Raw genomic sequence first — 57,671 nt, forward strand, 5'->3', positions numbered from 1 at the left:
AGGCTGAAGAGCCATCCTTAGAAAGGAGGTGATCCAGCCGCAGGTTCCCCTACGGCTACCTTGTTACGACTTCACCCCAGTCGCTGACCCTACCGTGGTCGGCTGCCTCCATTGCTGGTTAGCGCACCGCCTTCAGGTAAAGCCAACTCCCATGGTGTGACGGGCGGTGTGTACAAGGCCCGGGAACGTATTCACCGTGGCGTGCTGATCCACGATTACTAGCGATTCCAACTTCATGGGCTCGAGTTGCAGAGCCCAATCCGAACTGAGACGGCTTTTTGAGATTTGCGAAGGGTCACCCCTTAGCTTCCCACTGTCACCGCCATTGTAGCACGTGTGTAGCCCAGCCCGTAAGGGCCATGAGGACTTGACGTCATCCCCACCTTCCTCGCGGCTTATCACCGGCAGTCTCCTTAGAGTGCTCAACTAAATGGTAGCAACTAAGGACGGGGGTTGCGCTCGTTGCGGGACTTAACCCAACATCTCACGACACGAGCTGACGACAGCCATGCAGCACCTGTGTTTCGGGCTCCGAAGAGAAGGTCACGTCTCTGCGACCGGTCCCAAACATGTCAAGGGCTGGTAAGGTTCTGCGCGTTGCGTCGAATTAAACCACATGCTCCACCGCTTGTGCGGGCCCCCGTCAATTCCTTTGAGTTTTAATCTTGCGACCGTACTCCCCAGGCGGAATGCTTAAAGCGTTAGCTGCGCCACTAGTGAGTAAACCCACTAACGGCTGGCATTCATCGTTTACGGCGTGGACTACCAGGGTATCTAATCCTGTTTGCTCCCCACGCTTTCGTGCCTCAGCGTCAGTATCGGGCCAGTGAGCCGCCTTCGCCACTGGTGTTCTTGCGAATATCTACGAATTTCACCTCTACACTCGCAGTTCCACTCACCTCTCCCGAACTCAAGATCTTCAGTATCAAAGGCAGTTCTGGAGTTGAGCTCCAGGATTTCACCCCTGACTTAAAGACCCGCCTACGCACCCTTTACGCCCAGTGATTCCGAGCAACGCTAGCCCCCTTCGTATTACCGCGGCTGCTGGCACGAAGTTAGCCGGGGCTTATTCTTGCGGTACCGTCATTATCTTCCCGCACAAAAGAGCTTTACAACCCTAGGGCCTTCATCACTCACGCGGCATGGCTGGATCAGGCTTGCGCCCATTGTCCAATATTCCCCACTGCTGCCTCCCGTAGGAGTTTGGGCCGTGTCTCAGTCCCAATGTGGCTGATCATCCTCTCAGACCAGCTACTGATCGTCGCCTTGGTGGGCCATTACCCCACCAACTAGCTAATCAGACGCGGGCCGATCTTTCGGCGATAAATCTTTCCCCGTAAGGGCTTATCCGGTATTAGCACAAGTTTCCCTGTGTTGTTCCGAACCAAAAGGTACGTTCCCACGCGCTACTCACCCGTCTGCCGCTGACATATTGCTATGCCCGCTCGACTTGCATGTGTTAAGCCTGCCGCCAGCGTTCGCTCTGAGCCAGGATCAAACTCTCAAGTTGAACTTGAAGCTTTGAACCGGCTGATCACAACGTTTGACGAGGTCCCACCAATCGATCCCGCGCTTCACAGCGCAAAGACTATGGTGTTACCTTTGAAACATTGTCCGCCGAAGTCTTCTCGTCCGATCCCAGAACCAAAAGCCGAAGCTCTCAATCCCGAGACCCGCAAGGACTCCGCCGTCCACGTTTCTCTTTCTTCATCTTCACTTGTCAAACAGCCCGGGACCTCAGTCCCACCCTCTCTTGGAGGGGTTCCGCACCCTATTCGACGGCGATGGGCAACCGGGTTCTACCGGTTGTGCACCACTCAACGAAGTGAGGAGCAGTATTGGCGCGAATGCTCGCCTCGGTGTGTCCCGAAGCGGCGCCGCGCTCAGTGATCGGGTGTATAGGGGGAGCCGATCGGGGTGTCAACGACGAATTTCATGAAATCGTCGCATCGGGTGATTTTTTTCCGCGCGGCTACGGAAGCCCGATTTCTTGCGGACATCGTGCCCCACTTGGGCCACAATCCTGCGACGATTTGTTAAGCATCGACCTGGGTTGATTTGGGTCCAGCAGGGACTGCCATCGGCTCACGGTGATCCAGATCAAGGAATTGGCGAGCCCTTCGCCTGATTCAGACGACCGAGACGACATCGAGAGATCCTGAAGAAGAACAGCGGTCCGGGATTTGAGGGTTTCATGCCCGAGAGCCTCGAACCGTCAGAGACGCGCCATCATTCCGAGCCGTTTGTCTTAGACGGTCTGTCCTGGACGGTTTGTCTTGGACGCTCTCGTCCTGGACGGTAAGCCAACCGGCAGCTGAGTGATCTCGGTGCTGACTTTGAACTTGGGGGACTGAGGTTGAACCATCGGACGTCACGCGGGGGGATTGGGCGCGAGATCGGCATGATCGATCTCGGGCATGAGCCGCCGCTATCGGTCGATGGCTCCGAGGCTGCGGTGATCGATCGCCGCCGCGTCTCCGTCCAATGGTTTTCAGGCACGATTCTGACAGGTCTCTGCGGCGCGGCCCTGATCGGCGGCGCCGTTTTTGCGTCGCTCGATGGCGAGCTGACCTTTGCGCGCATGCCGGAGCGGGTGGAGAGCGCGCTGCGCGGCGCGTTCGGCGCCAATGATCGCGTCGCCACTTTGCGCAAGAGCGACCGGCTGCCGCCGCCGAACGAATCCGCCGCCGCCCGCAATGTCGTCCGCGTCTCGACCGTGACCCGTGCCGGAACGCGCGAGGTGATCCGGGTCCGTCCCTATGTGCGGATCTCCGGCAACCTCTCGATGACCACCAGCGACCTCTCGGCCAAGATCCCGCCCTTCAATGCGCAGCGGCTGTTGACCGACGCCGAGAACGACAAGACCAGCCCCGGTGACGATCCCAACAATCCCGCGGCCGTCGAGCCGGATGCCGAGGTCTCGTTCGTGACCAAGGACCTCGCGGCCGTGCTGCCGAAGGCCAAGATCGCAGCCTCCGTGGCGCTCGACGAGATCGTCATGCGGGTCCGCGACGCCGCCAATTGGCGCGGCAACAATGGCGGCGTGCGCTACGCCTCGCTTGCCAATGCCGCGGCGGACGCCACGGGCGCCCAGGGTGGTGACCTGAAGCTGTCCTATGCCAATGACGGCACCCTACCCGACCCCTATGCCGGGTTCGAGACGCGGGTGGTGCCGGAGAACGTGACCCTGCTGCCCAAGACCAAGGACCAGATCACCGGCGGCAACCCGCTCGGCGAGCGCGTCCACCTGGTCAAGAAGGGCGATACGGTCGCCACGATCCTGCGCGACCAGGGCGCCACGCCCGACGAGGCCAAGGCGATCGCCGGCCAGCTCGGCGCCCGCGGCCGCGACGGCGGCCTGAAGGAAGGCGAGAAGCTGCGCATCCTTATGGCGCCGGCGAGCCCGGCCCCCGGCGCCCGGCTGCAGCCCGTCCGCGTCATCGTCGCCAACGAGACCATGATCGAAGCGGTCGCCGCGCTGTCGGACCTCGGCAAATATGTCGCCGTCGACGTGCAGAGCATGAACACGGTGACCGAGACCGCCGACAACACCAATGACGACGAAGAGGATGACGGCACCGGCGTCCGCCTCTACCAGAGCATCTACGAGACCGCGCTACGCAACAAGGTGCCGGCGCCGGTCATCGAGGACATGATCCGGATCTATTCCTACGACGTCGACTTCCAGCGCCGGGTGCAGCCGGGCGATTCATTCGACGTGTTCTATGCCGGCGACGACGACGACAAGCCCGGCACCAATGACAAGAGCGAGGTGCTGTTCGCCTCGCTGACGGTCGGCGGCGAGACCAAGAAGTACTACCGGTTCCAGACCCCCGACGACAGCGTCGTCGATTATTACGACGAGACCGGCAAGAGCGCGAAGAAGTTCCTGGTGCGCAAGCCCGTCAACAACGCGATCATGCGCTCCGGCTTCGGCGGCCGCCGCCATCCGATCCTCGGCTATGTGAAGATGCACACCGGCGTCGACTGGGCCACCGCCTACGGCACGCCGATTTTTGCCGCCGGCAATGGCGTGCTCGAGAAGGTCGGCACCGAAGGCGGCTACGGCAAATACATCCGCATCAAGCACAACAACGGTTACGAGACCGCCTACGGCCACATGTCGGCGTTCGTGAAGGGCATGGAGCCGGGCAAGCGGGTCCGCCAGGGCCAGGTCATCGGCTTCGTCGGCTCGACCGGCCAGTCGACCGGCCCGCATGTGCACTACGAAATTCTCGTCAACGGCCGCTTCGTCGACCCGCTGCGCGTCAAGCTGCCGCGCGGCCGTTCGCTCGAAGGCCAGATCATGGCCGGCTTCGAGAAGGAACGCGACCGTGTCGACCAGATGATGGCCGGCCGCGGCAACGGCCCCTCGCGCATGTCGGATGCCGGGCCGATCCAGGTCAACCGGTAAGCCTTCGCCCTCCTGAGAGATTTCCAACGCAAACGGCCCCCGCTGATCACTCAGCGGGGGCCGTTTCCATGTGCGCTTGGCAATCGCGCCGCTCAGTTCAGCTTGCGCTTCGGGATCGGCGCCTCGAAGGTGGCGATCTCCGCGGTGCGATGCGCCTTGCCGTTGAAGGTCAGCACATTGCCTTCGGAGGAGATGGCGACGTTGTCGCCGTCCTTGATGTCGCCGGCGAGGATCATCTCGGCGAGCGGATCCTGCACGCTGCGCTGGATCACCCGCTTCAACGGACGCGCGCCATAGGCCGGGTCCCAGCCCTTGGCGGCCAGCCAGTCGCGCGCATCGCCATCCAGCGACAGCGTGATCTTGCGCTCCGCCACGAGCTTCTGAAGCCGCGAGAACTGGATCTCGACGATCCGGCCCATCTCGCTCTTCTGCAGCCGGTGGAACAGGATGATCTCGTCGACGCGGTTGAGGAACTCGGGCCGGAAATGCCCGCGCACCGTGCCAATCACCAACTCGCGGACTTCCGACGTATCCTCGCCCTCCGGCTGGTTGACCAGGAACTCGGAGCCGAGATTTGACGTCATGATGATCAGCGTGTTGCGGAAGTCGACGGTGCGGCCCTGGCCATCGGTCAGGCGGCCGTCATCGAGCACCTGCAGCAGCACGTTGAACACATCCGGATGCGCCTTCTCGATCTCGTCGAACAGCACGACCTGATACGGCCGGCGCCGCACGGCCTCCGTCAGCGCCCCGCCCTCGTCATAGCCGACATAGCCGGGAGGCGCGCCGATCAGCCGCGACACCGAGTGCTTCTCCATGTACTCGGACATGTCGAGCCGGACCATCGCGGTCTCGTCGTTGAACAGGTACTCCGCGAGCGCCTTGGTCAGCTCGGTCTTGCCGACGCCGGTGGGGCCCAAGAACATGAACGAGCCCATCGGCCGGTTCGGATCCTGCAGGCCGGCGCGCGAGCGCCGCACCGCGGTCGCGACCGCATGCACCGCCTCGAACTGGCCGACGACGCGCTTGCCGAGCGAGTCTTCCATCCGCAGCAGCTTGTCCTTCTCGCCCTCGAGCATCTTGTCGACCGGCACGCCGGTCCAGCGCGAGACCACCTGCGCGATGTGGTTGGCGGTCACCGCCTCTTCCATCATCTCGCCGGCATTCTCCTTGGCCTCGATGTCCGCCAGCCGCTTCTCCAGATCGGGGATCCGGCCATAGGCCAGCTCACCCGCCTTCTGGTACTCGCCGCGGCGCTGCGCATTGGCGAGCTCGATGCGAAGCGCATCCAGCTCGCTCTTGAGCTTCTGCGCGTTCGACAGCTTGTCCTTCTCGGCGCTCCACTTCGCGGTCAGCGAGGCCGACTTCTCCTCGAGATCCGCAAGCTCCTTCTCCAGCGCCTGCAGCCGGGTCTTCGAGCCGAGATCGCTCTCCTTCTTCAAGGCCTCCTGCTCGATCTTGAGCCGGATGATCTCGCGATCCAGCGAATCCAGTTCCTCCGGCTTGCTATCGACCTGCATCTTCAGCCGCGCCGCCGCCTCGTCCATCAGGTCGATGGCCTTGTCCGGCAGGAAGCGGTCGGTGATGTAGCGGTTCGACAAGGTGGCCGAGGCCACCAGCGCGGAATCGGTGATGCGCACGCCGTGATGCTGCTCGTATTTGTCCTTCAGCCCGCGCAGGATCGAGATGGTGTCCTCGACCGTCGGCTCGGTGACGTAGACCGGCTGGAACCGGCGCGCGAGGGCCGCGTCCTTCTCGACATGCTTCTGGTACTCGTCGAGCGTGGTCGCGCCGATGCAGTGCAGCTCGCCGCGGGCGAGCGCAGGCTTCAGCAGGTTCGACGCATCCATCGCGCCGTCGGCCTTGCCGGCGCCGATCAGGGTGTGCATCTCGTCGATGAACAGCACGAAGGTGCCTTCGGCCGCAGTCACCTCCTGCAGCACGGCCTTCAGCCGCTCCTCGAACTCGCCGCGATATTTTGCACCCGCGATCAGCGCACCGAGATCGAGCGACAGCAGCCGCTTGTCCTTCAGGCTCTCCGGCACGTCGCCATTGACGATGCGCAGCGCGAGGCCCTCGACGATCGCGGTCTTGCCGACGCCGGGCTCGCCGATCAGCACGGGATTGTTCTTGGTACGCCGTGACAGCACTTGAATCGTGCGGCGGATCTCCTCGTCGCGGCCGATCACCGGATCGAGCTTGCCGTCGCGCGCCGCCTGGGTCAGGTCGCGGGCATATTTCTTCAGCGCATCATAGGCGTTCTCGGCGGTCGCCGAGTCGGCCGTACGCCCCTTGCGCAGGGCTTCGATCGCTGCGTTGAGATTCTGCGCGGTCACGCCGCCCTTGGCGAGCAGACCACCGGTCTCGCTGTTCTTGTCGAGCGCAAGCCCGAGTAGCAGCCGCTCGACCGTGACGAAGCTGTCGCCGGCCTTCTCGGCCGCCTTCTCCGCCGCGTCGAAAGCGCGCGCCAATTCCGGGGATAGATAGATCTGACCGGCGCCGCTGCCCGACACTTTCGGCATCTTGCCCAGCGCGTCTTCGGTCGCCTTCAGGATCGCGCGCGAATTGCCGCCGGCGCGATCGATCAGGCCGCCCGCGAGGCCTTCGCCATCATCGAGCAGAACCTTCAGGAGATGCAGCGGCGAGAACTGCTGATGGCCGTCGCGCACCGCGAGAGACTGCGCCGATTGAATGAAGCCCCGCGCGCGCTCGGTATATTTGTCGATATTCATGATGTTTCCCTCAGCCTGCTGTGACGCCCCGAAGGCACGGTTTCAGCATCTTCATTGGGTTTCGATCTGCGCACGTTGACGCTCGTCAACGCCGCAGCAATCCACGTCGCCGGCTTTGAGCCCGGCTTGAGAGAAATGTGGGAAGGCTGCCGCAAAACGGAAGGGGCTGCTTCACAAAATCGTGTGCCCTGGCCGCTCGGTAAGGAATCTCCTATGACCCCGCCCATGAGCCAAATCAGCCCCGCACGCATCACCGGCCTGTACCGCTATCCGGTCAAGGGCCTTACCCCGGAACCATTGCAGACGGCCCGGTTGCGGGTTGGCGAAACGCTGCCGGCCGACCGCCGCTATGCGCTCGAAAACGGCCCCACCGGCTTCGATCCGGCCGCGCCGGTCTGGCGGCCCAAGACTTCTTATCTGATGCTCATGCGCAACGAGCGCCTCGCCGGCTTCAAGACTCACTTCGACGACGCGACCAACATGCTCACCATCCGCAAGGATGGCGCCATCGTCGCGCAGGGCGATCTCGAGAGCGCCGAGGGCCGTGCTACGATCGAGCGATTCTTCGCCGCCGAATTCGCCGACGAGCTGCGCGGCCCGGTCAGGCTGCTGTCGGGCGGCGGCTACGCCTTCACCGATCTGGCGCGCAAGGTGATCTCGATCATCAACCTCGCCTCCCTCGCCGAGATCGAAAAGCTGGTGGGCGCGACCGTGCACCCGCTGCGCTTCCGCGCCAACCTCTACGTCACCGGCTGGCCGGCGTGGCAAGAGACCACGCTGATGGGGGAGACGCTGCGGATCGGATCGGCGCGTCTGAAGGTCGTCAAGACCACCACCCGCTGCGCCGCCGTCAACGTCGACCCCGACACGGCGGCACGCGACCTCGACATCCCCCCCGCGCTGATGCAGGCCCGCGGCAACAACGAATGCGGCATCTACGCCGAGGTCATCGAAGCCGGCGACATTGCCGTCGGCGATGAGCTCGCCGTGGAGCAGCCGCGGCTGGTGTAGTTCGAACTGCCGTCACTCGGAAGGTGCGCTCCCTCTCCCCGTTCTTACGGGGAGAGGGTCGGGGTGAGGGGCAGCCGCACGGGAAGTACAATTTATCTGCCGCAAATTTGTGCCTTTATCCTGTTAAATTAGTACGTCACCGCCAGACTTCGGGGGCGCCCGCAGCCGCCGTGCCTGTCCGAAGGACCGGTGATCGCGGCTGCATGTGTCCCATGCCCCTCACCCGGATTGCTGCGCAATCCGACCTCTCCCCGCAAAGAGCGGGGAGAGGTTGCACCGGCCGCGCCGAGATATGGTGCGTCAGCAACGCGAACGGCAAATCACCGTCATCGCAAGAATGCCTCAACTGGTGTAGCTCGAGCTCTCACCACACTGCGGTCTGCCCCCTCTCCCCGTTCTTACGGGGAGAGGGTCGGGGTGAGGGGCAGCCGCACGGGAAGTGCCGCTGATCAACAGCAGGCCGAACTCATCAGTTCGGCATCACATAGGCATACACGCGGCCGCGCGACACGGCGCTCTCACGCACGCGATTGCCGTTGTTGCCGGAGATGACGATCGGGTTGCCCTGGGCATCGACGCCCGAGACCACGCCGACATGGCCGCCGCCGCGGCGGCTCATGACGGCGATGGCGCCGACCTGCGGACCGGAGACGCGCTGGCCGTAGCTCGCGAACGAGCGCGCCATATCGGAGCCCGTGCCGCGATGGCCGGTGCGCTCCAGCACCATGTTCATGAAGCGCGCGCACCACAGGCTGCGCCGTCCGGTCGGGTTGCCGCCGCCGATGAAGCTGCGCGCCGCGGAGACGACGCTGCTGTCACCGCCGTAGCCGCCGCCGGACATTCCCATGCCCTCGGACGCCGTGCCCGGCATCATGAGGCTGGCCTGCGCGTCGGCGACGCCCTCGACCTGCATCCGCGCCACGCCGCGCTCCCAGCGCGACTGCCGGGCGAACGAGCGACGGTGATGATGAGTCCTTGCGTAGTGATGGCCGCCGTGGCTGCGGTGGGCATGATGCCCGGAGCCGTGATGCGGACGGGCCGATGCCGGTGTTGCGGAGGCGGCAATCACGGCCGCTCCCATGGTCAGCGCAACGATGTGCAGCGACCGGCGAAGGGTAGACACAACCATACTCAATCCTTCTGTTACTTCCCCCAGTACCCTGACTGGTACTCAGACTTGGCACCCCCCGGTCCTCAGCGCGGCCCCTCTGCAAGCCGCCAGCGGGGTCCGTAAAAAGTCGCGGTGTGACGAAACCATGACCATCGACGGCAAAATGCCGGCGACGAGAGGGTGATTCCGAGTCCATCCTGCGGCGGAAACAAGGCCGCCAGCGAAGCCATTGTCGCGTCTCGCGCGACACGTCATCATCAGGCACGCGACACGGGAGGAGCTGACGATGCCCCACGCAACGGCGAAAGACGGCGTTCGCCTGTATTTTGAAGAGGCAGGCCAGGGCACGCCGCTCATCTTCCTGCACGAGTTCGCCGCCGACCACACCAACTGGGAGCCGCAGCTGCGCTATTTCTCGCGCCGTCACCGCTGCATCGCCTACTCCGCCCGCGGCTATACGCCGTCGGACGTGCCGGCTTCGCCGGACGTCTACAGCTACGTGCATTTCTACACGGATGCGCTCGCCGTGCTCGATCACCTCGGCATCGAAGCCGCGCACTTCGTCGGCCTGTCGATGGGCTCCTACTCCTCGCTACAGGTCGCGCTCAATGCGCCCACGCGCATCCGCTCGATGGTGCTGGCCGGGGTCGGCTCCGGCTCAAGCCTCGAGAACCTCGACAGCTTCCGCGCCCAGTGCCGCGCCACGGCCGAACAGTTCGAGACGCTCGGCTCCGCCGAGACCGCCAAGGTCACCCGCGAGGCCCCCGGCCGCATCCCGTTCCTGGTCAAGGACCCCCGCGGCCACGCCGACTTCTACGCCGCGCTGGCCCGCCACGACGCCACGGGCTCGGCCAACACCATGCGCGGCTTCCAAGGCGGCCGGCCGTCGATCTACACGATGACGGATACGATCCGCCGCGCGACCACACCGGCCCTGATCATCTGCGGCGACGAGGACGACGCCTGCATCGAGCCGAGCCTGTTCCTGAAGCGGCATCTGCCGGCGTCGGGGCTGACATTCTTCCCGAAGTCGGGGCATGTGCTGAACCTCGAGGAGCCGGCGCTGTTCAACGAGGCGGTGGAGCGGTTCATCGCGCTGGTGGAGGCGGGGCGATGGGGTGTGCGTGACCCGAGATCGATTGCCGGCTAACGATGCCAGCGATGAACATCAGGTTCATGCTCGTGGCTGTCACCGGCCTTGGAATGACGCCGCCTGCAACCGCCGCCGATCTATCGAGCCTCGTTGGCGGGTGTTGGGAGTACCACGGCTTCAAGACGAACGACAGGAAGGAGCCTGCGCGAACCGTCCTGGCCCACATCCATCACATCTGCTTCCGACCAGACGGGTCGGCGGAAGGCTTCACCTTCCACGATTACGACGCGTGGGATTGGACCGTGGACTACGAGCTCACCAAGACCGGCATCGTCGTCGGCAATGTCCCTTGGACGATCCTCGCATTCGATCGGCAGCAATTCACGATCGAGGACCAGACTTCGCGGCGAATCTATAAGCTCATCTGCCGTACCAAGGCTGAAAATGCCGCATGCGAGCAGTTCTAGTCTTCCCGACACACCTGCCGTTGGACCTCAAGAGGCCGCGGCGTCCTAGATGCCCGCCGGCGCCGAGGCTGTCACTCCCTGCTCCGTCATCGCGAGCGTAGCGAAGCGATCCAGGGCCACACGAAAGGACGTCACGCGTAGCCCCTGGATTGCTTCGTCGCTTGCGCTCCTCGCAATGACGGAAGCCGCGATTCCTACTCACCGATGATCTTGATCAGCGCCCGCTTGCGCCGGCCGCCGTCGAACTCGCCGTAGAAGATCTGCTCCCACGGGCCGAAATCGAGCTTGCCTTGCGTGATCGCCACCACCACCTCGCGGCCCATCACCTGACGCTTCATGTGGGCGTCGGCATTGTCCTCGCCGGTGCGGTTGTGGCGATAGCTCGACACCGGCTCGTGCGGCGCCAGCTTCTCCAGCCACTGCTCGTAGTCATGATGCAGCCCGCTCTCGTCATCGTTGATGAACACTGAGGCGGTGATGTGCATGGCGTTGACCAGCACGAGCCCCTCACGCACGCCGCTTTCCCTGAGCGCCGCCTCGACGTCCGGCGTGATGTTGATGAAGGCGCGCCGGCCGGGAATGTCGAACCACAGCTCCTTGCGGAAGGATTTCATTGGAGGGCACCTCGTCAGCGTTGGCGTGTTTACCTCGACCGATTGTACCAAGCTCGCGGCGACAACGTCGAGCGCCCGACCGCACCGATCCTCCGGCCGGCACCCGACGGGCAATCTACGCATGCGCGGCATGCATCCACTGCCCGTCGTGTTAGTTTGTCGCAATCGGGGGCCTTGCCCCGTCGAGGCTGGGCAAGAATCCAAATTAGGAGGCTAGGAGGGCTCGGCGCGGTGCGACTTCGAGCCATAGCCGTATCATCGTCCAGTTTCGTATCAAGGCAAGCGGAATCGCCTCTCGTGCGGCGTTGGCCTCGGCAGAGGCGGCGTGTTGAGCTGCAATAGCCCACGCGGTGATGCGGGCGAGGAAGTCGTTCAGGCCGAGAATGTTGAGGACGCGGCTAAAGTTGTAAGAGAGCGCCATGAGGCTCCATTCCCCGCGAACCTTGTCGAAGCTGCGGACGAGGAAATGCTGATACCCGGCGCGGCACTTGAGTGTGCCGAACGGATGTTCGACGAGGGCTGAGCGGCGACGCATCAGCTGGCCAGCCTGTTCGCTCGCCATTCTCTGGCGGTGACGATCCAGCACCTCCTCGTGCTCCCACCGAGAGACGTTGCGGCTTTTGGCCTTCGCGGAGAGGCAAGACGCCTTGAGGGGGCAGACGCTGCAGGTCGGCACTGAGCCCAGGTAACGGCGTTCCATTCTGCCGCTCGTATTCTTCCAGAGCTTCTTCGTGGGATGCAGCGCCTGGCCTGCGGGACACCGGTAGGTGTCGGTTGCGGAATCGTAGGTGAAGTCAGCTCGCGTGAAGCGCGTGTGCTTCTTGCCATTGCCGTGATGCAGCGGGACATAGGCGGTGATGCCATCATCCTCGCAAGCCTTGATATCCTCGCTGTTGTAGTAGCCGACATCGGCCAATATCTGCAGCGACGAGACCTCCAGGTTCTCCTTGGCCGCTATCGCCATCATATGCAGGTGTCGGACATCGCTGCGATTGACGACCTCGCTGGCGACGATCAGCTTGTTCTTGTCGTCAACGACGCTCTGGACGTTGTAGCCTGCAATCGTCTGATCGCCCTTGCTCAGCAGCCGCGCATCGGGGTCGGTCTTCGACACCTGTCCCTTGTCGTTTTTGTCAAGGTTCTCCAGATCGGACTGAGCGCGCTCACGCCGCGCCATCAGTTCCTTGATCCTGTCCCCGACATCGCCGCCGCCATTGCCATCCTTGCCGTTGTCGGGCCGCTTGGCTTCTGCTGCATCGTTGGTGTCGAGGGACTTGCCGTACGCCTCGATCTCCTCATCGAGCTTGGCGATCTGTTTGGCGAGCTTCCCGCGCGTGAAGATGCTGTCCTTGCTGGCATTGCCGTGGAATAGCGCCCCGTCGACCGCGACCAGGGTCCCGCCGATCAGATCGAGTTCGCGAAGCAGCAGCACGAAACTGCGGTTCGCGGCCTTCAGGGCCGCCCAGTTCTCCTTGCGGAAATTGGCGATCGTCCGGTAGCCGGGCTTGAGAGACTTCAGCAGCCAGATCAGTTCCAGATTGCGGCAGGCTTCACGCTCCAGCCGGCGTGATGACCGGATCTGGTTGATATAGCCATACAGGTACAGCTTCAGCAGATCGGACGGGGCGTATGGCGGCTGTCCCGCTCCCGCCGCGCGCCGGTCGGCGTGCCGAAATCCAAGCTTGGCAAGGTCGAGCGCATCGACATAGCCATCGATCGCACGAACCGGATTGTCCGCAGATACGTAATCCTCGATCCGCGGTGGAAACAGGCTGGCTTGCTCGCGGCTCTCACCGCTCTTGAACGGGCGATTCGTCATAAGCCGAATCGTACATCCCGCCACGCAAAACGCCCGAGATTCTTGCCCAGCCTCGTCGGGCAAATCAAGCGCAGATTTCTGCCCGTCCCGCCTCACTGCACGTGGGGCGTATCGCGGTCGTCACGAACGCTGAGGTGGGATGCGGTGGGCGTGTCGGGTTGCGCGTGCGTGTCCTCGCGCGGACGAACAATTCCGATGCGCACGGTCAAGTCGCGCGGTCCTGACATCCCGACGCTGATGTCAACTCACGGCGAAGCTCTCGCTTCTCGTGGGGATGGTGGCCAGAAAGCCCGGCGCACCAGGGAGAACGCGAAGCAGCCGTACAGCCATCGCGCAGGGAAGGCCGGGTGTTCCGGCTCGTACCTGTGGTACCTGCCGCCTGCATTTTTTCCGCAGGCGGGCCATGGGTGCGGCCAGCATCCGGCCTTCCCTGCGCCTCTGCGTTTTCGGAGGCGGTGATTGATGCAGAGCCCGGGCGCGAAAGTGCAGCGGGGATAAGAACACGCCATCAGCTGTTTGAGATGTGAAACGCGACAAACCAAACGGCTCGCCAATGACGAGTTGCGTTATCGCGCGCGGGTCAGGGGCAGACAATCGGTCGCCCAGCACTCAGTTGTCGTCCCGGCCTTGAGCCGGGACCCATACCGCGGAATCTATCGGTCAGGCGCAACTGCGAGTCATCGTCCCAAGACCAACGGTGGTTATGGGTCCCGGCTCAAGGCCGGGACGACAGCGGAGGATGACGCGCGCGCCGTGAACTACGGGCGACGAGCGGGCGTGGCCCCCTTACCGCCGCTCACCCCGGCTCAGCAGAAACACGCCCTGCTCGCCGAACATGTTCCAGAACCACCAGGGCATCGCGACGCGCAAGGGGCGGCCGTAACTATCGAGCGCCACCGCGCGCTCCATCTTTACGCCGATCTCGTCGCAGAGCTGCACGAAGTCCTTGATGGTGCAGAAATGAATGTTGGGCGTGTCGTACCAGGTGAATGGCAGATTGTCGGTGCGCGGCATGTGGCCGCCGACGAGCAGTTGCAGTCGCAGCCGCCAGAAGCCGAAATTCGGGAAGGTGACGATGGCGCGGCGGCCGATGCGCAGCAGATTTTCCAGCACGTCCTTCGGCCGGCGCGTCGCCTGCAGGGTCTGCGACAGGATTACGTAGTCGAAGGCGTCGTCGGGATAGTCGACGAGATCGGTGTCTGCGTCGCCCTGCACCACCGCCAGCCCCTTGGCGACGCAATGGTTGACGCCCTCGCGCGACAGCTCGATGCCGCGGCCGTCGATGCCGCGGCTCTCCAGCAGCTGCAGCAGGTCGCCGTCGCCGCAGCCGATGTCGAGCACTTTCGAGCCGCGCTCGACCATGCCGGCGATCAGGAGATGATCCGGGCGATAGGCCAGCACCTCGCCGCCGGTGAGGCCGTTCAGCGGCAGCACACCTTGCAGGCTCATGGCTCAGCCTCCCGTCACGGTCTTGAGGCCGCGCGCCTTGCCGGCCGAATCGAGAAAGGCGCTGGCGATCTCGAAGAACTCGGGCACGTCGAGCAGGAACGCATCATGTCCCTTGTCGGTCTCGATCTCCGCGAACGACACCCGCGCGCTGGAGGCGTTCAGCGCATGCACCAGCGCCCGCGACTCCGAGGTTGGAAACAGCCAGTCGCTGGTGAACGACACCACGCAGAACCGGGTCTGGATGCCGCGGAACGCCGCCGCAAGGACACCGTCATGGTCGGCGGCGATGTCGAAATAGTCCATCGCGCGCGTCAGATAGAGATAGGAGTTGGCGTCGAAGCGCTCGACGAAGGACGAGCCCTGGTAGCGCAGATAGCTCTCGACCTGGAAATCGGCGTCGAACGAGAAGGTCGGCAGCTCGCGGTCCTGCATGCGGCGGCCGAACTTGCGATGCAGCGCGGCGTCCGAGAGATAGGTGATGTGCGCGGCCATCCGCGCCACCGCGAGGCCGCGATGCGGATGCGTGGCCTTGTCGGCGTAGCGGCCGTGATCCCATTCGGGATCGGCCATCACGGCCTGGCGGCCGAGCTCATGGAAGGCGATGTTCTGCGCCGAGTGCCGGGTCGCGCAGGCGATCGCGAGATTGGCGAACACGCGGTGCGGATAGGCCACCGTCCATTGCAGCGCCTGCATGCCGCCCATCGAGCCGCCGACCACGGCGAACAGGGTGTCGATGCCGAGATGATCGATCAGCATCGCCTGCGCGCGCACCATGTCGGGGATGGTGATGATCGGGAAGTCGAGACCCCAGACCTTGCCGGTCGCAGGATTCAGCGACGCCGGCCCGGTCGAGCCCATGCAGCCGCCGATCACGTTGGAGCAGATGATGAAGTAGCGCGCCGGATCGAGCGGCCGGCCCGGACCGACCAGCGTCTCCCACCAGCCGGGCTTGCCGGTCATCGGATGGCGGTTGGCGACATGCTGGTCGCCGGTCAGCGCGTGGCAGATCAGGACCGCATTCGACTTGTCGGCGTTGAGCTCGCCATAGGTCTGGTAGGCGATCTGGAACGGCGCGAGGTCGATGCCGCAATCGAGCTTCAGCGGCTTGTCGGCGCCGAACTGCGCGACCAGCGAGCTCGGATGGTCGACCTCGTGCGAACGCTCTTCCGGCGCAACGCTGCGCAGCGCGGAGGTGGATTTCGGCGTCAGGCCTGTCATGTCTTTCACCCCGGCCTTCCGGCAAGGGCTCCCGAACCACGTGACATATCAGGCCATGAAAAACCCGGCCTGAACTGGGGTTCGGCCGGGATCGATAACGTCCCCGGCCTGTTTAGCGAGTTTTTTAACGTGGCTGCAAGCCGGCCGGCTCAAATGACCACGGAACAGGCAGAAACTAGTCCCGCGGGCGCTCCGCGTCAAGGCAAGCCGGGGTTGCCGGACGAACCGGCCCGCCGCCGCTGCAGTCCAGCCAAGCCTAGGCAGCACAAGGTAAACTTGCTGTTGCGCGGGCCCGGCGCATCGGAGAGAACGGCATCCGTTCCAGTCGGCCGCGCGTCAAGACGTGGCCCGCGCAGAGTGACCACGCCCATGTCGAACCCGCCCCCTGCCCCGCCCTCCCTGGCCGATCTGCGCAAGGAGATCGACGCGATCGACGAGCAGGTCCATCACTTGCTGATGCAGCGGGCCGACATCATCGACCGGCTGATCAAGGTCAAGAAGACCCAGGAGGTCGGCTCGGCATTCCGCCCCGCGCGCGAGGCGGACATGATGCGCCGCCTGGTGCAGCGGCATCGCGGCATCCTGCCGCTCGACACCGTCGAGGGCATCTGGCGCGTGATCGTCTCGACCTTCACCTATGTGCAGGCGCCGTTCTCGGTGCATGCCGACGTGTCTGTCGGCGAGTCCGCGATGCGCGATTCCGCAAGGTTCCATTTCGGCTTCGTGGTGCCGTATGTCGCGCATTTCAGCGCCCAGGCCGCCGTCGAAGCGGTGGCCCGCTCGAAGGGCGATCTGGCACTGGTGTCGACGACCTCGGGGCATACGCCGTGGTGGATCACGCTGGAGCCCGTGGGCGCGCCGAAGATCATCGCGCGGCTGCCCTTCATCGAGCGCGCCGACCATCCGGCCGCTCTGCCGGTGTTCGCGGTCTCGCGCGTCGCCGACGACGCGATGCTGCTGGAGGTCGAGACCTGGAGCATCCGCGTCTCCGGATGGAATGCGCAGGTCTCACGGGCGCTGTCGCCGCTCGCGGACGTCGTCGCGGTGCCCGATACCGCCTTCGACAGCGCAGCTCTGCTGGTGTCGATCGAGGCGCCGTCAAACCTCGACAGCATCAAGTCGGCGCTGATCGCGGCGGGCGCCTCGGTGCGCTCGGCGGCGCTCGTCGGCGGCCATGCGAAACGCTATACGGTTCCGAGCTGAGGCCCCCTTGCGCCCGAGATGATTGTCCGGAGTTGATGATGAACCGCCCCGTGCCGAACCCCGGCATTCTCGACATCGCGCCCTACACGCCCGGCAAGAGCCCCACGCCCGAGCCCGGCCGCAAGGTGTTCAAGCTGTCGGCCAACGAGACCCCGTTCGGCCCCTCCCCGAAGGCGATAGAGGCCTTCAAGAGCGCGGCCGCGCATCTGGAGGACTATCCGGAAGGCACCTCGCGGGTGCTGCGCGAAGCGATCGGCCGCATTTATGGCCTCGATCCCGATCGCATCGTTTGCGGCGCCGGCTCGGACGAAATCCTCAATCTGCTGGCGCACACGTACCTCGGCGAGGGCGACGAGGCGATCTCGACGGCGCACGGCTTTCTGGTCTATCCAATCGCCACCATGGCTTGCGGCGCGAAGAATGTCGTGGCCGCCGAGACCGAGTATCGCACCGACGTCGATGCGATCCTCGCCGCGGTGACGCCGCGTACCAAGCTCGTCTGGCTCGCCAATCCGAACAACCCGACCGGCACCTACATCCCGTTCGACGAAGTCAAGCGGCTGCGCGCCGGCCTCCCCTCCCATGTCGTGCTGGTGCTCGACGCAGCCTATGCCGACTACGTCTCGCGCAACGACTACGAGTTCGGCCTCGAACTGGTCGCGACCACCGAAAATACGGTGGTGACCCACACCTTCTCGAAGATCCACGGCCTCGCGGCGCTTCGCGTCGGCTGGATGTTCGGCCCGGCGCACATCGTCGATGCCATCAACCGCATTCGCGGGCCGTTCAACGTCTCGGCGCCGGCGATGCTTGCGGCCGTCGCGGCCATCGAGGACACCGCGCATCAGCAGATGTCGAGGACGCACACGGAGACGTGGCGCAACAGGCTGACCGAGGAGATCGGCAAGCTCGGGCTGACGGTGACGCCGAGCGTCACCAACTTCATCCTGATTCACTTCCCGACCGACAAGGGCAGGACCGCGGTCGAGGCGGACGAATTCCTGACCCGGCGCGGCCTCGTGCTGCGCGCGGTCGCCAACTACAAGCTGCCGAACGCCTTGCGCATGACGATCGGCACCGAGGAAGCCAACCGTCTCGTGATCGATGCGCTTCGTGACTTCATGGGGGCGAAGTGAGCGTCGCAGGGCATTTCGAACGTGTGGCGCTGATCGGCTTCGGCCTGATCGGCGGCTCGATCGCGCGCGCGGCTAAGCTGCAAGGCGTGGCCGGCGAGATCATCACCACGGCGCGCTCGGAGAAGACGCGCGCCCGCGTCGCCGAGCTCGGCATCGTCGACCGCGTGGTCGCGAGCAATGCGGAGGCAGTGAAGGAAGCCGATCTCGTCATTCTCTGCATTCCCGTCGGCGCTTGCGGTCCGGTCGCGGCGGAGATCGCTCCGCATCTGAAGCCCGGCGCTGTCGTCTCCGATGTCGGCTCGGTCAAGGGCGCGATCGTCCGTGACATGGCTCCGCACCTGCCGGCGAACGTTCATTTCGTTCCGGCCCATCCTGTCGCCGGCACGGAGAATTCCGGTCCGGACTCCGGCTTCGCCGAACTGTTCATCAACCGCTGGTGCATCCTCACGCCGCCCGACGGCGTTGACGCCGGCGCGATCGATCATCTGCGCGCGTTCTGGGCGGCGCTCGGCGCCAAGGTCGAGATCATGACGCCGGATCATCACGACCGCGTGCTCGCGATCACCAGCCATCTGCCGCATCTGATCGCCTACACCATCGTCGGCACCGCCGACGAGCTGGCGCAGGTGACCGAGTCCGAGGTGATCAAGTTCTCGGCCGGCGGCTTTCGCGATTTCACCCGCATCGCCGCGTCCGACCCAACGATGTGGCGCGACATCTTCCTGAGCAACAAGGACGCCGTGCTCGACATGCTCGGCACCTTCACCGAGGATCTGTCGAAGCTGACGCGCGCGATCCGGCGTGGCGACGGCGAGGCGTTGTTCGATCACTTCACCCGCACGCGCGCGATCCGCCGCGGCATCGTCGACATTGGCCAGGATTCGGCGGCGCCGGATTTCGGCCGGCCGCTGCCGCAGATCAAGAAGCCCTGAGATCAGAACAGCGGAGGGACGCGCGCGACCTTGAACGGACCGAGCACCACGACGCCATCGGAGAACCGCAACGGAAAGGTTCGCGCGTTGCGTCCCTCGAGCGTGGTCTCCTTACCGAGCGCATTGATGCCGAGCGCGACGCCGACATTGGCGTTCTGCTTCACCACCTTGCCGAGGCCGGGAATGGCGCGGTCGAGCGCCCCGAGCAGATTGCTGACGTCCTGCGACTTCACGCCCGGCGCGACGCGATCCAGCGTTCCCTGCGGCACACCGTTCTCCAGCATCTTGTCGAGGCCGAGCGCCGGAATCACCTTTTCGATCCCGGCCACCGTCATCTGCACTTCGCCATCGATGTTGCCATTGGCGGTCAAGCTGAGCGTGCCCGCGGCGATGGCGAGCAGTTCGCCTTGCTGGATGCGCGCCTGGACGATCTCGACATGACCGCCGGCCGCCTGGATCTCGCGAAACCGCTCCGGCCAAGGCTTGGGCCGGAAATCCTTGAGCCCCGTAACGCGGCCCTGGATGTCGGTATTGAACGGCTCGGCGAGCAGCGGATGAGCGCCCTGAATGCTGCCGTTGGCGATCTGCAGCGCCGTCTCCAGCACCGGCTGATCCGGCGGCGTGCCGTCGGCGAGACGGCCGTGCAACTCGGCGTGATCGGCGCGCGCTGTCGGCACCGCAGTATTGCCTTCGACACGGTCGATGGTCGGTTGCTCGAACACGAGATCGGCGCGCTGAGGCGGCCCCGGCAGACCGCGCACGCTGGCCTGCCCCACGCTCCAGTTCGCATTGAACGAGGCCGGACCGCGTCCATCGGCGATAACAGCAGGTCCCTTGAACTCCGCGATGATCCGCTTCGGATCCCACACCTGCGCCACGACCAGGATCTCGTCGAGCTTGGCGTTCATCAATGGCGTGCCCGCAGCTTGCGAGAACAGCGCGACCGTCGGATCGGAACAGCGCACCTCGAGGCGGAACGGGAAACCCGCGACCGAGCGCTTGGCGCAATCATAGACGCGGCCAGCCTTCGCCTCGCGGGCGCGCCAGGCGTCGGCCTGGACATCGACCTGCGAAGCAGCGAAGAACCAGAAGGCGCTCCACGCGACGGCGGCGATCAGAAGCAGGATTGGGGCAATGAAGAGTCCCCAGAGGGAGCGCCTGCGGCGCGCTTGCGGCAAACGAGACATGCAGGACACCCTTTGGGCAGCAATTTTGGCGATTCCACGATCACGGATTGTGTACATAAATTAACAATTCGCGAGCACCACACTTAGGCGTCCGCTGTCATGTCCGCAATGACTCTCTCCCCCCGCGATCTTCCCCATGGCGACCTCTGGGTGTTCGGCTATGGCTCCTTGATGTGGCGCCCGGGCTTCGACTTCCTCGAGCAGGTGCCGGCGCGGCTGATCGGCGAGCATCGCGCACTCTGCGTCTATTCCTTCGTCCATCGCGGCACGCCGGAAAACCCAGGCCTCGTGCTCGGTCTCGATCGCGGCGGAGCATGTCGTGGCATTGCCTTTCGCGTTGCGGCCGACAAGCGCGACGAAACCATCGCGTACCTGCGTGCCCGCGAGCAGGTGACCTCGGTGTATCGCGAGGTGACGCGCTCGGTATGGCTGGAGAACGACGGGCGCGAGCGGGTGAGTGCGCTGGTCTACGTGGTCGACCGCGGCCATGTGCAATATGCCGGGCGGCTGTCGCTGCAGGAGCAGCTGCGCCATGTGCGCCAGGGGCACGGCCAATCGGGCGCCAATCGCGACTACGTGATCTCGACCGTGAAGGCGATCGAGGCACAGGGTTTTCGCGACACGCAGCTGCATCGGCTGGCGACGATGCTGCACGACGACGGCCACGCGCGGCATCCGGCACCGGACGGTACGCCGTAGCGCGCATCAAGCCTTCACTTCGACCGGCACGCGGCCGAACAACTGCGCCTGTTCGGCTTGACCGGTTGTGACGAGACGACCCGTCGCGTCTTCGATCATCGTCTGCAGACGCGTCATGAACTCGTCGCGCGGCAGGCCCGGCGGCAGCGGATCAAGAAACTCCACCACCAGCGTGCCCGGATAGCGCAGGAACGTGCGGCGCGGCCAGAACAGACCTGAATTGAGCGCCACCGGCAGACAGGGCACACCGCAATCCGTGTAGATCAGGCTGACGCCGCCCTTGTAGTCCGGCGGCGCACCCGCCGGCCGCCGCGTGCCCTCGGGAAAGATCACGAACTGGCGGCCGTGCTTCACCTCTTCGGCTGCGCGCCGCATCACCTGCTTCAGCGCACGAGCGCCGGAGCTGCGGTCGATCGCGACCATGTTGGCCTTGATCAGGTACTGCCCGAATAAGGGAATGCGTAGCAGCTCGCGCTTCAGCACGAAGAACGGCGCATCGAAGAAATGCAGCAGCGAGATCGTCTCCCACATCGACTGATGCTTGGCGGCGACGATCAGCGGCCCCTTCGGGATCTTCTCGACGCCGCGATACTCGACGCGGATGTTGCAGATGACGCGCATCAAGAAAATGTTGCTCTGCGCCCACCAGTTCGCCACCCGCAGCAGCGCCTCGCGCGGCATGGCCAGGGTCGGCAGCGCGACCAGCAGCCAGAACACGAAGTTCGGGTAGAACAGGATGTTGAACACAAGCGAACGCAGGAAGATTAGAACCATCAGGAACCCAGTTCAATTGGCCAGCGCCGTCGCCGGACGGCGCGAGATCGCACCCGTCGGAGGCTCGCTCTCGGGTACCAGATCGATCCCGAGATCCGCCAGCCGCAGCCGCGCCTCGGCAGCAACGTATTTGGCATATTCAGACAACAGCAGCCGCAACGTCGGCGCACTGGTCCACCACGGCTCGTCGCGCCACTTCTCGCCGACGACCGCGTAAGGGATGAGATCCATGCTCGGCATCGCGTGCGACAGCTCCACGATGGCGCGCGGCATGTGATAGTTCGACGTCACCACGATCAGCGACTTGAAGCCGCGCTCCGCCGCCCAGCGCCGCGCCTGGGCCGCGTTGCTGCGCGTGTTGATCGCGGAATAATCCAGGTCGACACAGCAATTGATGAACGAGCGCGCCTCCGGCAGCGAGCGGGTGATGTCGCTGGCCTCGTTGGTCGGGTGGACACCGGAAATCAACAGCCGCCGGCCGTAGCCGCCGGCCAGCAGCTCCACCGCATCCGACACCCGCGACGAGCCGCCGGTCAGGACCACGATGCCATCCGCCTTGCGCTCGGGCTTGATCTCGGCGCCGCGCAGTTGCGACAGAAAGCCGACGAAGCCGACCGCGGCCACGAAGAAGCCGAGGCCGAGCATGCCAACCATGCCCGCAAGCGTGCGGCCCGCCACCACGGTGAGCGGCAGCCTGCGCTGGCTATCGTCGGTCTTCGGCCCCATGCAACGCTTCGTGTATCCCTGCCTGCCTGCGCGCGGCGCCATGCCGTCGCGCCTTCCCGTCGTTCAAGTCCGGGAACACCGGCAGGTTTCGCCGGCATCCCGATCACGTTCGCTCGCAGCCTACTCTGGCGCGCGGTCGTCCCCGTGTTCGTGACCCAGCTCACCCCGTCCTGCCTCAACCCGGCGCGGACGATTTTAGGCGGTTTTCAGGCCAAGTGAAATCCGCAACGCGACGGCTGGGGACAGAAGCCGCCATCAATCGATGCTCGCCAGGGTCGCGAACAGGGTGCGTCGGGCGGCCCAGCCGGTCACAGCGGCGATCACGAGGGCCTGCAACGCGATGGCGACGTAACCGAGCGGGCGCAGCGAGAAGGTGCCGAGCAGCGCCGCGAACTGATCTCCCACCGGCGTGCCGGAGAACCAGTTGGCGATCGACTCCGAGAACCCGAAGCCGAGCATCGCCAGGCCGCCGCCGATCACACCGCCCTCGAGACCGAGCTGCAGAAAGTGGCGCAGGAAATGATTGGCAATGTAGCGGTCGCCGGCGCCGACGAAATGCAGCACTTCGACGATCGGCCGGTTCGCCGCCATCGCGCCGCGGGTCGCGAACGACACCGAAATGATGGTGGCCGCGATCACCAGCACGAGAATGCCGAAACCGGCGAACAGGGTCGCTCCGGTCATCGAGCGCATGCGCTCGATCCAGGCGCGGTGGTCGTCGACGCTGGCGGTCGGCGCGACCTGGGTCACGCGGTTGCGCAGCGCGTTGAGATCGAAGCTGGTGCCGGGCTGCACGCGGGCGATGATGACGCGCGGCACAGGCAGCTCGTCGAACGACAGCCCGCTGCCGAGCCATGGCTCAAGCAGCTTGCTGGACTCGTCCTTGGTGAAGGGCCGGACCTCGACGATGCCGGACTGCGCCCGCATCGCCTCGGTCACCAGCGCGACGTCGCGCTCGAGGTCGCGGCCGGTCTTGGGACGGACCTGAACCGTGATCTCACTGGCCACGTCCGACTGCCATTCCGCCGCGGATTCGCTGACCAGCAGCACGCCGCCCGTCGTGATCGACGCCAGGAACGTCATGATCGCCACCACGGCGACCAGCGCGCGGCCCGCGATCGAGGCGCGCGGCACGATCGGCGACACGATGCGCGCCTGCGCCGGCAGTTGCGGGCGGTCCTCGCCCAGATCGACCAGGAGGCCGCGATCGTCCACGCTACTCATAGATGTGCAATCGTCCCTGGTGCAGCACCAGCCGGCGGGCCTCGTACTGGTCCATCAGCGTGATGTCGTGGGTTGCGATGATCACCGCCGTCCCCGAGCGGTTCAGTTCGATGAACAGCCGCAACAGGCGGCGCCCCAAGGTCGGATCGACGTTGCCGGTCGGCTCGTCGGCGAGCAGCAATTGCGGCCGCGAGATCACCGCGCGCGCAATCGCCGCACGCTGCTTCTCACCGCCCGACAGGATCGGCGGCAGCGCATCCATGCGCTCGCCCAAGCCGACCCATTTCAGGAGATCGATCACCTCCTTGCGATAGCTCGACTCGTCGCGCCCCATGACCCGGAACGGCAGCGCCACATTCTCATAAGTGGTCATGTGGTCGAGCAAACGGAAGTCCTGCAGCACGATGCCGATGCGCTTGCGCAGATCGGCGATCTCCTCCTTGCTGAGCAGCGAGATGTCATAGCCGAACAGATTGACCAGCCCGCGCGTCGGCCGCAGCGACAGGAACAGCAGCTTGAGCAGCGAGGTCTTGCCGGCGCCCGACGGGCCGGTCAGAAACTGGAAGGAATGGGCCGGAATCTGAAAACTGAGGTCGCGGAGGATCTCCGGCCCCAGTCCATAGCGCAGCCCAACATTTTCGAACCGAACCAAAGCGTCAGCTCCGTTCGACGGCGCGCAGGGTCGATCCGCACGCGGCAAGCCCGGGATTACGATCGCCCGATTGAGCGCCCGTTATGGTTTCCGGTTCGTTAATGGTTGCCATGTACCAATGGCGCGATTGCGTTCCGACGTTCGTCAACATGGCGGTCCTTGTAGCACGAACTCTCGGAAACAAAGCGGCAATGCCCGTTGGAGACCTGGCGCGATGTTCATCGTTTGCCCCCATTGTGCGACATCTTACGCCATCGACTTGGCAACCCTGGGTATGGCCGGTCGCAGCGTACGCTGTTCCCGTTGCAAGGAGGTTTGGCTGGCGCGACCGGAAGACGCGGTCGAGGCCCCCGCCCCGATTCCGGAAATGGCCGAAGCCGGCGCGGCATCCGCGCCGCGCGACGCCGCCGACGAATGGGAGGCCCTCGCCCGCGAGGAGCCCGATGAGCAGCCCGAGGTGGAAAGTCCGTCGATCGCCGCCGGCTGGCCCGAGGATGCCGTTGCCGATGAGACCGACGAGGCCCAGCCCGATGCCGAGGCCCCGCCCCAGGGCCGGCTCGCCCGCCTTGCAGGCCTCGCCAAATTGGTCAGGCGTCCGGCCTTGCCGCACTTCCCGGGCAAGAAGGTGTTCGGCCTGCCGGCGTTGACGGCCGCGATGGCGTCGCTCACGGTCGCGCTCATGGTTTGGCGCGCCGACGTCGTCAAGCTGATGCCGCAGACCGCCTCGTTCTACAAATGGGTCGGGCTGGAGGTGAATCTGCGCGGGGCCGCCTTCAAGGACGTGAAGCTGGCAACCGAAACCGTCGACGGCAAGCCGGTGCTGGTGATCGAAGGCACGATCGTCAGCATCACCAAAAAGGCGGTCGACCTGCCGCGGCTGCGCTTCAGCGTGCGGGATGCGCAGGGTACCGAGATCTACGCCTGGAACACCCTGCTCGAGCAGCCCGTGCTCAAGCCCGGCGAGCGCATCGCATTCAAGTCGCGCCTCGCCTCGCCCCCTCCCGAAGGCCGCAATATCGATATACGGTTCTTCAACCGGCGCGATCTCGCTGCCGGCAGTGCATGATGGTTCCGGTCTCGTGGGTCGCCCGCGGGGCTCACGACACGGAGAGACGATGACATGTCGCGCGTGCTGATCGCCGACGACGAAGACTCGATGCGGACGCTGGTCGCCCGCGCGATCGCGATGGATGGGCACGAGACCGTCACCGCGCAGGACGGCGCCGAGGCGCTCGATATCCTCACGCGCGAGAACGGCGCCTTCGACCTGCTGCTGACCGACATCCAGATGCCGATCATGGACGGCATCGCGCTGGCGCTGTCGGCGGCGCGCGACTTCCCCGATCTGACGATCCTGCTGATGACCGGCTTTGCCCATCAGCGCGAGCGGGCGTCGAATTTGAATGCGATCGCGCATGACGTGATCACCAAGCCGTTCTCGGTCGCCGATATCAGAACCGCGGTGGCCGATGCGCTGGCGTCGAAGGCGGCCAAGGCGTAGGACGGCGGCCTCATGCCAGCCTGATCGCTGCGATCCACGGTCGTCCCGCAGTCTCCACTGTGGTCCCAGCGAACGCGGGGCCCAATAGACACCGGCCTCTGTTGAGACGCGACGCTGGTCCTCCATCGTGTGTAATCACTTCCCTGGGGTTATGGGTCCCGGCGTTCGCCGGGACGACAGCAGTATTTTCGGCGCGCGCTTGCGATCCCGCGGCATCTGATGCCCGAGCTGTGCTGATCGTTGTCACCCCTCAACGAAGTCGAAGGGCGCAGGGAATGCCGGGTGCTGGCCGCAACCCATGGCCCGCCTGCGAAAGAAAATGCAGGCGGCAGGTACCACAGGTTCAGCCGACATTCCGGCATTCCCTGCGCGATGGACTTACGGCTGCTTCGCGATCTCCCCGGTGCGCCGGCTATTTGGCCACCGTCGTCTACGCAGCGCATCAGCAACAGCGTAAACTTGACCTCAGCCTCGGGAGGTCAGAACCACGCGACTTGACCGTCCGCAAGCTGCCGTTCGTCGGCGCAGGTCTCCCCACGCTGCGGCATCTCGCGGCCATCGCCTCCCCGCCTCGCGTGTCGTGACGATCGCGCGCAACGCCCCTTCGATGTGAGGCGGGATGCGCGGAAATTTGGAGGTGATTTGCCCGACGAGGCTGGGCAAGAATCTCGGGCGTTTTGCGTGGCGGGATGTACGATTCGGCTTATGACGAATCGCCCGTTCAAGAGCGGTGAGAGCCGCGAGCAAGCCAGCCTGTTTCCACCGCGGATCGAGGATTACGTATCTGCGGACAATCCGGTTCGTGCGATCGATGGCTATGTCGATGCGCTCGACCTTGCCAAGCTTGGATTTCGGCACGCCGACCGGCGCGCGGCGGGAGCGGGACAGCCGCCATACGCCCCGTCCGATCTGCTGAAGCTGTACCTGTATGGCTATATCAACCAGATCCGGTCATCACGCCGGCTGGAGCGTGAAGCCTGCCGCAATCTGGAACTGATCTGGCTGCTGAAGTCTCTCAAGCCCGGCTACCGGACGATCGCCAATTTCCGCAAGGAGAACTGGGCGGCCCTGAAGGCCGCGAACCGCAGTTTCGTGCTGCTGCTTCGCGAACTCGATCTGATCGGCGGGACCCTGGTCGCGGTCGACGGGGCGCTATTCCACGGCAATGCCAGCAAGGACAGCATCTTCACGCGCGGGAAGCTCGCCAAACAGATCGCCAAGCTCGATGAGGAGATCGAGGCGTACGGCAAGTCCCTCGACACCAACGATGCAGCAGAAGCCAAGCGGCCCGACAACGGCAAGGATGGCAATGGCGGCGGCGATGTCGGGGACAGGATCAAGGAACTGATGGCGCGGCGTGAGCGCGCTCAGTCCGATCTGGAGAACCTTGACAAAAACGACAAGGGACAGGTGTCGAAGACCGACCCCGATGCGCGGCTGCTGAGCAAGGGCGATCAGACGATTGCAGGCTACAACGTCCAGAGCGTCGTTGACGACAAGAACAAGCTGATCGTCGCCAGCGAGGTCGTCAATCGCAGCGATGTCCGACACCTGCATATGATGGCGATAGCGGCCAAGGAGAACCTGGAGGTCTCGTCGCTGCAGATATTGGCCGATGTCGGCTACTACAACAGCGAGGATATCAAGGCTTGCGAGGATGATGGCATCACCGCCTATGTCCCGCTGCATCACGGCAATGGCAAGAAGCACACGCGCTTCACGCGAGCTGACTTCACCTACGATTCCGCAACCGACACCTACCGGTGTCCCGCAGGCCAGGCGCTGCATCCCACGAAGAAGCTCTGGAAGAATACGAGCGGCAGAATGGAACGCCGTTACCTGGGCTCAGTGCCGACCTGCAGCGTCTGCCCCCTCAAGGCGTCTTGCCTCTCCGCGAAGGCCAAAAGCCGCAACGTCTCTCGGTGGGAGCACGAGGAGGTGCTGGATCGTCACCGCCAGAGAATGGCGAGCGAACAGGCTGGCCAGCTGATGCGTCGCCGCTCAGCCCTCGTCGAACATCCGTTCGGCACACTCAAGTGCCGCGCCGGGTATCAGCATTTCCTCGTCCGCAGCTTCGACAAGGTTCGCGGGGAATGGAGCCTCATGGCGCTCTCTTACAACTTTAGCCGCGTCCTCAACATTCTCGGCCTGAACGACTTCCTCGCCCGCATCACCGCGTGGGCTATTGCAGCTCAACACGCCGCCTCTGCCGAGGCCAACGCCGCACGAGAGGCGATTCCGCTTGCCTTGATACGAAACTGGACGATGATACGGCTATGGCTCGAAGTCGCACCGCGCCGAGCCCTCCTAGCCTCCTAATTTGGATTCTTGCCCAGCCTCGACGAGGCAAGGCTGCATCCATGCGACAAACTGGCTCGACGGGCAGTTGGCGCAGGGCTGTCATGAGCAAATTGCCCGTCGGGCATATGCGCGTGAGGCCCCTGGATTGCTTCGTCGCTCCGCTCCTCGCAATGACGGAGAGTTTGCTGTGCGTCACAACTGTCCGCCGTCATTGCGAGCGCAGCGAAGCAATCCAGGGGTCACGACCCGTGTCGGCTGTGGCTGGGCGAGACGGAGCGGCAGCGTGCCTCGAACGTCTCCCTGGGGATATGGGTCCCGGATCTGCGCGCGCGTGCCGCGCGCTTGTCGGGACGACAGCGAAATTGTGGTTGGAGGCTTGCGCCTCAAGCGCTGAGCGCGCGCATCTCCGCATACAGGTCGGACTTGCCTTCGAAGCCGATGCCGGGGAGATCGGGCATGGTGATGTGGCCATCAACCACCTTCACGCCGTCGGGGAAGCCGCCGTAGGGCTGGAACAGATCCGGATAGCTCTCATTGCCGCCGAGGCCGAGGCCTGCGGCGATGTTGAGGGACATCTGGTGGCCGCCATGCGGGATGCAGCGGGACGACGACCAACCGTAGGTCTTGAGCACATCGAGCGTGCGCAGATATTCGCACAGGCCATAGGACAGCGCGCAGTCGAACTGCAGCCAGTCGCGGTCCGGGCGCATGCCGCCATAGCGGATCAGGTTGCGGGCATCCTGGTGACTGAACAGGTTCTCGCCGGTCGCCATCGGGCCTGGATAGAAATCCGCGAGCGTCGCCTGCAAATGATAATCGAGCGGATCGCCGGCTTCCTCGTACCAGAACAGCGGATAGTCGCGCAGCATCTTGGCGTAGGCGATCGCGGTCTCCAGGTCGAAGCGGCCATTGGCGTCGACGGCGAGCTGATTGTTCGGGCCGATCTCCTCCAGCACGGCCTCGATGCGCTGGCGGTCCTCGTCGATCGGCGCGCCGCCGATCTTCATCTTGACGACGTTGTAGCCGCGTTCGAGATAGCCGCGCATCTCGCGGTGGAGCGCCGAGAGGTCCTTGCCCGGATAATAGTAGCCGCCGGCGGCGTAGACGAAGACGCGTGGATCGGCCTTGCGGTTGTGACGCTCGGCGAGCAGGCGGAACAGCGGCTTGTCCGCGATCTTCGCCACCGCATCCCAGATCGCCATGTCCAGCGTGCCGACCGCGACCGAGCGTTCACCATGGCCGCCGGGCTTCTCGTTGCTCATCATCGCCGCCCAGGCCTTGTCGGGATCGATGTTGTCCCTGGTGGCATCGAGCAGCGATGCGGGATCGGCTTCCAGGAGGCGCGCGCGGAAACGCTCGCGGATCAGCCCGCCCTGGCCGTAGCGGCCGTTGGAGTTGAAGCCGTAGCCGACGACGGGGCGGCCGTTGCGCTCGACATTGGTGATGACGGCGACGAGGCTCGACGTCATCTTGGTGAAGTCGATATAGGCGTTGCGGATCGGCGATGAGATCGGCTTCGTCACCTCGCGGACGTCGACGATGCGGATGGTCATGGGTCTTCTCCTGGTCTTGGTCCCGCACGCTGCCCTTAGAGCGAGGCGCCTGCGCAGATGGTAATGGTCTGTCCGGTGATGGCGGCCGCTTCGGGCGACAGCAGGAAAGCGGTGAGCGCTGCAACTTCCGTGGGATCGACGAAGCGGCCCATCGGCGGCAGCACCGGCGCGGTGCCGGCGCGGCTGGGATCGCGCAGGAACGGCGTGTCGGTCGCAGCCGGTGCGATGACGTTGACGGTGATGCGGCGCGGCGCCAGCTCGATCGCCCAGGATCGCGCGAGACCTGTCAGTGCCGCTTTGGTCGCCGCGTATTGGCTGCGTCCCGCGGCGCCATTGGCAGTGCGGCTGCCGATCAGGACGATGCGTCCGCCTTCGTCCATACGAGGGGCCAGCGCATTGGCCAGGGCTTCGGCAGCGCCGACATGGACGCGCCACATGCCCTCGCCGTTGTCGGGCGCGAGCTCGCCGAGCCGGCCGACGCGCATGTAGCCGGCGGCGTGAACCAGCGCGGTCACCGCGCCGACCTCGACCAGGCCCGCGAGCAGCGCGTGCGACTCGGCGAGATCAGCTTGCAGACCTTGAAAGTGCTCGTGTGAGACGGCGGACATCGCGCGGTCGATGCCGGTCACGCGCCACCCGCCTGCCAGCAGCCGTTCTGCAATGGCGCGGCCGATGCCGGAGCTGGTTCCGGTCACCACCGCATGGCCACCAGAACGTCTGTTATGATCCGCTGCCGTCATCCCTTGTACGCAGCCGCCTCGGCCTTGATCTTCACCGCATCGAAATTGTTGATCTTCTCGATCAGCTCATTGGTGTAGAGCGCAGCATAGTCCTTGATGTCCAGCCCGTTCATCACCGCCTCGGTGCGGAACTCCTGCTCGTTGATCGCGCCCATCTTCGTATCCGCATAAGGCGGCGCGTAGAGCTTGATGCGGCGGCTGATCGATTGCAGCACGGCTTTCACCGCTTCGTCCTCGCTGGCGCCACGCGGCGCCGTTTCGGGATAGAGCTTGAGGAACGCCCTGGCGCCGGCGGCAGGGTTGGCGAGCAGGAACTGCGAGGCCTTGCACACCGAACGGCCGAAGCCGATCAGCAGCTCGCGATCCTTCTCGAACGTCTGAGGCATCGCCATCAGGAACTGGCCGCCGACCATCGGGATCGAGGTCGGACGGGGCAGATAGGTCAGCGCGATACCGGCGGCTTCGATCTGGCCGAAGCCCGTGTCGAAATAGGCGAGCGCATCGATCACGCCGCGCTGCAGGGCGACGCCGGCCGGCGTGCCGTTGCCGACCGCGACGAAGCTCACATCCTTCTCCGGATCGAGGCCGAGCGCCTTCAGCACGTTCTTGGTCACCGGATATTCGGTGGCGCCGAAATCGGAGACGCCGATCTTCTTGCCCTTGAGATTCGTGTAGCTCTTGAGCGCCGAGCCCGGCGGAACGGCGATGTCCCATTTGTACGGATAGGTGTACTGATAGAACATTCTCGCGCCGCTCCATTCGCCCTTGGCGAGCAGCGGCAGCGCCGTCGAGGGCACGCCGACGCCGATCGCCACCGTGCCGCGATCGGTCGCGACCTGGACGTTGGCGTTGGTGCCGAGCGCCTGGACATCGAGCGAGAAGCCCTCCTGCGCGTTGTAGCCGAGAGCCTCGCCGATCACGCAATTGATGATGGTGGCATTGAGCGCCTTGAGGCCGACGCCGAAGCGAATCTTCCTCGCGTCCGCGGCCATCAGGATCGAGGGCGCACCGCTCATCAGCAGCGCCGCGCCGGCGCTGCTCTTCAGGAATGACCTGCGCGAAACCATGTTCGTTCCTCCCGTTCTTATTTCTTTCCGTTCTTATTTCTTTCGATTGGCGCCCCAGTGCACGACCTTGGCCTCGCACCAGCGCACGATGCCATGCAACACGATTCCGAGCAGGCCTAGAATGATCAGGGCCGCGAACACGCCGGCCACGTCCGACACCGCCTGCGCCTGGGTGATGACCACGCCCATGCCGCGCTGCGCGCCGAGGAATTCCGCAACGATGGCGCCGAGCAGCGCGTACACCACGGCCATGTCGAGGCCTGCGAAGATGAAGGGCGCGGCGTTGGGCAGCTTGACGATGCGATAGGTCTCGAAGCGCGAGGCCGATAGCGAGCGCATCAGATCGATACGTTCCGGTTCGACCGCGCGCAGGCCGGTAAAACTGTTGATCAGCACCGGGAAGAACGACAGCAGCGCCGAGATTGCGATCTTCGAGCCGTCACCGAAGCCGAACCAGATCACGATCAGCGGCGCGATCGCCACCTTGGGCAGGCTCTGCAGCGCGAAGGCATAGGGCATGACGAGACGCTCGATCGCCTCGACCTCGGCCATCAGCGAGCCGATGACGAGGCCGAGCCCGACGCCGATGGCGCACCCCATGGCGGCGTTGCTGAGCGTGCTCCACAGCGGCAAATAATAGCCGAGCGGACTGGCCGGATTGACGGCAAGCCCGGACCACAGCGCGCGGACGACCGCTTCCGGCTTCGGCAGGATGTAGGACGGGATGTTCAGCAGGTTGACGGCGGCGATCCAACTCAGGATCAGCACGGCCAGGCCGATCCAGGCGATCGACGAGCCGAGATTGAGGCGGCGGCTGGGCTTTGTCGATTTCTGGGTCATGGCAGGCGCGGCGATGTTGGCGAGATCAGTCATGGCCATGCTCCTGGGCGTTCAGCAGCCCGCGAACTTCCTTGGCGAGGCGCGCGTAGTCGGGATGGAGCACGATGTCGTCGAACGTCCGTGGCCGTTGAATCGGAACGGGGAGGTCGGCCAGGATGCGGCCGGGGCGCGCCGACATCACGATGACGCGGTCGGCGAGGAAGATGGCTTCGGAGATCGAATGCGTGATCAGCAGGATGGTCTTGCGGTTCTCCTGCCAGATCCGCTGTAGCTCGAGGTTCAGGCGCTCGCGCGTCAACGCATCGAGCGCGCCGAACGGCTCGTCCATCAGCAGGATCTCGGGGTCGCGCGCCAGCGCGCGGCAGATGCCGGCGCGCTGCTGCATGCCGCCGGACAGCTCATAGGGATATTTGTCGCCAAAATCGCCGAGGCCGGTCACCGCGAGCAGGCGCTCGATGCGATCGCCGGCAGGCGCATGCCTGCCGCCGACGCGCAAGGGCAACCCGACATTGTCGCGTACCGTCATCCACGGCAACAGATTGGCCGCCTGGAACACCACGCCGACCTTGCGCGAGGGACCGGCGACCTTTTCGCCGTCGAGCAGCAGGCGTCCCTCGCTGTAGCCATCGAGCCCGGCGAGCAGGCGCAGCAAGGTGCTCTTGCCGCAGCCGGAAGGACCGACGACGCAGACGAACTCGCCCGGCTTGATGTCGAGCGAGATGCGGCTCAGCGCATGCACCGCTGCGCCCGAGGCCGAGACGTAGGTCTTCGACACCTGGTCGATCGCGATCAGCACGTCCTCTGGCGAGGCAGGAGCGCGCTGCGGCGCATGTTCGACATCCATCATCAGCATGAGCGTCCACCCGGATTGTTATTCGTTGATTGTCGGACGCGGCAGCCGGGCCGGGCCGGCTGCCGCTGGTCGCAAGCTCAGGCCGCAGCCTGCACCGTCAGGCCGGCCGCGGCGACCGCGGCGCGGATCGCGGCCATCTCCTCGGCGCTCGGCGCATGCGTCGGCGGACGCACCGTGGCATCGCGGATCACGCCCGCGACCTGCATGGCGGCCTTCATGCGGCCATGCGCCTCGCCGGTCGGCTCGCCCGCGCCATACACCGCGTCCTTCAGCGGATCGATCATCGCCTGCAGCTTCATCGCGAGCTTGAGGTCGCCGGCATTGACCGCGGCGTACAGGTCGTAGATCAGGTCCGGAATCAGGGAGGCGAAGCCGACCAGTGCGCCATCGACGCCCTGCACCATCGAGGCCAGCAGATATTCGTCGTGGCAGGTCAGCAGCGCCTTGTGCGGCGCCGCCGCCCGGATGGCCTTGAGGTCGCGGGCATATTTGTTCATCTCGCGGGTGCCGATCTTGAAGGCCTGGACGTGATCGAGGCGGGCGAGTTCGGCGAGCAGCTCCGAGGAGAACGAGGCGCGGGTCCAGGCCGGGTAGACGTGGACGATCAGCGGCAGCTTCGTGGCCTCGCCGATCGCATTGAAGTAGTCGAGGCAGTGCTCGCGCTTGAAGCCGAAGCGCAACCAGTGATGCGGCGGCATGATATCGAGCGCGGTGGCGCCGGCCTCCTTGGCCATCATTGCGTGCTCGATGCCGTCCTTGATGCCTTCGCAGACGACGGAGGAGATGGTCGGGCAGATGCCGGTGAGCGCCTTGGCGACGATGCGCGTCACCTCCGCGCGCTCCTTGGCGGTGAGGCTGAACACCTCGCCGGTGTGGCCGTTGGTCATGATGCCGACGATGCCGCGGCGCCTGCCGAGCCAGGCCGCATAGCGCGTCAGTTCTGCCTCGTCGATCGAGTGGTCGGCGTTGAAGGGGACGGCGATCGCCGGGATGATCCCCTTGAAGTTGGTCATGACGCTCATATCGGTCTCCTGGTGAATTCTGATGTCATCGGTTGGAAACGGTGGCGGTGGCGCCGCCCATGGCTTCGAGCGCGCGCGACAGCTGCGCGGCCGCGCGCAGCAGCGGCGCGACGCCCATCCGCTCGAACGCCTCTGCCGAGATGCGCATGGTCGGCGCGGCGACGCTGATCGCGGCGAGCGGCACGCCATCGCGATCGACGACGGGCGCGGCGAGCACGCACAGGCCGGGCGCATTTTCCTGGTTGGACAGCGCGTATCCGGCAGCCTTCACCTGGCGCAGGCGCTGCAACAGCGCGTCGAGATCGGTGATCGTGGTCTCCGTGCGCTTGATGCGCGGCTGCGCTTCGAGCACCTCGACCTGGGTCTCCACGGGGAGCAGGGCGAGCAGCGCTTGCCCGACGGCGGTGGAATAGACCGGCGCGCGGCTGCCGATGCGGACGTCGACGCCGAGCCGGACGAGGCCGGCCTGGATGCGCTCGACATAGACGATGTCGCTGCCGTCGAGCACGGCGAGCGAGGCGGCCTCGTTCATCTCGCCGACCAGGCTGCGCAGGATCGGGCGGGCCTGGTCGCGCAGCTCGGAGCGCGCGATCGCATGGAAGCCGAGGTCGAGGCATTTCAGCGTCAGGCGGAAGCGCCTGCTGTCGCCGACCTTCTCGACGTAGCCGAGCATCACGAGCGTGTTGAGCAGGCGGAATGTCGTGCCCTTGTCGAGCGTGGCGCGGCGCGCGACGTCGGCCAGCACCAATTCGGGCTCTTCGCTGGTGAAGGCGTTGAGCACCTGAAAGCCCTTGGCCAGCGACTGCACGACGCTTTTGCCAGCCTTGTTGTCCTCGTCCACGGGGAGGCTCCGACGTTTCCTGCTTGACGCCCATCTTGATGGCGGGCATTTTCGACTTGCTAAAGTTCGGATTGCGAACTATAGTTCGTATATTCAAGCGATGTTGCCGGTGCCTGTCAAGGGGCGCGCCGTTGCGCGTACGCCTGTCAGGATGGCAGCTTGAAATTCGCCTCTCCCGCATGATCTCTCCCGGACGCGCGGCCCATCGGGCGTCGCGCTTCGCAGGAGACTGGGATTGAGCGTTGCATTCACCAAGGAAGAGAGCGCCGAGACGGCCGCCGAGACCATGCTGCCCGACCGCCCGGTCTCGCCGCATCCCAACCTGGTCACCGAAGCGGGGCTGAAGGCGCTCGAGGATCAGCTGCATCAGGCGCAGGCGGCCTATGAAGCGGCGCAGGCGATCGAGGACGTCAACGAGCGGCGGCGCGAGCAGGCGCTGCCGCTGCGCGACGCCCGCTACTTTTCGACGCGGCTGCGGACCGCGCAGGTGATGCCACCGCCCGCCTCCACCAACACCATCGCCTTCGGCAGCACGGTGACGTTCGAGCGCGGCGACGGCCGCGTGCAAACCTATCGCATCGTCGGCGAGGACGAGGCCGATCCGAAGCAGGGCATGATCTCCTACGTCTCGCCGGTCGCACAGCGCCTGATGGGCAAGGCGGTCGGCGACGTCGTCGACGTCCAGGGCCAGGAGATCGAGATCGTCAAGATTGTCTGAGGCGAGATGAGGATCGGGATCATCTCCGACACCCACGGCCTGCTGCGGCCGGAGGCGGAGCAATGTCTGGTCGGCGTCGATCACATCATCCACGCCGGCGATATCGGCCGGCCCGAGATCATTGACCGGCTGCGAGCCATTGCGCCGGTCACCGCGATCCGCGGCAACATCGATACCGCGGATTGGGCGAAGGCTTACGCCGAGACCGAGACCGTCAGCCTCGGCGGCCGCACCTTCCACATCGTCCACGATGTTCACGATCTGCAGATTGATCCCGCCGCTTCTGGCATCGACGTCGTGATATCGGGCCATTCGCATCGCGCTCGCGAGGAGACGATCGGCGCCGTGCTCTATTTGAATGCCGGCAGCGCGGGGCCGCGACGATTCAAGCTGCCGGTGACGCTGGCGACGCTGGATGTCGGCGTAGGCAGTCTGTCGCCGGTCATTCACGACCTCAGCGGTCACTGATGTTCTCTCATGCAGAAGGGCGCCATCGGGCGCCCTTCGCGATGTCTGGATCCGGCAACGATCAGAACTGATCGGCGCGGGCCATGCCGGGATCGCTGAACGACGGACGGCCGGTCTCGATGTGGCCGGCGACGCGGCGATAGAAGCTGTCGTCGGTGTCGCTGGTGACGACGAAGTCGTACCACAGGCCCGACTTGCGCAGATGCCAGTAGAGCTCGCCGTGGCGGCCAGGCGCGGAGACCTTGACGGTCCACGACGTCGACGGGCCGCCATGGCTCGGGCCGGGGAAGAAGGTCGGCGCGCCGAAGCCGAAGCCGGGGGCATCGAAGTCGGGCGCCGGACGGAAGCCGGGCACGGTGCCGAAGCCGACCGGATGCACGTCGGGCCGCGGACCGAAGCCCGGGCACATCGGCTCCAGCGCGGCCGACACCGACGCGGTGACGGCCTGCAGCGGTCCATAGATCTCGTTGGACGTCACCGCAAAGTTCACGCGACCCTGGCCGTCGTTGCGCAGCTGCATGTGCAGGCCGCCCTCGAAGATGTTGTAGCCGACGAAGATCTCGGGATTGGCCGCATGCGCCTGGTTGATCTTGCGGACGTTGCCCTTGAAGTGGCGATGGAAGCCGTTCGGGCCGAGCACCCAGAGATCATAGAGCCCGTCAGTGCCGACGCTCCATTCGTCATCGATCATCTTGCCGGCCTCCACGGTGTAGCGGCGCGGAATGAGATCGAGGTGCTGCTTGTCGTAGACGTGGAACACGGCGCCGGCGAAGCCGGTGTTGGCGAACAGCAGCTTCACCTTGCCGCTGGCCGCATCGACCCTCGCGGTGGCGTGCAGGATGTAGGGCAGCGGGCGCGAATAGCGCACGCCGCTCTCCTGGTACAGCGGCTGCGGCGTCGCCGGCGCGACCGGAGCGGGCAAGGTTTTCTGGTGCGCATCCGAGGCCTGCCAGTTGCTCTGGTCGGGCAGTTCGGGGAAGCGCGGATCGTTCGGGCTGGCGAAGTCGAACGCCGAGGTCAGGTCGCCGGAGACGGCGCGATGCCACGGGCTGATCGCCTCGACCTTGATGCCGAAACGCTTCTCCAGGAAGCGGCCGACCGAGGTGTGGTCGAACACCTGCGAGTTGACCCAGCCGCCCTTGCTCCACGGCGACACCACATACATCGGCACGCGCGCCGACAGGCCCCACGGACGGATGTTGCCGCTGATCGTGTCCGTCGCGGTCAGCACGTTGCCGACGGTGTTGGAGAAATACTCGCCGTCGAGCGGCAACGTCGCCTTGCCCATCAGCTTGCCATTGATGTCGTAGGACGGCACGGCCGGGGCCGGCAGATGATCGAAGAAGCCGTCGTTCTCGTCGAAGGTGAGGAAGAAGACGGTCTGGCTCCAGACCTCGGGATTGGCCGTCAGCGCTTCCAGCACCTGGTCGGTGAAATTGCCGGCGCGGGTCGGGCTGCCGCCGCCGGGATGCTCCGAGTTCGCCTGCGTCGGCAGGATCCACGACACCTGCGGCAAAGTGCCGGCCATCACGTCGGCCTTCAGCCGGTCGAGATAGTCCGGACCGCCGGTCAGGCCGTGGACGTAGTTCGGATCGTTCGGCTGCGCATGACGGAAGCTGGAGAATGCGAGACAACCGTGCATCGCGCCGGTCCAGTTGTCGTTCATGTCCTGGTAGATGTGCCAGCTGACGCCGGCCTTGTTCAGGAGGTCGGGCAGCGTGTCCCAGTTGAAGTCGCTGCCGACATACTTGTAGTTCGCCTGCGGCTGCGGCTGGCCGGCGACCCAGGTATGCGGGTTCGGCCAGCAGCGCAGATTGTTCGGCTCGGCATCGCTGGTGGTGGAGTTGATGCCCTGCGCGCGCAGCGCCGGATTGAAGTTGGAGCCGGACCAGAACACGATGCGGTTCGGATCGGTGCCGGTGGTGATCGAGGCGTGGTAGGCGTCGCAGATCGTGAACGCCTCGGCGAGCGCGAACTGGAACGGGATGTCGTCGCGGCCGAAATAGCCCATCGCGTAGGGCGTCTTGTACTTCGGCCAATAGCCCATCTTGCCCTGATTCCAGGCGGCCTGACTGTCGCCGAACGAATGCGGCGTGCCGTAGCCGACCAGCGCGTTCGAGGTGGTTGAGTCTCGGTGATAGGGCGGGATCTCGCGGGTGCCGTCGGACTGGAACCACACCGGCTTGCCGCTCTCGAGCGGGATCGGGAAGCGGTCGCCGAAGCCGCGCACGCCGCGCAAAGTGCCAAAGTAATGGTCGAACGATCGGTTCTCCTGCATCAGGATGACGATGTGCTTGACGTCCTGAATGGTGCCGGTCCGGCGCCGCGCCGGAATGGCCAATGCCTGACGGATGCTGGCGAAGGTGGCAGCCGCCGTGGCGCCTGCGAGAAAGTCGCGACGTGTTGTCATGATGTTTCGGCCTTCTGAATTCCTGGAGAGGAAGTCGGCGGCGGCCGGGCACCGACCTCCGCCTGGGAACGGCCGAAGGGGTAGCAGTGCGACTTGACGTGGCTGTGAAATATTTATTTATGATCAGATTCACGATGAGATTTTCTCAGTCGAGCAGATGAGGCGCATGTGACGGGTTCCACCTTCAGCTCCGGGCCGGCTGCGACCGGCATCCTGTCTCGCGTGCGGGAGCTGCAGAACGAGCTGCCGCCCAAGGCGCGGCAGATTGCGGAGCTGGTGGTCGCGCGGCCGGAGCCGTTCATCCACATGTCGATCACCGAGGTGGCGGAGGCCTGCGGGGTCAGCGAGGGGACGATCGTGTCGTTCTGCCGGCGGGTGGGCGTGCGCGGCTTCCAGGAGCTCAAGATCATGCTGGCGCGCGACCTGATCGAGCCGATCCGGCTGATCCAGGAGGATCTGCATCGCGGCGACGATCCTGCGACGGTCACGGACCACATCTTCGCCGCCCATGCCGCCTCGCTCCAGGAGACGCGGCGGCTGTTGTCGATGGACGCGCTGGCGCAGGCGACCAGGCTGCTGCGCGAGGCGCGGCGGATCGAGATCTACGGCATCGGCAGCTCGGCGCCGGTCGCGCAGGATCTGTCCTATCGGCTGCTGCAGCTCGGGCTCGCGGCCAATGCCATCGTCGACTCCCACGTCCAGGCCGTCAGCGCCGGGATGACCGGCCCTGAGGTCGCGACCGTCACCGTGTCGCATTCCGGCAGCACGGTCGAGACGGTGCTCGCGACCAGGCTGGCGCAGGCGGCGGGCGCGCGGACCATCGGCATCACCCGGCTCGGGAAGTCGCCGCTGGCGGCGCATTGCGAGGTGCTGCTCTACACCGTCGCCAACGAGACGCGCTATCGCCCGGAGGCGATGAGCAGCCGCGTCGCGCAGCTCGCGATCATCGACACCTTGGTCAGCTGCTGCGCGCTGACCGACACCGAGCGCTCGGTCGAGAAGCTGCAGCACGCGGCCCGCATCCTCTCGGAGAAGCGCTACTGACCGGCACGGCCTCCGCTCCAAACGGCGAGCCACGGGGATGATGTCCCGCGGCCGCCGCATTCCTCAGTAGTCCTTCAGCAGCCGCTCGATGTAGTCGAGCTCGACCTGCGGCCGCGAGGAATCGCCGAGGCGGCGGCGCAGTTCTTCCAGGATGCGGCGGACGCGCTGGACGTCGATCTCGCCCGGGATCTTCTGCGAGAAATCGTCGATGTCGCGGCCCGGATGCATCGGACGGCCCAGCGGATCGGTCTGCTGCGCGCCCTGCTGGCGGCCGGCGCGCTGACCGGGACCGTCGCCCGGCTGGTCGCCGTCGCCCTGCTGCATCGCCTCGGCGAGGCTCTGCGCGCCCTTCTTCAGCGCATCGAGCGCCTTGCCCTGCGATTCCACCGCGCCGTCGGCGTTGCTGTCGCCGAGCTGGCTGCCGGCATCGCCCATCGCGCCATCGGCCTCGTCGAGCCCGTCGCCGCCATCGCCCTGCTCGCCCTGGTCACCCGGCTCGCCTTGCTGGCCCTGCTGCCCCTTCTGGCCTTTCTGACCCTTCTGTCCCTTTTCGCCCTTCTGGCCCATGCCGCGCTTGGCGAGCTGCTCCTGCAACTGCTTCAGCCGGTCGCGCAGCGCCTGCTGGTCCTGCTGCAGGTCGCCCATGCTCTGGTCCTGGTCGCCCTGCTGACCCTGCTGGTTCTTGCCGCGGTTGCGCCGGGAATCCTGGCCCTGCTTGAAGGTCTTGTCGCGAAGCTGCTGCTGCTTGCGGATCATGTCGCCGAGCTCGTTGAGCGCCTGCTCCATGTCCTGGTCGCCGCCCTGGTTGGGCTGCGCCATCTGCAGATTCTCCAGCATCTGCTGCAACTGCTCGAGCAGCTCGCGCGCGCCCTCCTTGTCGCCCTGGCGCGACAGCCGCTCCATGCGGTCGATCATGTTCTGCAGGTCCTGCTGGCGCAGCACCTTGGTGTTCTGGTCGAGCGGCCGCTGCGCCATCTGCGGATTGTTGCGCAGCTGCTCGGCGAGCTGGCGCATGTAGTTGTCCATCGCCTTGCGCAGGTCCTCGGCGAGCTTCTTGATCTCCTCGTCGCTGGCGCCGCGCTCCAGCGCCTGCTTCAGCGCGTCCTGCGCCGCGCGCAGCGCCTTGTCGACGTCGGAGATGTTGCCGTCCTCGATCGTCACCGCGAGCGCCCACAGGCTGGCGACGACCTCGCGCAGCGCATCGTCGGTGCGGGCGGCCTCGAGCTGGCGCGTCACGGAATGCAGGCCGAGATACTGGCCGGGCTCCGGCGTGAACAGCTCCGGGGCGATCGCCAGCGCATCGAGCGCGGTGAACACCTCGGCATTGCGGTTGGCGTCGAGCGCCAGGATCCGCCGCTGCTCGATCAGCGCCCGCGCCAACGGCTTGGTGAACAGCCGCTCCGGCAGCTTGGTCTCGAACGGCTCGCTGGTGCCCTCATTGCCGGCCTCGTCCTTGGCCGTCAGGGTCAGCGTAACGTCGGCGCCGGCATAGGGGTCCTCGCTGAGATCCTTGACGGTCTGGCCGACGCCGTTGCGGGTGCGCGCGTTCGGCAGCACCAGCGGAAACTCCGGCGGCTGGAACAGCGGCCGCGCCGCTGGCGTATCCGCCGTCTTGGAGTCAGCCTTGGTTTCAGGCGCACGCGCGGCGACTTTGGCGCGGGCTTCGGTGACGCCGTAATCATCCTCGATCTTGTAGGACAGCTTCAGCGAGCCGCGCGCCTGACGCTCCGGGTCCTTGGCCATGCTGATGACCGGCGGCTTGTCCGGCGTCGCCGCGAACACCCATTGCGGCTGGCCGGCCGGCGCGCGCACATGCACGGTGCCGTCGGACTTGATGACATAGTGCTTCTCGGTGGTGCCCTTCGGCGCGGCCTCGCCGGCGGCGACCTCGTTCGCCGCGGCCTCCGTGACGCCGCCGCCGGTGATGACGTCGAGATTGCCGCCGCTGGAGCGGATGATCAGGGTCGAGCCCGCCGGCACCACGATCGGGCCGTTCGCGGGCACCGCGCCTTCCTTGTTGGCGGCGGACAGGATGATCGGCGGCTTCGCGGTGTAGAGCGGCGGCTTGATCCAGGCATCGACGCGGATCGTGACCGGCGTCAGCACGCCGTTCCAGTCGAACGCGGAGGCTATGCGCATCGGCCGCTCGTCGCCGGCCGCGACATAGGTCGCGACCAAGAGCACGACGACCAGCGCGCGCACGGCCCAGGGATCGTGCAGCGACAGCCGCGGCCGCGGCGTGCCGGCACGGATGCGCTTGATCGAGGCGAGCGTGCGCTCGCGCTGCGCCTGCCACAGGGCGTGGGCGATCGGATCCTTGGTGGTGAGCGTATCGGTCAGCGCGGTCGCGGGGCGATGCGCGATGCCGGAGCCGCGGTCGAGCCGCGCCAGGCCCTCGTCGCGGCTCGGCCAGCGATATCTCAGCATCGGCACGGCGGCGCCGAGCAGCAGCAGGAGAAACAGCGCAACGCCGATCATGCGCGCCGCGAACGGCAGGCCGAGCCACAGCCCGGCCCAGGACACGATCAGGAACAGGCCGAGCACCATCAGCAGCCGGGCGAGATGCGGCCAGCCGCGCTCCCAGGCGATGGCGTATTGCGCCCGCTTGAGCGCCTGCGCCAGCTTCAGCCGCGCGAGGCGGTCATGGGTCGGCCCGCTATTGGCCGAACCAGCGCTGGTTAGACCATTGTTGGCCAAACCTTGGGGGGTGCTGCTTGCCGGCCCGGCCGGCTCGGGGGTCACGCCGCTCAACAATCTCTCCAGGTTGCCCGGATGTTCACCCTAGCACAAAGGCAGCCGTGAGGCACCCGTTCCTGTGGGGCATTCCCCGCGGCGGAAGCGGTTCACACGGGAGTGTGACCGGGCCGGTTCCCGAAAATTCACGGAAGCCTGCCGTCCGGCCTCTCGTCGCGGCCAGGGATCGCGGATACGTTGGCCGCTTCGCGAGCTTCTCCCCGAGCGCAAACGGATCAGGCCTCATGAACCTCCTCTTCGTGGCAGTCGCGCCGATCTGCTTGTTGGGAGGACTCGTCGCCGTGGTGGTCGCGATCTACTCGTTTTTCGTCATGTTGCAGAACGAACGACCCGACAACCGCACATGGCTCACGTCGTTGCTGGGCCCGCTCATTCTCTTCATTCCCGGCCTCTGGACGGCGGATGGCAACGCCGCTCGCCTGCGGCTGATCTATAGCTTGCTCGTGTTCGGCGCGTGTTTTCTGATTCTGAACCTGCTCGGAGTCGGACAAAAGTAACGTCCTGCACACCTCCCGTGCCCCCTTCTGCCGTGCCCCTGCCCCGACCAGGATGTCGCCGAAGACTTGCATCGCGTGACGCGCCGTCATCGCTCCCGCATGCAGCCGTGATGATCCGTTCTCGCGGCATGTTTCGCCCGAGCTTTGCAAACAGAGATGACCCTCTCCAAACAGAGGGCGCAGGGAAGGCCAGGTGCCGACTGGCACCTGCGGTCCGCGTGCAACAAATAAGCACGCGGCAGAACCACAGGCTCAGCCGAGATCACCCGGCCTTCCCTGCGCGATGGTGTTACGACTTATACGCGCTCTTCCCGGGGACCGGCTTGTTGGCCCCGTCGCGGACGACACGTCCTCGCCCACTTGGCATCAGCACCGGGATGCCAGAACCACGCGACTTCCTCGTCGCACCAGGATCGTTCGTCCGCGCGAGCAAGCCCACGCTGCGTCCCGATGCGCCCACCGCATCCCGCACCCGACGTCCGTGACGATCGCGAAGCGCCCCCTCTGTGGGACGGGATGCGGGCAGTAGAGCACGATTTCGGATAAAGCGCAAGAGACATTTTGGAGCGGAGGCCCTGAGGGGGTTACGGAAGCTTGGACGTGCCGGGCCTCGCCGCGCGAGGCGAGCCGCGAATTCGTTAGGCATGGACGCGGCGATCACGAGACCTGGCAAAGCCCGATCAACGGCCACCGCTTCGTCGTCGACAACGCCATTCCCTCGCGCCATCCTGCCAATGACGGGCTGAAACAAGCTGGACTGCCGAAGGCGTTCTGACGACAATCGCACCTAATCCTCACGCGAGCGTCTTCATCCCAGCCCCGAGAACCCAGTCCACCAATTGCTGCCTCGCATCGATCCCGCCAAAGTGCTAACACCGGCATCGAATTTCCATATTCTTCAGAGAATATCCTCCCTCAGCAGGTATGCCGTCGCTGAGCCCCTCTCTAACAAAAAGTTAAGAGTAGTGAGCATCTGGTGCTGACTGTGGGGGGTCGTGCGGACTTTGTGTCGGTTCTGACGCAAGTAGGCGCGAACGAGGTTCTCCAGATAATAGATCGTATTTACCTCGAGCTCCCTTGACACCAACTCGGGCACGCGTTCTATGATGCTGCTGATCCATGAAATTCCATCCTCGACAAATTCGCTTCCAATTTCGTTCAGAAACTTGGCAAGCGAGTACAGTACAGCGGGATGATCCCCCATGTCCTCGGCGACACGCTTGAAGAATGCCCTCTCTCGGGCCTGAAGCGAACGCCACGTTTTTGCATCTTGCCTCCAGTACGGCCATGCAAGTAGATAATTGTGCACGACCTCCGCGCCATAGAACCGTCCCGTCCTACGCTCGCATAGCTCCTTTATACTGGGATAAAATAGCTCCCATACGCTCCAGAACTGTTCATACTGATGCACCTTATCCTCAGCAGACACGAACGAGCTCAATAGCGAGGCAACCTCACGCGATCCGCCGAAGTGCTCCAATAGTGGCTGCAAGTAACCACGGATGTCCTCCTTCTCAGATTGCAGCACCACCAGCGCCAGCTTATCGAAGAAGCGCAGACGAAGAGTGTAGTCAAATTTATCCTCCTCGCCCCTTGCAAGCAGCCGTTTTGCAAGAGCCTTACAGAGTGCCCTAGCAAACTCCTTGTGGCGCTCATCAGTCGTCGGAATAGGAAGAAGCGAAAATCCAGTCGCGAGAACCGTACCGCTTAGAGTGTTTACCGGTGGAATTTCTTCGTGAGTTATCTGGCCACCAAACGCCCTCTCAAGCTCCGCCTGGCACTGCTTAGTAAATTCATCAAGAACATCCGATCGCGAGAACTCGACGGCTCCCTTTTGCCACCTCTCATCTCTGATTGAGCGCCGAATGGCATCTAGCCGAGGCTTTAAGAGAAGATAGCCGCAAAGCAGAGCGTTCGCCTCAATCGCAAGATCACCCCACATCTCAACCACCGCAGAGACCGCGAAATCAGAGAACCTTTGTGACATACCAGCCGGCTGCTCATTGAGCAGCACGAATAGCAGAAGCGCCCTGACACGAGATCCTTCTTCTGGAAATTGCCTCAAGATTAACGGCAGGATGCGAACAGCGACGCTTACACCATCAGACACCTGATACCGATACTCCGGGTCGAGCGATGCTGAGGCGTAGTCAAGCACTACATCTTTGCAAAAATCCCGCTCCGATGCATCGAGCGCCTCGAACTTGTCTCTCAGCAAGACTGCACAAGCGTGGGCTGGGACATCCCTGTAGAATAACGAGAACCTTCCATCATCGCCTCCTTCTGCGCTCACCCCCTCAAGAATGCCCCTCATTTCTTTGAACGCTTGCTTTGCGTCACCATCGTACTGAGGATACTTCTTGTACTCCTCCTCGTTTCGTTCATAGCGATAATGCGCCCAAAGCTTTAAAGGCGTGTATTGCATCGCCACCGTCGTTCTTGCGACAGCCTCATCGCTATACTGTCTTAGCTCCGGATCTATCTCCGGATTGAAATTGATAATTACCTTGTCATCCTTGGTCTCGGTAGAAATGTTCATTTTGCGCCGATCCATGCGCGCAAGATACAGACGCCAAATCTTGTCGCCATCTGTTTCCTCGGCTGCATCCGGTAGCGTCGCATAGTAATCGTCGAAAAGGCGCCATATTATCTCTTGCCTGACCCCAACAACTTCCTCGGTCTCATCGCCCGATCGAAACAGCTGATACTTGAGTGCGAGATGCTCTAAGTTCATCTTCCGGTGCGAATCATCGCATGTACGCAGACGCTCGTTTGCATAGACACCGGTTCGGTCGCTATTGATCGCGAACAGCCCTCTTGCGGACATGTCCAACCGCCACCTCTCGGTTTCGAAAAGGAACAACTCCTTCGTTCGAAACAAAACTTTCGCCACATTGAAGAGCTTGTTCGGTTCGGCCAACACAATACTCGTCACCAAACCGGTGATTGACGCCGAACGAGAACCTTCGATCAGATACAAACACCAGCCTTCCAAGACTTCCGATCTTGCCATCTTTGCCTGGGCTAGTAACCATCGCTCTAGCGCCATGTGGATGGATTCGAGAAGCACTGGCGCAACCTGCGTCCCTCGATAAAGATTCCAGATACGGCTGGATATCAGCTGCCTGATGGGCTCCTTACCATCGACGTGTATCTCAATTTCTTCTACCTCAGCCCTTCCAAGCTCGGTTTGGGCGAAGTGCTCGACTGCCCTATTGGTGAATCGGAGAATAAAGTCTGCCGCTTCCTTCGGAGCTACCTGCATCAAATTAAAGATCGGCGTCTGGAACGCACTGGCAGGATAGTAATCTGAGTGATTACTGGCGAGATCGAAGTACGATTCCATCTCCAGATCAGATCGATCTGAGTACCAGGCACGCCTTTCCTTCGGTGGAGTGTAGACCCAGTAGAGTTCCGCCAAGCACAGCGTCTCTGTCGGCAAGCACTTGGAGACAACGCTTGTCTCCCCAACATCCGAAAGCAAGGCCTTCGCTAATTCATAATAAGTCGTCCGGCGAGTGACATCGCCACTGGAGACCATGTTGGTGAATATTCTCCTCAGTTCGCCTACGATCTCGGCGGCGCCATTAAAGATCGTCTTTATAAGCCTCTCCTTCGTATCGTCTTCGATACCGTACGGGAAGCGGCCGTTATCTCTAGCTAACTGTTCATAGTAGAAAAGAGCCAACTGAGCGGCATGCCTCGTTGTCACCCCCTGTTTGTTATAGCGATTCCATTCGTCCAGCACGGGTAAAACTAGGTTCATATACGCCAATCCAAGCTCGCCCCTATGCCGGCTTATGAAGGCAACGACGCTATGCCACCCTGCCCCCTTTGGCTTGGCAAACAGATGCGCCACTGCATGGCTCTGCGCTCCAAGCGCCTTGAGCAACTCATGATCCACATCCTTGCAAGCGATGCGCAGCAAGAAGAGGATCTTGGTTAGCAGGCGATCTTCATATTTGCGTTGAACGGTAACGGAACGATCGGCGCTAGTTGACTCTCCATCGTCGATTGACTTTTCCGGTATACTAAGAAGCTTTGCGCTAATATAATCGATAAATACCTCAGCGTAAGGAGAGAGCATTGCGGCCACAATTACCTCGTCCCTCCAATGGCGCTCCACTGTAGGTGCATCAATCGTTTCTTCGATAAGTCTTCTGGCTGCACTATCATCTGCCAAAAGCTTCTCTGAAAGCCAGACTCGAAAGGCTCTACGTATGGGCAGCGAACTGCCGATGGTCTCGTAGAACTTACTGAATGACGCTGCGGCACGGAAGGCACGTTCAATTAACTTGTCGAGCGCCCACTCAGCATAAATGTCATGCGCAACAAAATAGCCACCCGCAATTTCGTCATACTTTATGATTTCGTCTGCTTCCAGCTGCGGCAGCACTTCGTCGGCGCCCTCGACCGCTACGAAGAAACTGCCTGTGTTCGCCCGCTTTCTCGCTATCTCCAGGAAGCATTGCTCTCGCCTGCGGTGCAGGTTGCTTCGGGTATCGGCTGTCTTCGCGATGCGAGTGTTCCACATCGCATCGCGGAATTCTGAGTAGTTGATCTTCGTATAGCCTCTGGGATAATCACGGAGATATTCATTTAAATAGAATGGATTTTGGAGCAGCTTACAAAGTCGCTCATTTTCCGGAAGTACGAACGAGTAATTCTCGGCAAGCTGCGCCAACTCCTCAGCCGTCAAGCTCTCGATCGCAAGCGGCTTGAAAGAGACGCCGTAAACGTGGATCAGCGTACGCTCTAAGTCTTCGAGATAGTTAAGGCGGGTTGTGAAAATCACCTTCCATCCCGCTGATCGCAAGGTGGACAAGATCTCTTGGAAGACCTCAGGATGCTCTATGCTCGAAAGCTCCTCTGCCGAATCCACAACGACGTATTTTTCGTCAGAAGCACTAAACCCCTGAATGAGGTCCGACAGAGTGAAGTTGCCGTAGTCCTTAAAGAGTTGATTGACGTTCGCAATCGCGCTGAATTCGGTTGCCTTGAAGACAAATAGGGGCGCGGCGGCCGCGAGTTCGCTGCGGAAATCTTTCACAACGGCCGTCTTGCCAACGCCAGCCTCCCCGCAAACGATCACGACAGGCGATTGCTGCAGCGTCTCCTTGAGACGCGCTACGAGCGAACTTCTGTCGATTTTGATTATGGCCCCATGCGAGGCAATTTCTGGGCGGATAAGATTGGGAATGGCCTCGGTGTGTCGGGTAAGTTCCTGTATTAGATCGATGGCGCTCTTTTCGTTGGTGAAGAAATATCGTGCGATATTCGCGTTTTCTTCACATACGAGCGGCTTTTCAAAGAAGTTGCGCATTCTCCAAGTGAGACTTACTCCCTTGGAACGCGCATGTTCCTCCACTTCTGTTTTGTACTTTGGCTCCTTCGCCCCAGATTTTCTGCTCGGTGCAAAGTCGGCGCTTATATAGAAATAGATTTGCGTAAGGCTCGGGTTCTGGAGCTTGGCGTCGTCGATGGCCTTTTTTAGCGTTTCGACTTGTCCAGACAACTTGTCGACGAACTTGGCCTGCCAGCCTATTACCTCGCTGCCTACGGTGATTGGATCTTCTTCAATGCCGGCCTGATTGAAATAGCGCAAAGGACCGATCGGCTGCTTGTGCTCTTTGGCAAACAGGAGCGAGCAGAACCATTCAAAGGCTTTCTGTTCTCTGCCGTTAAATTTGGCTGCGAAAGCTCCCCAATTTGCCTCGACGATCATGACGTGAGTGTACTCCCGCGGAAAAGGTTCTGCGAACGGTACCGCCTTGCATTGCACCAAGGCGCATCCTTCGGATGCAACAACTGGCCAGCTGCGGCAGATTCGGCCAGAAAGAACAACCTAGGAGCCCACCAAAGTACTTGGCATCAACAATTTATTGGATTTATTCACCTTTTTAAACGCCCCCTGTGCGGCGGGGCTGCGGCCGCTCGCCCGCCCCTCACGCCGCTCGGGCCTTCCACGCGTCACCCAATGGATCCTTCGCATGACAATCGGCCATGGGAACCGTTCCTTCGCGTGGAACGAAATAACAGGGATTACGGCGACGATGCACTCAACTCGTCATTCATCAAGTTGCAGCATCGTCGTGCTGTTCGCAGCGAGCATTTCCGACGCCAACTATGGTCTTGCAGTCGCCATCACGGCCAAACCGGCGCCCCCTCCAGCCCCGCCGTCTCCGGCAGCCCGCACATCAGGTTCGCGTTCTGCACCGCCTGCCCGGCGGCGCCCTTGCCGAGATTGTCGACGACGCCGAGCGCGATCACCAGATTGCGCGCGGGGTCGGCGGCGTAGCTGACGAAGGCGAGGTTGGAGCCGGTGGCCCATTTGGTCTGCGGCGGCTTGTCGGTGACGCGGACGAAGGCGCGGCCTGCGTAGAAGCTTCGGGCGGCGTCCAGGCACTGGTCTGACGTGGCGCGGCCGCGGGCGTAGATCGTGGCGAGGATGCCGCGGGTCATCGGCACCAGATGCGGCGTGAACACGAGGCCGGCGGCGCTGCCGCCGCTGATCCGTGCGATCGTGCTTTCGATCTCTGGCATGTGGACGTGTTTGAGCAGGCCGTAGGGGATCAGGTTCTCGTTGCTCTCGGCGTAGCCGAAGCCTGCGCCGCCGCCGCGGCCGGCGCCGGAGATCCCGGTCTTGGCGTCGATCACGATGTTCTCGGGCGCGATCAGCCTGTCGGCCAGGAGCGGCGCCAGCGCGGTCAGCGCCGCCGCCGGGAAGCAGCCGGGATTGGCGATGCGGGTCTTGCCCGCGATCGCCTCGGGCCAGACGTCGGCGAGGCCGTAGGTCCAGCCGTCGGCGTAGCGGTGGTCGCCGCCGATGTCGACGATCTTCACCTCGCGCGGGATGCGCGCCAGCGCGTCGCGCGAGGCGCCGGTGGGGAGCGAAGCGAAGAGAACGTCGAGCGGCGGCAGGCGCGCCGGGTCCCACTTCTCGATCACGAGATCGGCGAGCTTTGCCGGCACGCCGGGGAAGCGCTCCACCAGCCGCTGGCCGGCGCTGCCCTCGCCCGCGGCGTAGACCAGCTCGAACGAAGGGTGGCCCGCGATCAGGCGCATCGCCTCGCCGCCGCCAAAACCGGAGATCCCGACGATGCCGACGCGAATGCTCATGGGTGGGGTCCTCGCAGAACCGTGTGACCGATCAGGTCGGGAATCGATCAGGGCAGGCGGTCTCGCGCAGGCGCCTGATCCGGGCTAAACTAAAATCACCATGGTCAATAAGCAAACCAGGCTGCTGCCGTCAGCCCTGCCCCCGAGCGAGACCGAACGCGCCGAATGGCAGCGCTTGAGCCGGGAGCAGCAGATCGCGCGCTATCGCGAGGTGCTGGAGCATCCGGACAGTCTCAGGATCAGCGACGCGACGATGAGCGAGGTGCTGGTGAAGGCGAGGCAGCGCGTTGCGAAGCGCGGTGGCTGAATTCAAGCGTTCGGCCTAGTATGAGCGCCAACTCTGCCACAGCGCGCAACTTCGAGATCAACGCGCAGTCACCCTCCCCTGGAGGGGGAGGGTCGGCTCATATGCGCGAAGCGCATGTGGGCCGGGGTGGGGTGATCTCTCCACTTGCACCGGCGCCCGCGGTCACCCCACCCCGCTCGCCCGCTTCGCGCGCGATCGACCCTCCCCCTCCAGGGGAGGGTGAGACTGCGATCGAGGTGCTGTCCGTCGACGTCATTGGCACGTTGGAAAGCGCAACCGCGCGAGCGGCTTGCGCGGCAGCCGCCCTCACAGCCACGGCGCCGGCGTGTCCATGGCGATCAGCTGCTCGACGTCGATGCGCGGGCGGATGACGGCGGATTGGTTGCCCTTGACCAGCACCTCGGGGACGAGCGCGCGGGTGTTGTAGGTGCAGGCCTGCACGGCGCCGTAGGCGCCTGCGGTCATGATGGCGAGGAGGTCGCCGGGCGCGGGCTCGGGCAGCGCGCGGTCGAGGGCGAGGTAGTCGCCGCTTTCGCAGACCGGGCCGACGACGTCGGCTACGAAAGCGGGCGTGTTCGGAGCCGCCTGCTTCACGGGCAAGATGTCGTGATGCGCCTCGTAAAGCGTCGGGCGGATCAGGTCGTTCATCGCGGCGTCGATGATGACGAAGTTCTTGGCCTCGCCGTGCTTCACATAGATCACCCGGGCTACGAGGATGCCGGCATTGCCGACGATCATGCGGCCGGGCTCGAACATCAGGGTGCAGCCGAGATTGTGCGAGATGCGCTTGACCATCGCGGCGTAGGCGGCGGGCTCCGGCGGCACGGCGCGGTCCATGTGATAGGGGATGCCGAGGCCGCCGCCGAAATCGACATGTGAGATGTCGTGGCCGTCGGCGCGCAGGGTCTGCACGAACTCGGCGAGGATGCGGAACGCGGTCTCCATCGGGCCGAGATCGGTGATCTGGCTGCCGATATGGACGTCGACGCCGGTGACCTTGATGCCCGGCATCTTCGCCGCGCGGGCGTAGACGCGGCGGGCGTGGTCGAGCGGAATGCCGAACTTGTTCTCCGACTTGCCGGTCGAGATTTTGGCGTGCGTGCCGGCATCGACGTCGGGATTGACGCGGATGGAGATGCGGGCGGTGTGGCCCGTTTCCACGGCCAGGCGCGCCAGCAGGTCGAGCTCGGGCTCGGACTCGATGTTGAGGCAGTGGATGTCGGCCGCGAGCGCGGCGCGCAGCTCGGCCTCGGTCTTGCCGACGCCTGAAAATACGATCTTGCGCGAGGGGATGCCAGCGGCCAGCGCGCGCTTCAGCTCGCCGCCGGAGACGACGTCGGCGCCGGCGCCACACTTGGCCAGCGTGCGCAGCACCGACTGGTTGGAATTGGCCTTCATCGCGTAGCAGATCAGCACGTCCTGGCCGGCGAAGGCGTCCGCGAACACGCGGTAGTGCCGCTCCAGGGTGGCGGTGGAGTAGCAGTAGAACGGGGTGCCGATTTGGGCCGCGAGATCAGCGAGATTGACGGCCTCGGCGTGCAGCACGCCGTCGCGGTAGTCGAAATGGTTCATGGGTTCGGGTCCGCGCGCGGCTTGCGAGTGAGTGATTGTGGCGGCGAATTGCCGGGAAATGGGAGGGGATGTCAATCGACGCTGCCACCCTCCCCTGGAGGGGGAGGGTCGACGCGCGGCGCGTCAGCGACGGGCGGCGGGGTGGGGTGAAGCCGCGACGGCGGTGCGCGTGGAGAGATCACCCCACCCCGCCTCGCATTTCGCTTCGCTCAACGCGAGCCGACCCTCCCCCTCCAGGGGAGGGTGAACCAGCGCGCGCGGAGCAGGGCGCTATTTGCTGTCCAGCAGCGGGTCGAGGAAGAAAGGTTTCTTCTGGCCGCGCGAGGCGGCGGGGGCGCCGTCGGTGCCGTAGCCGGAGTTGAAGACGCCCGGCTTGGCGGCGTTTTCCATCGCGGTGTCGGTGGGCGCGGCGGAGAGCTGCGGGGCCGGCGGGGAATTGGCGGGCAGGTCCAACCCGGCCTTGCGGCCGCAGGCGGCGAGCAGGAGCGCGGAGGCGCCCAGGACGAGCAGGACCCGGGCGGCGGAGGTTGGACGGCGAGCGCTGGTCACGTGTGAAATCCCCATGCGGGCGGCACCATACAGAGGTTGATCCGCCCTGACGAGTGCCGGAGAGCCACGCCAGGGGGATCAAATGTTGGAGGGAGGCCCTACTTTCGCTGCTTTTCCAGCCGCTTCAGCCAGGCCTTGGCCTGAGAGGCGACGTTCTTCGGCGCGGTGCCGCCGAAGCTGGTGCGGCTCTTCACCGAGGATTCCACACTCAGCACGCCGAGCACGTCGGCGGTGATCTTGGGCTCGACCTCCTGCATCGCCTTGAGCGGCAGCTCGTGCAGCGCGACGCCCTGCTTCGACGCCAAACCGACGATACGTCCGGTGACGTGATGGGCCTCGCGGAACGGCATCTTGAGCGTCCGCACCAGCCAGTCGGCGAGATCGGTGGCGGTGGCATAGCCCTCGCCGGCGGCGGCCTTCATGCGGGCCTCGTCCGGCACCAGGTCGAGCGCCATGCCGGTCATGGCGCGCACAGCGAGCGACAGCGCGGCGAAGGCTTCCATCGCGCCCTGCTTATCCTCCTGCATGTCCTTCTGATAGGCGAGCGGCAGGCCCTTCATGACGATCAGGAGGCCGTTGAGCGCGCCGATGACGCGGCCGGTCTTGGCGCGGACCAGCTCGGCGGCATCCGGATTGCGCTTCTGCGGCATGATCGAGGAGCCGGTGGTGAACTTGTCCGACAGCTTGATCAGGCCGACCAGCGGCGAGGTCCAGATCACGATCTCCTCGGCGAAGCGCGACAGATGCACGGCGCAGATGGCTGCGGCCGACAGCGTCTCCAGCACGAAGTCGCGGTCGGAGACGGCGTCGAGCGAATTGGCCATCGGGCGGTCGAAGCCGAGCGCCTCGGCGGTGGCGTGGCGGTCGATCGGGAACGAGGTGCCGGCGAGCGCGGCGGCGCCGAGCGGGGACTCATTGAGGCGCTTGCGGGCGTCGAGGAAGCGGCCGCGGTCGCGGCCGGCCATCTCGACATAGGCCAGCAGATGATGGCCGAAGGTCACCGGCTGCGCCGTCTGCAGATGGGTGAAGCCGGGCATCACGGTGCCGGCGAATTCGAGCGCGCGGGTCGCGAGCGCCCGCTGGTAGGCTGATAGCGCCGCGTCGATGGCGTCGATCTCGTCGCGGACGAACAGGCGGAAATCGGTCGCGACCTGGTCGTTGCGCGAGCGCGCGGTGTGCAGGCGGCCGGCGGCGGGGCCGATCAGCTCGGACAGCCGGCTCTCGACGTTCATATGGATGTCTTCGAGCGCGCGCTTGAACTCGAACGAGCCCTTGGTGATCTCTGACAGGATCGTGTCTAGACCCTTGGCGATATTTTTCGCATCACCTGCGGTGATGATGCCCTGGGCGGCGAGCATGGCGGCGTGCGCCTTGGACGCGGCGATATCCTGCGCGTAGAGGTGGCGATCGACGTCGATCGAGACGTTGATGTCCTCCATGATCTCGTCGGGACGTTCCGTGAACCGGCCGCCCCACATCTTGTTGCTCATGCCTGCCGCTCTTAAACCTTGATGACCGCGTCTGGATGGGACACACCATTTTGGTGGCCCCGAAATTCGCGCCTCTGATAGCCGCAACCGACCCGAGATGACAAACGATAAGCCAGAGACGTCCCCCGCCCGCCCCGCCTCGCGCGGCCGAACCGTGCTGATCGCCGGCGCCGTGGCGGTCATCGCCGTGGCCGGCATCGCGGCGGTGTCGTTCGGGGGGCTCTTGAAGGGCAAGCCGGCCGGCGACCAGGCCTGCCAGGCGGCGGTCGACACGGCGGCGCGGCTGGCGCCGCTGATCAAGGGCGAGGTGGCGGCGCTGACCGCCGCCAAGGCGCCGCTGCGGCTGCCGGATCTCGCCTTCGAGGACGCCTCGGGCAAGCCGGCAAAACTGTCGGATTTCCGCGGCAAGACGGTGCTGCTGAACCTCTGGGCGACCTGGTGCGTCCCCTGCCGCAAGGAGATGCCGGCGCTGGATGGCCTGCAGGCCAAGCTCGGCAGCGACGCCTTCCAGGTGGTCGCCGTCAACATCGACACCCGCGATCCGGAGAAGCCGAAGACGTTCCTCAGCGACGCCAAGCTGACGCAGCTCGCTTATTTCAGCGACGCCAAGGCCAAGGTGTTCCAGGATCTCAAGGCGGTCGGCCGCGCGCTGGGCATGCCGACTTCGGTGTTGGTCGACGGCAATGGCTGCGAGATTGCCACCATTGCGGGACCGGCCGAATGGGACAGCGCCGACGCGCTCAAACTGATCCAGGCGGCGACGTCGAAGGCCGCCGCGGGGCTGTAATCAGGCGGCGATGTTCAGGTTGCCGCCGACGCCGGGGCCGACATTGGCGAGCGACAGCGTCTGCTGGGCGCCGCCGAGCAGGGTCAGGACGGCGTCCTTCTGGGCGTTCAAATTCTGCTTCAAGACCGACGTCGCGACCTGCTGCTGGGTCGCACTCGCCTGCTGCGCCATGACCGCAGCCACCAAGCTCATATCCATACGCACATACCTCGTCTGAGCTGAACGGTAGACGATCAGCCTTAACGAAGCGTGTGGATCGTTTCAGATTGTTTCAGCGGGTCGGCACCGGCTTGGGGCCGCGATAGTCGTAGAAGCCGCGCTGCGTCTTGCGGCCGAGCCAACCGGCCTCAACGTACTTCACCAGCAGCGGGCACGGCCGGTACTTGGAATCCGCGAGCCCCTCATGCAGCACCTGCATGATGGAGAGACAGGTATCCAGGCCGATGAAGTCGGCGAGCTCGAGCGGGCCCATCGGATGATGCGCGCCGAGCTTCATCGCCGCGTCGATCGCCTCGACATTCCCGACGCCTTCGTACAGCGTGTAGATCGCCTCGTTGATCATCGGCAGCAGGACGCGGTTGACGATGAAGGCCGGGAAATCCTCGGAGACGGCGACCTGCTTGCCGAGCCGCCCGACGAACTCCTTGGCCGCCTCGAAGGTGGCGTCGTCAGTGGCGATGCCGCGGATCAGCTCCACCAGCTCCATCAGTGGAACCGGGTTCATGAAGTGGATGCCGATGAAGCGCTCGGGGCGATCGGTGCAGGCAGCGAGCCGCGTGATCGAGATCGACGAGGTGTTGGAGGCGATGATCGCCTCCGGCTTCAGCGTGGCGCAGAGATCGTGGAAGATCTTGCGCTTGACGTCCTCCTTCTCGATCGCGGTCTCGATCACGAGGTCGCAATCGGCCAGCCCGTCGAGGCTGTCGGTCAGGGAGATGTGCTTGAGCGCCTCGGTTCGGGCGTCCTCGGAGATCATCTTCTTCGCGACCTGACGGGTCAGGTTGCCGTTGATGGTCGCCATGCCCGATTTCAACCGGTCGGAGGTGACGTCGTTGAGCACCACGTCGAGCCCGGCCAGCGCGGCGACATGCGCGATGCCGTTGCCCATCTGTCCTGCGCCGATCACACCGAGCTTGTTGATCTGAGCCATGTTGTCATCCACCGGGACGGCGCGCCATCGCGCCCATCCATGCCCTTAACAGATAAGACACCGGCCGCAGCAGTCCCATGCGGCCGGTGTTAGCAGCCTTACTTACCGAGCGCGTCCGTCAGCTCGGGAACCGCCTGATAGAGGTCCGCTACCAGCCCGTAATCGGCGACCTGGAAGATCGGCGCGTCCTCGTCCTTGTTGATCGCGACGATCACCTTGGAGTCCTTCATGCCGGCCAGATGCTGAATGGCGCCTGAAATGCCGACCGCCACGTAGAGTTCCGGCGCGACCACCTTGCCGGTCTGGCCGACCTGCCAGTCGTTCGGCGCGTAGCCGGCATCGACCGCGGCGCGCGAGGCGCCGACACCGGCGCCGAGCTTGTCGGCGAGCGGCTCGATGTACTTGGCGAAGTTCTCGCGGCTCTGCATCGCGCGGCCGCCGGAGACGATGATCTTGGCCGAGGTCAGCTCCGGACGATCGCTCTTGGCGACCTCCTCGCCGACGAAGCTCGACAGCGCCGGATCACCGGCGGCCGCCACGCTCTCGACCGCCGCGCTGCCACCGTCGCCCGCAGCGGCGAAGGTCGAGGTGCGCACGGTGATGACCTTCTTGGCGTCCTTCGACTTCACCGTCTGGATCGCGTTGCCGGCGTAGATCGGCCGCTCGAACGTGTCGGGAGCGACGACCTTGATGATCTCCGACACCTGCATCACGTCGAGCAGGGCGGCGATGCGCGGCATCACGTTCTTGAAGCGCGAGGTCGCGGGCGCGACGACCGCGTCGTAGTTGGCAGCAAGCTTGACGACGAGATCGGCGAGCGGCTCGGCGAGATCATGCGCGTAGGCCGCGTCATCGGCCAGCAGCACCTTCTTGACGCCAGCGAGCTTGGCGGCGGCCTCGGCTGCGCCCTTGGCACCCTGGCCCGCGACCAGCACGTCGACATCGGCGCCGAGCGCGGCGGCTGCCGTCAGCGCCTTGTTGGTCGCGTCCTTGATCCCGGCATTGTCGTGTTCAGCAATCAGCAGCGTGGCCATCAGAGCACCCCCGCCTCGGTCTTGAGTTTGGAAACGAGCTCGGCGACGTCCTTCACCTTGACGCCGGCCTTGCGGCCCGCCGGCTCAGCGGTCCTGATCACTTCGAGCCGCGGCGTGAGATCGACGCCGGTGTCGGCGGCGGTCTTCTCCGCGATCGGCTTCTTCTTCGCCTTCATGATGTTCGGCAGCGACGCATAGCGCGGCTCGTTGAGACGGAGATCGGTGGTGACGATCGCTGGCCCCTTGAGCTTCACGGTCTGCAGGCCGCCATCGACCTCGCGGGTGACCTTGAAGTCGGAGCCTTCGACCTCGAGCTTGGAGGCGAAGGTCGCCTGCGCCCAGCCGAGCAGCGCCGCCAGCATCTGGCCGGTCTGGTTCGAGTCGTCGTCGATTGCCTGCTTGCCGAGGATGATCAGTCCCGGCTGCTCTTCCTGCGCCACGGCCTTCAAGATCTTGGCGACCGCGAGCGGTTCCACAGTGCCCTCGGCCTTGACCAGGATGCCGCGATCCGCGCCCATCGCGAGCGCAGTGCGGATCGTCTCGGACGCCTGCGCGGGTCCGATCGACACCACGACGACTTCTGTCGCCTTGCC

At 64.5% G+C, this 57,671-nt stretch carries 46 protein-coding genes, 1 rRNA gene, 1 pseudogene and 1 riboswitch (1 of these 49 running past the window's edge); of the genes and pseudogenes, 18 read left to right on the plus strand and 30 right to left on the minus strand.

What is annotated here, in order from left to right:
- Positions 1-21: 21 nt before the first annotated feature.
- A 16S ribosomal RNA gene (locus BRAD285_RS28600) occupies positions 22-1,510 on the minus strand.
- Between the two features lie 846 nt (positions 1,511-2,356).
- On the opposite strand from BRAD285_RS28600, the gene BRAD285_RS28605 reads away from it, so the two are divergent.
- Positions 2,357-4,414, plus strand: coding sequence for a M23 family metallopeptidase (locus tag BRAD285_RS28605; protein ID WP_006614673.1), 2,058 nt, complete (start codon positions 2,357-2,359; stop codon positions 4,412-4,414).
- A 92-nt stretch (positions 4,415-4,506) separates the two neighbouring features.
- On the opposite strand, the gene clpB is transcribed toward BRAD285_RS28605, so the two are convergent.
- Positions 4,507-7,146 carry an ATP-dependent chaperone ClpB gene (gene clpB / locus BRAD285_RS28610; protein WP_006614672.1) on the minus strand — a complete coding sequence of 880 codons (2,640 nt, stop codon included), beginning with the start codon at positions 7,144-7,146 and terminating at the stop codon, positions 4,507-4,509.
- A 183-nt stretch (positions 7,147-7,329) separates the two neighbouring features.
- On the opposite strand from clpB, the gene BRAD285_RS28615 reads away from it, so the two are divergent.
- The gene (locus tag BRAD285_RS28615; RefSeq protein WP_006614671.1) at positions 7,330-8,157 is read left to right on the plus strand and encodes an MOSC domain-containing protein; all 828 of its coding nucleotides are present in this window, start codon (positions 7,330-7,332) and stop codon (positions 8,155-8,157) included.
- Between the two features lie 469 nt (positions 8,158-8,626).
- On the opposite strand, the gene BRAD285_RS28620 is transcribed toward BRAD285_RS28615, so the two are convergent.
- Entirely contained in the window at positions 8,627-9,286 is a 660-nt protein-coding gene (locus BRAD285_RS28620; protein ID WP_006614670.1) for a TIGR02594 family protein, read from the minus strand.
- Between the two features lie 268 nt (positions 9,287-9,554).
- On the opposite strand from BRAD285_RS28620, the gene BRAD285_RS28625 reads away from it, so the two are divergent.
- Together BRAD285_RS28625 and BRAD285_RS28630 are read left to right on the plus strand one after the other, a co-directional pair.
- The gene (locus tag BRAD285_RS28625; protein ID WP_006614669.1) at positions 9,555-10,418 is read left to right on the plus strand and encodes an alpha/beta fold hydrolase; all 864 of its coding nucleotides are present in this window, start codon (positions 9,555-9,557) and stop codon (positions 10,416-10,418) included.
- 11 nt (positions 10,419-10,429) lie between these two features.
- Entirely contained in the window at positions 10,430-10,828 is a 399-nt protein-coding gene (locus BRAD285_RS28630) for a hypothetical protein (RefSeq protein WP_139020706.1), read from the plus strand.
- A 194-nt stretch (positions 10,829-11,022) separates the two neighbouring features.
- On the opposite strand, the gene BRAD285_RS28635 is transcribed toward BRAD285_RS28630, so the two are convergent.
- From BRAD285_RS28635 to BRAD285_RS28655, 4 genes are all read right to left on the minus strand, one after another.
- A complete protein-coding gene (locus BRAD285_RS28635; RefSeq protein ID WP_006614668.1) occupies positions 11,023-11,442 on the minus strand; it encodes a secondary thiamine-phosphate synthase enzyme YjbQ in 420 nt (139 codons plus the stop codon).
- Between the two features lie 205 nt (positions 11,443-11,647).
- Positions 11,648-13,261, minus strand: a complete 1,614-nt coding sequence (locus tag BRAD285_RS28640) for an IS1182 family transposase (RefSeq protein WP_087877574.1) — start codon at positions 13,259-13,261, stop codon at positions 11,648-11,650.
- Between the two features lie 786 nt (positions 13,262-14,047).
- A complete protein-coding gene (metW, locus tag BRAD285_RS28650) occupies positions 14,048-14,710 on the minus strand; it encodes a methionine biosynthesis protein MetW (RefSeq protein ID WP_006615638.1) in 663 nt (220 codons plus the stop codon).
- 3 nt (positions 14,711-14,713) lie between these two features.
- Positions 14,714-15,928, minus strand: a complete 1,215-nt coding sequence (locus BRAD285_RS28655) for a homoserine O-acetyltransferase (protein ID WP_035648987.1) — start codon at positions 15,926-15,928, stop codon at positions 14,714-14,716.
- Between the two features lie 91 nt (positions 15,929-16,019).
- Positions 16,020-16,099, minus strand: a riboswitch (SAM riboswitch).
- A 198-nt stretch (positions 16,100-16,297) separates the two neighbouring features.
- On the opposite strand from BRAD285_RS28655, the gene BRAD285_RS28660 reads away from it, so the two are divergent.
- From BRAD285_RS28660 to BRAD285_RS28670, 3 genes are read left to right on the plus strand one after another with little or no spacing between them, the layout of a single operon-like run.
- The gene (locus BRAD285_RS28660) at positions 16,298-17,131 is read left to right on the plus strand and encodes a chorismate mutase (RefSeq protein WP_006615640.1); all 834 of its coding nucleotides are present in this window, start codon (positions 16,298-16,300) and stop codon (positions 17,129-17,131) included.
- A gap of 38 nt (positions 17,132-17,169) precedes the next feature.
- The gene (gene hisC, locus BRAD285_RS28665; RefSeq protein WP_006615641.1) at positions 17,170-18,267 is read left to right on the plus strand and encodes a histidinol-phosphate transaminase; all 1,098 of its coding nucleotides are present in this window, start codon (positions 17,170-17,172) and stop codon (positions 18,265-18,267) included.
- Positions 18,264-19,199 (plus strand): prephenate/arogenate dehydrogenase family protein, encoded by a 936-nt coding sequence (locus BRAD285_RS28670; RefSeq protein WP_006615642.1) that lies wholly within the window; start codon positions 18,264-18,266, stop codon positions 19,197-19,199. The genes hisC and BRAD285_RS28670 overlap by 4 nt, the downstream gene beginning before the upstream one ends.
- Positions 19,200-19,201: 2 nt before the next feature.
- Here the strand turns inward: BRAD285_RS28670 and BRAD285_RS28675 are convergent, their stop codons facing one another.
- Positions 19,202-20,386 (minus strand): DUF2125 domain-containing protein, encoded by a 1,185-nt coding sequence (locus BRAD285_RS28675; RefSeq protein ID WP_006615643.1) that lies wholly within the window; start codon positions 20,384-20,386, stop codon positions 19,202-19,204.
- A 99-nt stretch (positions 20,387-20,485) separates the two neighbouring features.
- Between BRAD285_RS28675 and BRAD285_RS28680 the strand changes: the two genes are divergently transcribed.
- A complete protein-coding gene (locus tag BRAD285_RS28680) occupies positions 20,486-21,085 on the plus strand; it encodes a gamma-glutamylcyclotransferase (RefSeq protein WP_006615644.1) in 600 nt (199 codons plus the stop codon).
- Between the two features lie 6 nt (positions 21,086-21,091).
- On the opposite strand, the gene BRAD285_RS28685 is transcribed toward BRAD285_RS28680, so the two are convergent.
- From BRAD285_RS28685 to ftsE, 4 genes are all read right to left on the minus strand, one after another.
- Entirely contained in the window at positions 21,092-21,859 is a 768-nt protein-coding gene (locus tag BRAD285_RS28685; protein ID WP_006615645.1) for a 1-acyl-sn-glycerol-3-phosphate acyltransferase, read from the minus strand.
- A gap of 12 nt (positions 21,860-21,871) precedes the next feature.
- Positions 21,872-22,585, minus strand: a complete 714-nt coding sequence (locus BRAD285_RS28690) for a YdcF family protein (RefSeq protein WP_050887013.1) — start codon at positions 22,583-22,585, stop codon at positions 21,872-21,874.
- A 255-nt stretch (positions 22,586-22,840) separates the two neighbouring features.
- Positions 22,841-23,809 (minus strand): ABC transporter permease, encoded by a 969-nt coding sequence (locus tag BRAD285_RS28695; RefSeq protein WP_006615647.1) that lies wholly within the window; start codon positions 23,807-23,809, stop codon positions 22,841-22,843.
- On the minus strand, positions 23,802-24,461 hold the full coding sequence (ftsE, locus tag BRAD285_RS28700; RefSeq protein ID WP_006615648.1) for a cell division ATP-binding protein FtsE: 660 nt from the start codon (positions 24,459-24,461) through the stop codon (positions 23,802-23,804). Before ftsE ends, BRAD285_RS28695 begins: the two co-directional genes overlap by 8 nt.
- Positions 24,462-24,675: 214 nt before the next feature.
- Between ftsE and BRAD285_RS28705 the strand changes: the two genes are divergently transcribed.
- The 3 genes from BRAD285_RS28705 to BRAD285_RS28715 all read left to right on the plus strand — a co-directional run bounded on the left by BRAD285_RS28705 (position 24,676) and on the right by BRAD285_RS28715 (position 28,281).
- Complete coding sequence (locus BRAD285_RS28705; RefSeq protein WP_035648989.1) at positions 24,676-25,527, plus strand: MJ0042-type zinc finger domain-containing protein; 852 nt, start codon at positions 24,676-24,678, stop codon at positions 25,525-25,527.
- 54 nt (positions 25,528-25,581) lie between these two features.
- On the plus strand, positions 25,582-25,962 hold the full coding sequence (locus tag BRAD285_RS28710) for a response regulator (RefSeq protein ID WP_006615650.1): 381 nt from the start codon (positions 25,582-25,584) through the stop codon (positions 25,960-25,962).
- 705 nt (positions 25,963-26,667) lie between these two features.
- On the plus strand, positions 26,668-28,281 hold the full coding sequence (locus BRAD285_RS28715) for an IS1182 family transposase (protein ID WP_087877574.1): 1,614 nt from the start codon (positions 26,668-26,670) through the stop codon (positions 28,279-28,281).
- A 365-nt stretch (positions 28,282-28,646) separates the two neighbouring features.
- On the opposite strand, the gene BRAD285_RS28720 is transcribed toward BRAD285_RS28715, so the two are convergent.
- The 7 genes from BRAD285_RS28720 to BRAD285_RS28750 form a co-directional block, all read right to left on the minus strand.
- Positions 28,647-29,816, minus strand: a complete 1,170-nt coding sequence (locus BRAD285_RS28720) for a mandelate racemase/muconate lactonizing enzyme family protein (protein WP_006615600.1) — start codon at positions 29,814-29,816, stop codon at positions 28,647-28,649.
- A gap of 35 nt (positions 29,817-29,851) precedes the next feature.
- On the minus strand, positions 29,852-30,556 hold the full coding sequence (locus tag BRAD285_RS28725; RefSeq protein WP_006615601.1) for an SDR family NAD(P)-dependent oxidoreductase: 705 nt from the start codon (positions 30,554-30,556) through the stop codon (positions 29,852-29,854).
- On the minus strand, positions 30,553-31,623 hold the full coding sequence (locus tag BRAD285_RS28730; RefSeq protein WP_006615602.1) for an ABC transporter substrate-binding protein: 1,071 nt from the start codon (positions 31,621-31,623) through the stop codon (positions 30,553-30,555). Before BRAD285_RS28730 ends, BRAD285_RS28725 begins: the two co-directional genes overlap by 4 nt.
- A gap of 33 nt (positions 31,624-31,656) precedes the next feature.
- The gene (locus BRAD285_RS28735; RefSeq protein ID WP_035648964.1) at positions 31,657-32,496 is read right to left on the minus strand and encodes an ABC transporter permease; all 840 of its coding nucleotides are present in this window, start codon (positions 32,494-32,496) and stop codon (positions 31,657-31,659) included.
- Entirely contained in the window at positions 32,489-33,316 is an 828-nt protein-coding gene (locus BRAD285_RS28740) for an ABC transporter ATP-binding protein (RefSeq protein ID WP_006615604.1), read from the minus strand. Before BRAD285_RS28740 ends, BRAD285_RS28735 begins: the two co-directional genes overlap by 8 nt.
- Before the next feature lie 77 nt (positions 33,317-33,393).
- Positions 33,394-34,338 carry a dihydrodipicolinate synthase family protein gene (locus tag BRAD285_RS28745; RefSeq protein ID WP_035648956.1) on the minus strand — a complete coding sequence of 315 codons (945 nt, stop codon included), beginning with the start codon at positions 34,336-34,338 and terminating at the stop codon, positions 33,394-33,396.
- A gap of 25 nt (positions 34,339-34,363) precedes the next feature.
- Positions 34,364-35,179 carry an IclR family transcriptional regulator gene (locus BRAD285_RS28750; protein ID WP_006615606.1) on the minus strand — a complete coding sequence of 272 codons (816 nt, stop codon included), beginning with the start codon at positions 35,177-35,179 and terminating at the stop codon, positions 34,364-34,366.
- Positions 35,180-35,414: 235 nt separating this feature from the next.
- Between BRAD285_RS28750 and greA the strand changes: the two genes are divergently transcribed.
- The gene (gene greA, locus BRAD285_RS28755; RefSeq protein ID WP_006615607.1) at positions 35,415-35,897 is read left to right on the plus strand and encodes a transcription elongation factor GreA; all 483 of its coding nucleotides are present in this window, start codon (positions 35,415-35,417) and stop codon (positions 35,895-35,897) included.
- Positions 35,898-35,903: 6 nt separating this feature from the next.
- A complete protein-coding gene (locus tag BRAD285_RS28760; RefSeq protein ID WP_006615608.1) occupies positions 35,904-36,365 on the plus strand; it encodes a metallophosphoesterase family protein in 462 nt (153 codons plus the stop codon).
- 61 nt (positions 36,366-36,426) lie between these two features.
- On the opposite strand, the gene BRAD285_RS28765 is transcribed toward BRAD285_RS28760, so the two are convergent.
- On the minus strand, positions 36,427-38,775 hold the full coding sequence (locus BRAD285_RS28765) for a phosphocholine-specific phospholipase C (protein ID WP_006615609.1): 2,349 nt from the start codon (positions 38,773-38,775) through the stop codon (positions 36,427-36,429).
- 168 nt (positions 38,776-38,943) lie between these two features.
- Here BRAD285_RS28765 and BRAD285_RS28770 point away from each other — a divergent pair, with 168 nt between their 5' ends.
- The gene (locus BRAD285_RS28770) at positions 38,944-39,819 is read left to right on the plus strand and encodes a MurR/RpiR family transcriptional regulator (RefSeq protein WP_006615610.1); all 876 of its coding nucleotides are present in this window, start codon (positions 38,944-38,946) and stop codon (positions 39,817-39,819) included.
- Positions 39,820-39,882: 63 nt separating this feature from the next.
- Here the strand turns inward: BRAD285_RS28770 and BRAD285_RS28775 are convergent, their stop codons facing one another.
- Entirely contained in the window at positions 39,883-42,570 is a 2,688-nt protein-coding gene (locus BRAD285_RS28775) for a TIGR02302 family protein (RefSeq protein WP_083846486.1), read from the minus strand.
- A 227-nt stretch (positions 42,571-42,797) separates the two neighbouring features.
- On the opposite strand from BRAD285_RS28775, the gene BRAD285_RS28780 reads away from it, so the two are divergent.
- Together BRAD285_RS28780 and BRAD285_RS36400 are read left to right on the plus strand one after the other, a co-directional pair.
- The gene (locus BRAD285_RS28780) at positions 42,798-43,070 is read left to right on the plus strand and encodes a hypothetical protein (protein WP_035648959.1); all 273 of its coding nucleotides are present in this window, start codon (positions 42,798-42,800) and stop codon (positions 43,068-43,070) included.
- Between the two features lie 619 nt (positions 43,071-43,689).
- Positions 43,690-43,845 (plus strand): annotated as a pseudogene (locus BRAD285_RS36400) (type II toxin-antitoxin system HicA family toxin); the annotation flags it as partial.
- Between the two features lie 123 nt (positions 43,846-43,968).
- Here the strand turns inward: BRAD285_RS36400 and avs4 are convergent.
- Both avs4 and argC read right to left on the minus strand, forming a co-directional pair.
- Positions 43,969-48,795 carry an AVAST type 4 anti-phage nuclease Avs4 gene (gene avs4 / locus BRAD285_RS28790; protein WP_087877677.1) on the minus strand — a complete coding sequence of 1,609 codons (4,827 nt, stop codon included), beginning with the start codon at positions 48,793-48,795 and terminating at the stop codon, positions 43,969-43,971.
- A gap of 419 nt (positions 48,796-49,214) precedes the next feature.
- Positions 49,215-50,189, minus strand: coding sequence for an N-acetyl-gamma-glutamyl-phosphate reductase (argC, locus tag BRAD285_RS28795; protein WP_006615614.1), 975 nt, complete (start codon positions 50,187-50,189; stop codon positions 49,215-49,217).
- A 100-nt stretch (positions 50,190-50,289) separates the two neighbouring features.
- Between argC and BRAD285_RS28800 the strand changes: the two genes are divergently transcribed.
- On the plus strand, positions 50,290-50,496 hold the full coding sequence (locus BRAD285_RS28800) for a hypothetical protein (protein ID WP_006615615.1): 207 nt from the start codon (positions 50,290-50,292) through the stop codon (positions 50,494-50,496).
- A gap of 306 nt (positions 50,497-50,802) precedes the next feature.
- Here the strand turns inward: BRAD285_RS28800 and lysA are convergent, their stop codons facing one another.
- The 3 genes from lysA to argH form a co-directional block, all read right to left on the minus strand.
- The gene (gene lysA, locus BRAD285_RS28805) at positions 50,803-52,068 is read right to left on the minus strand and encodes a diaminopimelate decarboxylase (protein ID WP_035645930.1); all 1,266 of its coding nucleotides are present in this window, start codon (positions 52,066-52,068) and stop codon (positions 50,803-50,805) included.
- Between the two features lie 270 nt (positions 52,069-52,338).
- Positions 52,339-52,617 (minus strand): lipoprotein, encoded by a 279-nt coding sequence (locus BRAD285_RS28810; protein WP_006610570.1) that lies wholly within the window; start codon positions 52,615-52,617, stop codon positions 52,339-52,341.
- A gap of 98 nt (positions 52,618-52,715) precedes the next feature.
- Entirely contained in the window at positions 52,716-54,107 is a 1,392-nt protein-coding gene (gene argH, locus BRAD285_RS28815) for an argininosuccinate lyase (RefSeq protein WP_006610571.1), read from the minus strand.
- Positions 54,108-54,204: 97 nt separating this feature from the next.
- Here argH and BRAD285_RS28820 point away from each other — a divergent pair, with 97 nt between their 5' ends.
- Positions 54,205-54,894 (plus strand): TlpA disulfide reductase family protein, encoded by a 690-nt coding sequence (locus tag BRAD285_RS28820; RefSeq protein WP_006610572.1) that lies wholly within the window; start codon positions 54,205-54,207, stop codon positions 54,892-54,894.
- Here BRAD285_RS28820 and BRAD285_RS28825 read toward each other — a convergent pair whose 3' ends face one another.
- From BRAD285_RS28825 to BRAD285_RS28840, 4 genes are all read right to left on the minus strand, one after another.
- Positions 54,895-55,092, minus strand: a complete 198-nt coding sequence (locus BRAD285_RS28825) for a putative motility protein (protein ID WP_006610573.1) — start codon at positions 55,090-55,092, stop codon at positions 54,895-54,897.
- Between the two features lie 73 nt (positions 55,093-55,165).
- Entirely contained in the window at positions 55,166-56,044 is an 879-nt protein-coding gene (locus tag BRAD285_RS28830) for a 3-hydroxybutyryl-CoA dehydrogenase (protein WP_035645299.1), read from the minus strand.
- Positions 56,045-56,142: 98 nt separating this feature from the next.
- On the minus strand, positions 56,143-57,078 hold the full coding sequence (locus BRAD285_RS28835) for an electron transfer flavoprotein subunit alpha/FixB family protein (RefSeq protein WP_006610575.1): 936 nt from the start codon (positions 57,076-57,078) through the stop codon (positions 56,143-56,145).
- Positions 57,078-57,671 carry the 3' portion of an electron transfer flavoprotein subunit beta/FixA family protein gene (locus BRAD285_RS28840; protein WP_006610576.1) on the minus strand. 156 nt of this gene lie beyond the right edge of the window, so 594 of the gene's 750 nt are visible here — the last part of the coding sequence; its start codon lies beyond the right edge, outside the window — the gene reads right to left on this strand; it ends in the stop codon at positions 57,078-57,080. The genes BRAD285_RS28835 and BRAD285_RS28840 overlap by 1 nt, the downstream gene beginning before the upstream one ends.

Origin of the sequence: Bradyrhizobium sp. ORS 285, assembly GCF_900176205.1 — a bacterium.
Taxonomy (GTDB): domain Bacteria; phylum Pseudomonadota; class Alphaproteobacteria; order Rhizobiales; family Xanthobacteraceae; genus Bradyrhizobium.

What these genes read in the sequence shown, in the direction of transcription:
- clpB (WP_006614672.1), bottom strand. Translation starts at nt 7,146, where the DNA reads ATGAATATCGACAAATATACCGAGCGCGCGCGGGGCTTCATTCAATCG.
- BRAD285_RS28620 (WP_006614670.1), bottom strand. Translation starts at nt 9,286, where the DNA reads ATGGTTGTGTCTACCCTTCGCCGGTCGCTGCACATCGTTGCGCTGACC.
- BRAD285_RS28625 (WP_006614669.1), top strand. Translation starts at nt 9,555, where the DNA reads ATGCCCCACGCAACGGCGAAAGACGGCGTTCGCCTGTATTTTGAAGAG.
- BRAD285_RS28630 (WP_139020706.1), top strand. Translation starts at nt 10,430, where the DNA reads ATGAACATCAGGTTCATGCTCGTGGCTGTCACCGGCCTTGGAATGACG.
- BRAD285_RS28635 (WP_006614668.1), bottom strand. Translation starts at nt 11,442, where the DNA reads ATGAAATCCTTCCGCAAGGAGCTGTGGTTCGACATTCCCGGCCGGCGC.
- BRAD285_RS28640 (WP_087877574.1), bottom strand. Translation starts at nt 13,261, where the DNA reads ATGACGAATCGCCCGTTCAAGAGCGGTGAGAGCCGCGAGCAAGCCAGC.
- metW (WP_006615638.1), bottom strand. Translation starts at nt 14,710, where the DNA reads ATGAGCCTGCAAGGTGTGCTGCCGCTGAACGGCCTCACCGGCGGCGAG.
- BRAD285_RS28655 (WP_035648987.1), bottom strand. Translation starts at nt 15,928, where the DNA reads ATGACAGGCCTGACGCCGAAATCCACCTCCGCGCTGCGCAGCGTTGCG.
- BRAD285_RS28660 (WP_006615640.1), top strand. Translation starts at nt 16,298, where the DNA reads ATGTCGAACCCGCCCCCTGCCCCGCCCTCCCTGGCCGATCTGCGCAAG.
- hisC (WP_006615641.1), top strand. Translation starts at nt 17,170, where the DNA reads ATGAACCGCCCCGTGCCGAACCCCGGCATTCTCGACATCGCGCCCTAC.
- BRAD285_RS28675 (WP_006615643.1), bottom strand. Translation starts at nt 20,386, where the DNA reads ATGTCTCGTTTGCCGCAAGCGCGCCGCAGGCGCTCCCTCTGGGGACTC.
- BRAD285_RS28680 (WP_006615644.1), top strand. Translation starts at nt 20,486, where the DNA reads ATGTCCGCAATGACTCTCTCCCCCCGCGATCTTCCCCATGGCGACCTC.
- BRAD285_RS28685 (WP_006615645.1), bottom strand. Translation starts at nt 21,859, where the DNA reads ATGGTTCTAATCTTCCTGCGTTCGCTTGTGTTCAACATCCTGTTCTAC.
- BRAD285_RS28690 (WP_050887013.1), bottom strand. Translation starts at nt 22,585, where the DNA reads ATGGGGCCGAAGACCGACGATAGCCAGCGCAGGCTGCCGCTCACCGTG.
- BRAD285_RS28695 (WP_006615647.1), bottom strand. Translation starts at nt 23,809, where the DNA reads ATGAGTAGCGTGGACGATCGCGGCCTCCTGGTCGATCTGGGCGAGGAC.
- BRAD285_RS28705 (WP_035648989.1), top strand. Translation starts at nt 24,676, where the DNA reads ATGTTCATCGTTTGCCCCCATTGTGCGACATCTTACGCCATCGACTTG.
- BRAD285_RS28710 (WP_006615650.1), top strand. Translation starts at nt 25,582, where the DNA reads ATGTCGCGCGTGCTGATCGCCGACGACGAAGACTCGATGCGGACGCTG.
- BRAD285_RS28715 (WP_087877574.1), top strand. Translation starts at nt 26,668, where the DNA reads ATGACGAATCGCCCGTTCAAGAGCGGTGAGAGCCGCGAGCAAGCCAGC.
- BRAD285_RS28720 (WP_006615600.1), bottom strand. Translation starts at nt 29,816, where the DNA reads ATGACCATCCGCATCGTCGACGTCCGCGAGGTGACGAAGCCGATCTCA.
- BRAD285_RS28725 (WP_006615601.1), bottom strand. Translation starts at nt 30,556, where the DNA reads ATGACGGCAGCGGATCATAACAGACGTTCTGGTGGCCATGCGGTGGTG.
- BRAD285_RS28730 (WP_006615602.1), bottom strand. Translation starts at nt 31,623, where the DNA reads ATGGTTTCGCGCAGGTCATTCCTGAAGAGCAGCGCCGGCGCGGCGCTG.
- BRAD285_RS28735 (WP_035648964.1), bottom strand. Translation starts at nt 32,496, where the DNA reads ATGACTGATCTCGCCAACATCGCCGCGCCTGCCATGACCCAGAAATCG.
- BRAD285_RS28740 (WP_006615604.1), bottom strand. Translation starts at nt 33,316, where the DNA reads ATGCTGATGATGGATGTCGAACATGCGCCGCAGCGCGCTCCTGCCTCG.
- BRAD285_RS28745 (WP_035648956.1), bottom strand. Translation starts at nt 34,338, where the DNA reads ATGAGCGTCATGACCAACTTCAAGGGGATCATCCCGGCGATCGCCGTC.
- BRAD285_RS28760 (WP_006615608.1), top strand. Translation starts at nt 35,904, where the DNA reads ATGAGGATCGGGATCATCTCCGACACCCACGGCCTGCTGCGGCCGGAG.
- BRAD285_RS28765 (WP_006615609.1), bottom strand. Translation starts at nt 38,775, where the DNA reads ATGACAACACGTCGCGACTTTCTCGCAGGCGCCACGGCGGCTGCCACC.
- BRAD285_RS28780 (WP_035648959.1), top strand. Translation starts at nt 42,798, where the DNA reads ATGAACCTCCTCTTCGTGGCAGTCGCGCCGATCTGCTTGTTGGGAGGA.
- avs4 (WP_087877677.1), bottom strand. Translation starts at nt 48,795, where the DNA reads ATGATCGTCGAGGCAAATTGGGGAGCTTTCGCAGCCAAATTTAACGGC.
- argC (WP_006615614.1), bottom strand. Translation starts at nt 50,189, where the DNA reads ATGAGCATTCGCGTCGGCATCGTCGGGATCTCCGGTTTTGGCGGCGGC.
- BRAD285_RS28800 (WP_006615615.1), top strand. Translation starts at nt 50,290, where the DNA reads ATGGTCAATAAGCAAACCAGGCTGCTGCCGTCAGCCCTGCCCCCGAGC.
- lysA (WP_035645930.1), bottom strand. Translation starts at nt 52,068, where the DNA reads ATGAACCATTTCGACTACCGCGACGGCGTGCTGCACGCCGAGGCCGTC.
- argH (WP_006610571.1), bottom strand. Translation starts at nt 54,107, where the DNA reads ATGAGCAACAAGATGTGGGGCGGCCGGTTCACGGAACGTCCCGACGAG.
- BRAD285_RS28820 (WP_006610572.1), top strand. Translation starts at nt 54,205, where the DNA reads ATGACAAACGATAAGCCAGAGACGTCCCCCGCCCGCCCCGCCTCGCGC.
- BRAD285_RS28825 (WP_006610573.1), bottom strand. Translation starts at nt 55,092, where the DNA reads ATGGATATGAGCTTGGTGGCTGCGGTCATGGCGCAGCAGGCGAGTGCG.
- BRAD285_RS28830 (WP_035645299.1), bottom strand. Translation starts at nt 56,044, where the DNA reads ATGGCTCAGATCAACAAGCTCGGTGTGATCGGCGCAGGACAGATGGGC.
- BRAD285_RS28835 (WP_006610575.1), bottom strand. Translation starts at nt 57,078, where the DNA reads ATGGCCACGCTGCTGATTGCTGAACACGACAATGCCGGGATCAAGGAC.